General features: G+C 59.3%; 55 protein-coding genes and 1 riboswitch (2 of these 56 running past the window's edge). Of the genes, 23 read left to right on the top strand and 32 right to left on the bottom strand.

Going from position 1 to position 56,605, the window contains the following annotated elements:
* Together GT756_RS20215 and GT756_RS20210 are read right to left on the bottom strand one after the other, a co-directional pair.
* A protein-coding gene (locus GT756_RS20215) for a pirin family protein (RefSeq protein ID WP_002920779.1) crosses the window boundary here: on the bottom strand, positions 1-375 show its 5' portion. It extends 321 nt beyond the left edge of the window; the window shows 375 of its 696 coding nt (coding positions 1-375); it begins with the start codon at positions 373-375; its stop codon lies beyond the left edge, outside the window.
* A 121-nt stretch (positions 376-496) separates the two neighbouring features.
* Positions 497-1,534 (bottom strand): oxidoreductase, encoded by a 1,038-nt coding sequence (locus GT756_RS20210; protein WP_049004487.1) that lies wholly within the window; start codon positions 1,532-1,534, stop codon positions 497-499.
* Positions 1,535-1,798: 264 nt separating this feature from the next.
* Between GT756_RS20210 and GT756_RS20205 the strand changes: the two genes are divergently transcribed.
* Together GT756_RS20205 and yhhY are read left to right on the top strand one after the other, a co-directional pair.
* A complete protein-coding gene (locus tag GT756_RS20205) occupies positions 1,799-2,440 on the top strand; it encodes a polymer-forming cytoskeletal protein (RefSeq protein ID WP_160125030.1) in 642 nt (213 codons plus the stop codon).
* 239 nt (positions 2,441-2,679) lie between these two features.
* Entirely contained in the window at positions 2,680-3,156 is a 477-nt protein-coding gene (gene yhhY / locus GT756_RS20200) for an N-acetyltransferase (protein ID WP_072140523.1), read from the top strand.
* An 89-nt stretch (positions 3,157-3,245) separates the two neighbouring features.
* Here yhhY and ggt read toward each other — a convergent pair whose 3' ends face one another.
* A complete protein-coding gene (ggt, locus tag GT756_RS20195; RefSeq protein ID WP_017899976.1) occupies positions 3,246-4,991 on the bottom strand; it encodes a gamma-glutamyltransferase in 1,746 nt (581 codons plus the stop codon).
* A gap of 123 nt (positions 4,992-5,114) precedes the next feature.
* Between ggt and GT756_RS20190 the strand changes: the two genes are divergently transcribed.
* A complete protein-coding gene (locus GT756_RS20190; RefSeq protein ID WP_004202118.1) occupies positions 5,115-5,435 on the top strand; it encodes a DUF2756 family protein in 321 nt (106 codons plus the stop codon).
* Positions 5,436-5,459: 24 nt separating this feature from the next.
* On the opposite strand, the gene ugpQ is transcribed toward GT756_RS20190, so the two are convergent.
* The 10 genes from ugpQ to livK form a co-directional block, all read right to left on the bottom strand.
* On the bottom strand, positions 5,460-6,200 hold the full coding sequence (gene ugpQ, locus GT756_RS20185; protein WP_004202117.1) for a glycerophosphodiester phosphodiesterase: 741 nt from the start codon (positions 6,198-6,200) through the stop codon (positions 5,460-5,462).
* Positions 6,197-7,267, bottom strand: coding sequence for a sn-glycerol-3-phosphate import ATP-binding protein UgpC (locus GT756_RS20180; protein ID WP_017899977.1), 1,071 nt, complete (start codon positions 7,265-7,267; stop codon positions 6,197-6,199). Before GT756_RS20180 ends, ugpQ begins: the two co-directional genes overlap by 4 nt.
* A 1-nt stretch (position 7,268) precedes the next feature.
* The gene (gene ugpE, locus GT756_RS20175) at positions 7,269-8,114 is read right to left on the bottom strand and encodes a sn-glycerol-3-phosphate ABC transporter permease UgpE (RefSeq protein WP_160125029.1); all 846 of its coding nucleotides are present in this window, start codon (positions 8,112-8,114) and stop codon (positions 7,269-7,271) included.
* A complete protein-coding gene (gene ugpA / locus GT756_RS20170; RefSeq protein ID WP_004202113.1) occupies positions 8,111-8,998 on the bottom strand; it encodes a sn-glycerol-3-phosphate ABC transporter permease UgpA in 888 nt (295 codons plus the stop codon). Before ugpA ends, ugpE begins: the two co-directional genes overlap by 4 nt.
* Before the next feature lie 106 nt (positions 8,999-9,104).
* Positions 9,105-10,421 (bottom strand): sn-glycerol-3-phosphate ABC transporter substrate-binding protein UgpB, encoded by a 1,317-nt coding sequence (gene ugpB, locus GT756_RS20165; RefSeq protein ID WP_004174008.1) that lies wholly within the window; start codon positions 10,419-10,421, stop codon positions 9,105-9,107.
* Positions 10,422-10,692: 271 nt separating this feature from the next.
* Positions 10,693-11,406 carry a high-affinity branched-chain amino acid ABC transporter ATP-binding protein LivF gene (gene livF, locus GT756_RS20160; protein WP_004145133.1) on the bottom strand — a complete coding sequence of 238 codons (714 nt, stop codon included), beginning with the start codon at positions 11,404-11,406 and terminating at the stop codon, positions 10,693-10,695.
* 1 nt (position 11,407) lies between these two features.
* Positions 11,408-12,175 (bottom strand): high-affinity branched-chain amino acid ABC transporter ATP-binding protein LivG, encoded by a 768-nt coding sequence (gene livG / locus GT756_RS20155; protein ID WP_160125028.1) that lies wholly within the window; start codon positions 12,173-12,175, stop codon positions 11,408-11,410.
* Complete coding sequence (gene livM / locus GT756_RS20150; protein ID WP_004202111.1) at positions 12,172-13,449, bottom strand: branched chain amino acid ABC transporter permease LivM; 1,278 nt, start codon at positions 13,447-13,449, stop codon at positions 12,172-12,174. Before livM ends, livG begins: the two co-directional genes overlap by 4 nt.
* The gene (livH, locus tag GT756_RS20145) at positions 13,446-14,372 is read right to left on the bottom strand and encodes a high-affinity branched-chain amino acid ABC transporter permease LivH (RefSeq protein WP_160125027.1); all 927 of its coding nucleotides are present in this window, start codon (positions 14,370-14,372) and stop codon (positions 13,446-13,448) included. Before livH ends, livM begins: the two co-directional genes overlap by 4 nt.
* Positions 14,373-14,433: 61 nt before the next feature.
* A complete protein-coding gene (livK, locus tag GT756_RS20140) occupies positions 14,434-15,543 on the bottom strand; it encodes a high-affinity branched-chain amino acid ABC transporter substrate-binding protein LivK (RefSeq protein ID WP_032456690.1) in 1,110 nt (369 codons plus the stop codon).
* A 423-nt stretch (positions 15,544-15,966) separates the two neighbouring features.
* Between livK and panM the strand changes: the two genes are divergently transcribed.
* The 3 genes from panM (at position 15,967) to GT756_RS20120 (ending at position 19,254) form a co-directional block, all read left to right on the top strand.
* Positions 15,967-16,350, top strand: coding sequence for an aspartate 1-decarboxylase autocleavage activator PanM (panM, locus tag GT756_RS20130; protein WP_048295678.1), 384 nt, complete (start codon positions 15,967-15,969; stop codon positions 16,348-16,350).
* 312 nt (positions 16,351-16,662) lie between these two features.
* Positions 16,663-17,205, top strand: coding sequence for a LemA family protein (locus GT756_RS20125; RefSeq protein ID WP_043522571.1), 543 nt, complete (start codon positions 16,663-16,665; stop codon positions 17,203-17,205).
* 3 nt (positions 17,206-17,208) lie between these two features.
* Entirely contained in the window at positions 17,209-19,254 is a 2,046-nt protein-coding gene (locus GT756_RS20120) for a DUF2207 domain-containing protein (protein WP_043522569.1), read from the top strand.
* Positions 19,255-19,566: 312 nt separating this feature from the next.
* Here GT756_RS20120 and livJ read toward each other — a convergent pair whose 3' ends face one another.
* The 3 genes from livJ to GT756_RS20105 all read right to left on the bottom strand — a co-directional run bounded on the left by livJ (position 19,567) and on the right by GT756_RS20105 (position 23,585).
* Positions 19,567-20,670, bottom strand: a complete 1,104-nt coding sequence (gene livJ, locus GT756_RS20115; protein WP_002920812.1) for a branched chain amino acid ABC transporter substrate-binding protein LivJ — start codon at positions 20,668-20,670, stop codon at positions 19,567-19,569.
* A 257-nt stretch (positions 20,671-20,927) separates the two neighbouring features.
* Positions 20,928-22,172, bottom strand: a complete 1,245-nt coding sequence (locus GT756_RS20110) for an aromatic amino acid transport family protein (RefSeq protein ID WP_017899980.1) — start codon at positions 22,170-22,172, stop codon at positions 20,928-20,930.
* 147 nt (positions 22,173-22,319) lie between these two features.
* The gene (locus GT756_RS20105; protein WP_004202103.1) at positions 22,320-23,585 is read right to left on the bottom strand and encodes a 4-aminobutyrate--2-oxoglutarate transaminase; all 1,266 of its coding nucleotides are present in this window, start codon (positions 23,583-23,585) and stop codon (positions 22,320-22,322) included.
* A 118-nt stretch (positions 23,586-23,703) separates the two neighbouring features.
* Between GT756_RS20105 and GT756_RS20100 the strand changes: the two genes are divergently transcribed.
* Positions 23,704-25,227 carry a PLP-dependent aminotransferase family protein gene (locus tag GT756_RS20100; RefSeq protein WP_049002848.1) on the top strand — a complete coding sequence of 508 codons (1,524 nt, stop codon included), beginning with the start codon at positions 23,704-23,706 and terminating at the stop codon, positions 25,225-25,227.
* A 52-nt stretch (positions 25,228-25,279) separates the two neighbouring features.
* Here the strand turns inward: GT756_RS20100 and rpoH are convergent, their stop codons facing one another.
* The 4 genes from rpoH to ftsY form a co-directional block, all read right to left on the bottom strand.
* Positions 25,280-26,134: an RNA polymerase sigma factor RpoH gene (rpoH, locus tag GT756_RS20095; protein ID WP_002920815.1), complete on the bottom strand. Its 855-nt coding sequence runs from the start codon at positions 26,132-26,134 to the stop codon at positions 25,280-25,282.
* A gap of 269 nt (positions 26,135-26,403) precedes the next feature.
* Positions 26,404-27,459, bottom strand: a complete 1,056-nt coding sequence (ftsX, locus tag GT756_RS20090; RefSeq protein WP_002920816.1) for a permease-like cell division protein FtsX — start codon at positions 27,457-27,459, stop codon at positions 26,404-26,406.
* A complete protein-coding gene (gene ftsE, locus GT756_RS20085; protein ID WP_004202097.1) occupies positions 27,452-28,120 on the bottom strand; it encodes a cell division ATP-binding protein FtsE in 669 nt (222 codons plus the stop codon). The genes ftsX and ftsE overlap by 8 nt, the downstream gene beginning before the upstream one ends.
* Positions 28,121-28,122: 2 nt before the next feature.
* Complete coding sequence (ftsY, locus tag GT756_RS20080; protein WP_048325936.1) at positions 28,123-29,646, bottom strand: signal recognition particle-docking protein FtsY; 1,524 nt, start codon at positions 29,644-29,646, stop codon at positions 28,123-28,125.
* A gap of 182 nt (positions 29,647-29,828) precedes the next feature.
* On the opposite strand from ftsY, the gene rsmD reads away from it, so the two are divergent.
* The gene (gene rsmD, locus GT756_RS20075) at positions 29,829-30,425 is read left to right on the top strand and encodes a 16S rRNA (guanine(966)-N(2))-methyltransferase (RefSeq protein WP_048295682.1); all 597 of its coding nucleotides are present in this window, start codon (positions 29,829-29,831) and stop codon (positions 30,423-30,425) included.
* On the top strand, positions 30,415-30,690 hold the full coding sequence (locus GT756_RS20070) for a DUF1145 family protein (RefSeq protein ID WP_004202092.1): 276 nt from the start codon (positions 30,415-30,417) through the stop codon (positions 30,688-30,690). The genes rsmD and GT756_RS20070 overlap by 11 nt, the downstream gene beginning before the upstream one ends.
* A gap of 13 nt (positions 30,691-30,703) precedes the next feature.
* Here the strand turns inward: GT756_RS20070 and GT756_RS20065 are convergent, their stop codons facing one another.
* On the bottom strand, positions 30,704-31,054 hold the full coding sequence (locus tag GT756_RS20065) for a DUF2500 domain-containing protein (protein ID WP_025999214.1): 351 nt from the start codon (positions 31,052-31,054) through the stop codon (positions 30,704-30,706).
* 150 nt (positions 31,055-31,204) lie between these two features.
* Here GT756_RS20065 and GT756_RS20060 point away from each other — a divergent pair, with 150 nt between their 5' ends.
* Both GT756_RS20060 and zntA read left to right on the top strand, forming a co-directional pair.
* Positions 31,205-31,831, top strand: coding sequence for a lysoplasmalogenase (locus GT756_RS20060; protein WP_004202090.1), 627 nt, complete (start codon positions 31,205-31,207; stop codon positions 31,829-31,831).
* 78 nt (positions 31,832-31,909) lie between these two features.
* Positions 31,910-34,120 (top strand): Zn(II)/Cd(II)/Pb(II) translocating P-type ATPase ZntA, encoded by a 2,211-nt coding sequence (gene zntA, locus GT756_RS20055; RefSeq protein WP_160125026.1) that lies wholly within the window; start codon positions 31,910-31,912, stop codon positions 34,118-34,120.
* Between the two features lie 190 nt (positions 34,121-34,310).
* On the opposite strand, the gene tusA is transcribed toward zntA, so the two are convergent.
* Positions 34,311-34,556 (bottom strand): sulfurtransferase TusA, encoded by a 246-nt coding sequence (tusA, locus tag GT756_RS20050; protein ID WP_002920858.1) that lies wholly within the window; start codon positions 34,554-34,556, stop codon positions 34,311-34,313.
* Positions 34,557-34,762: 206 nt separating this feature from the next.
* Between tusA and GT756_RS20045 the strand changes: the two genes are divergently transcribed.
* Both GT756_RS20045 and GT756_RS20040 read left to right on the top strand, forming a co-directional pair.
* Positions 34,763-35,428, top strand: coding sequence for a 7-cyano-7-deazaguanine/7-aminomethyl-7-deazaguanine transporter (locus GT756_RS20045; protein WP_004202088.1), 666 nt, complete (start codon positions 34,763-34,765; stop codon positions 35,426-35,428).
* Between the two features lie 73 nt (positions 35,429-35,501).
* The gene (locus tag GT756_RS20040) at positions 35,502-36,059 is read left to right on the top strand and encodes a DcrB family lipoprotein (RefSeq protein ID WP_017899984.1); all 558 of its coding nucleotides are present in this window, start codon (positions 35,502-35,504) and stop codon (positions 36,057-36,059) included.
* Here the strand turns inward: GT756_RS20040 and GT756_RS20035 are convergent, their stop codons facing one another.
* The gene (locus GT756_RS20035) at positions 36,060-37,280 is read right to left on the bottom strand and encodes an MFS transporter (protein WP_160125025.1); all 1,221 of its coding nucleotides are present in this window, start codon (positions 37,278-37,280) and stop codon (positions 36,060-36,062) included. It lies immediately after the preceding gene.
* A 133-nt stretch (positions 37,281-37,413) separates the two neighbouring features.
* Here GT756_RS20035 and GT756_RS20030 point away from each other — a divergent pair, with 133 nt between their 5' ends.
* Positions 37,414-38,463, top strand: a complete 1,050-nt coding sequence (locus GT756_RS20030) for an AI-2E family transporter (RefSeq protein WP_004202085.1) — start codon at positions 37,414-37,416, stop codon at positions 38,461-38,463.
* On the opposite strand, the gene arnF is transcribed toward GT756_RS20030, so the two are convergent.
* From arnF to GT756_RS19990, 8 genes are all read right to left on the bottom strand, one after another.
* The gene (gene arnF, locus GT756_RS20025; RefSeq protein ID WP_023319275.1) at positions 38,460-38,840 is read right to left on the bottom strand and encodes a 4-amino-4-deoxy-L-arabinose-phosphoundecaprenol flippase subunit ArnF; all 381 of its coding nucleotides are present in this window, start codon (positions 38,838-38,840) and stop codon (positions 38,460-38,462) included. The two genes, GT756_RS20030 and arnF, sit on opposite strands and share 4 nt — an antisense overlap.
* Complete coding sequence (gene arnE, locus GT756_RS20020) at positions 38,840-39,178, bottom strand: 4-amino-4-deoxy-L-arabinose-phosphoundecaprenol flippase subunit ArnE (RefSeq protein WP_004202083.1); 339 nt, start codon at positions 39,176-39,178, stop codon at positions 38,840-38,842. The genes arnF and arnE overlap by 1 nt, the downstream gene beginning before the upstream one ends.
* Complete coding sequence (gene arnT / locus GT756_RS20015; protein WP_032456697.1) at positions 39,175-40,830, bottom strand: lipid IV(A) 4-amino-4-deoxy-L-arabinosyltransferase; 1,656 nt, start codon at positions 40,828-40,830, stop codon at positions 39,175-39,177. Before arnT ends, arnE begins: the two co-directional genes overlap by 4 nt.
* A complete protein-coding gene (gene arnD, locus GT756_RS20010; protein WP_004202080.1) occupies positions 40,830-41,732 on the bottom strand; it encodes a 4-deoxy-4-formamido-L-arabinose-phosphoundecaprenol deformylase in 903 nt (300 codons plus the stop codon). Before arnD ends, arnT begins: the two co-directional genes overlap by 1 nt.
* Complete coding sequence (gene arnA / locus GT756_RS20005; protein WP_017899987.1) at positions 41,729-43,714, bottom strand: bifunctional UDP-4-amino-4-deoxy-L-arabinose formyltransferase/UDP-glucuronic acid oxidase ArnA; 1,986 nt, start codon at positions 43,712-43,714, stop codon at positions 41,729-41,731. The genes arnD and arnA overlap by 4 nt, the downstream gene beginning before the upstream one ends.
* Positions 43,711-44,694: an undecaprenyl-phosphate 4-deoxy-4-formamido-L-arabinose transferase gene (gene arnC, locus GT756_RS20000; RefSeq protein WP_004202077.1), complete on the bottom strand. Its 984-nt coding sequence runs from the start codon at positions 44,692-44,694 to the stop codon at positions 43,711-43,713. Before arnC ends, arnA begins: the two co-directional genes overlap by 4 nt.
* Position 44,695: 1 nt before the next feature.
* Positions 44,696-45,835 (bottom strand): UDP-4-amino-4-deoxy-L-arabinose aminotransferase, encoded by a 1,140-nt coding sequence (gene arnB, locus GT756_RS19995; protein WP_160125024.1) that lies wholly within the window; start codon positions 45,833-45,835, stop codon positions 44,696-44,698.
* A 396-nt stretch (positions 45,836-46,231) separates the two neighbouring features.
* Positions 46,232-46,738, bottom strand: a complete 507-nt coding sequence (locus GT756_RS19990; RefSeq protein ID WP_012540376.1) for a phenolic acid decarboxylase — start codon at positions 46,736-46,738, stop codon at positions 46,232-46,234.
* Positions 46,739-46,835: 97 nt separating this feature from the next.
* On the opposite strand from GT756_RS19990, the gene GT756_RS19985 reads away from it, so the two are divergent.
* The 8 genes from GT756_RS19985 (at position 46,836) to GT756_RS19950 (ending at position 54,464) form a co-directional block, all read left to right on the top strand.
* Positions 46,836-47,696 carry a LysR family transcriptional regulator gene (locus GT756_RS19985; RefSeq protein ID WP_017899988.1) on the top strand — a complete coding sequence of 287 codons (861 nt, stop codon included), beginning with the start codon at positions 46,836-46,838 and terminating at the stop codon, positions 47,694-47,696.
* A gap of 137 nt (positions 47,697-47,833) precedes the next feature.
* Positions 47,834-49,402, top strand: a complete 1,569-nt coding sequence (nikA, locus tag GT756_RS19980) for a nickel ABC transporter substrate-binding protein (RefSeq protein ID WP_032456700.1) — start codon at positions 47,834-47,836, stop codon at positions 49,400-49,402.
* Entirely contained in the window at positions 49,402-50,346 is a 945-nt protein-coding gene (gene nikB / locus GT756_RS19975; RefSeq protein WP_065802733.1) for a nickel ABC transporter permease subunit NikB, read from the top strand. The genes nikA and nikB overlap by 1 nt, the downstream gene beginning before the upstream one ends.
* Positions 50,343-51,176, top strand: a complete 834-nt coding sequence (nikC, locus tag GT756_RS19970) for a nickel ABC transporter permease subunit NikC (protein WP_004202068.1) — start codon at positions 50,343-50,345, stop codon at positions 51,174-51,176. The genes nikB and nikC overlap by 4 nt, the downstream gene beginning before the upstream one ends.
* Positions 51,176-51,940 carry a nickel import ATP-binding protein NikD gene (gene nikD, locus GT756_RS19965; protein ID WP_023319281.1) on the top strand — a complete coding sequence of 255 codons (765 nt, stop codon included), beginning with the start codon at positions 51,176-51,178 and terminating at the stop codon, positions 51,938-51,940. Before nikC ends, nikD begins: the two co-directional genes overlap by 1 nt.
* On the top strand, positions 51,937-52,728 hold the full coding sequence (gene nikE, locus GT756_RS19960; RefSeq protein WP_064183540.1) for a nickel import ATP-binding protein NikE: 792 nt from the start codon (positions 51,937-51,939) through the stop codon (positions 52,726-52,728). The genes nikD and nikE overlap by 4 nt, the downstream gene beginning before the upstream one ends.
* Positions 52,716-53,114 (top strand): nickel-responsive transcriptional regulator NikR, encoded by a 399-nt coding sequence (gene nikR / locus GT756_RS19955; protein WP_004202063.1) that lies wholly within the window; start codon positions 52,716-52,718, stop codon positions 53,112-53,114. The genes nikE and nikR overlap by 13 nt, the downstream gene beginning before the upstream one ends.
* 98 nt (positions 53,115-53,212) lie before the next feature.
* A riboswitch (M-box (ykoK) riboswitch) is annotated at positions 53,213-53,394 on the top strand.
* A gap of 56 nt (positions 53,395-53,450) precedes the next feature.
* Positions 53,451-54,464 carry a magnesium transporter gene (locus tag GT756_RS19950; protein WP_065697479.1) on the top strand — a complete coding sequence of 338 codons (1,014 nt, stop codon included), beginning with the start codon at positions 53,451-53,453 and terminating at the stop codon, positions 54,462-54,464.
* 39 nt (positions 54,465-54,503) lie between these two features.
* Here the strand turns inward: GT756_RS19950 and GT756_RS19945 are convergent, their stop codons facing one another.
* A complete protein-coding gene (locus GT756_RS19945) occupies positions 54,504-55,697 on the bottom strand; it encodes an NAD(P)/FAD-dependent oxidoreductase (RefSeq protein ID WP_004204939.1) in 1,194 nt (397 codons plus the stop codon).
* Positions 55,698-55,926: 229 nt separating this feature from the next.
* Here GT756_RS19945 and pitA point away from each other — a divergent pair, with 229 nt between their 5' ends.
* Positions 55,927-56,605 carry the 5' end (the start) of an inorganic phosphate transporter PitA gene (gene pitA, locus GT756_RS19940; RefSeq protein WP_004204940.1) on the top strand. 818 nt of this gene lie beyond the right edge of the window, so the window shows 679 of its 1,497 coding nt (coding positions 1-679); the start codon lies at positions 55,927-55,929; its stop codon lies off the right edge, out of view.

Here is a 56,605-nt window from a genome sequence, read left to right as displayed (position 1 = left end):
GCCGGTTTCTTCCGGAATAATCCAGATCTGGTACAGACGCAGACGATCGGTTTTGCTCGGATTGTACTCAGAGTGACGCACCCCGGTACCCGCGCTCATGATCTGAAACTCGCCCGCCGGCACCTGCTCTTTGTTGCCCATGCTGTCCTGGTGCTCCACCGCCCCTTCCAGCACATAGGTCAGGATCTCCATGTCTTTGTGCGGGTGGGTACCGAAGCCCTGACCGGCGTCGATGACGTCATCGTTAATCACCCGCAGGGCGGAGAAGCCCATAAAGTTCGGGTCGTAATAGTTGGCGAAAGAGAAAGTATGCCAGGAATCCAGCCAGCCATGGTTAGCATGGCCACGTTCGTTCGCTTTGCGTAAGTAGATCATGTTGCACCCCCATATGTTTTCGATGGAGTCAGTGTGGACCCATTTCGCCAACGATCATAGAGGGTGAAAATTGACTCCTCTGTTCAAAAAATATGAACAAGCGCAGAGGAGCCGATTGGGCTTATTTCACCAGGGTAATAGTGGCCGGTGATGGCTGCTCAAAGCCGCGCTGCAGGATCTCCATATTGGTAAGAACGTCAGATTCCTTGACGTAATTTGGCTGGCCGTTGACGAGGGTATCGTACAGCGCGTCGTATACCCGGCCATAGTCGCCGCTCTCCAGCGGGACCGCTTCGCGCACTGTCTCCCCCGCGTCGTTGACATACACCAGCTCGCCGACGCTGTCATCCGCGCCAAAGCCCGGCTCGCCCGGCATGATATTGGCTTTCAGACTGGTTTCCTGCTGGTCGATACCATATTTCACAAACGAGCCTTTATGGCCGTGGACGATGAATTTCGGGTAGTCGATCTGCACCAGATGGCTGGTCTTAACGATAGCCTTCAGATCGCCGTAGAACAGCTGGGCCTCAAAGGTATCGTCCGGGTTAGCTTTGTTGCGCAGCGAGCGCAGATCGTAAGCAACATGGTCCGGGCGGCCGAACAGCGAAATAATCTGGTCCAGGGTATGTACGCCAAGGCCATAGAACTCGCCGTTTTGCGGACCGCCAGGGTTGGTCTCCGCCAGCGGGCGGTAGTTGTCAAAATGGCTTTCGATCTCCACCAGTTCGCCAAGCTTGCCGCTCTCAATCACCTTCTTGGTGGTCAGGAAGCAGGAATCGAAGCGGCGGTTCTGGTAGGGCGTCACCGTCAGGCCTTTGCTGTTCGCCAGCGCAAACAGGGTTTTGGCTTCCTCCAGCGTCGGGGTGAACGGCTTTTCCACCAGCACATTTTTCCCCGCCTCCAGCGCCTTTTTCGCATATTCAAAATGGCTGTCGGCATGGGTGCAGACCACCACCAGCCTGACCTGCGGGTCGTTTAATACTTCATCGAGATCGCTGGTGAAATGGATGTGGGAATACTGCGGCGCCTGCTCTTCGGGCTTCGCCCGACGGCGGTAGATGTGCGCCACCTGCCAGCGGTCCTGGCGGTGTAATACGTAAGGAAGATGGTAGCGGGTGGTGCTTTTGCCGAAGCCAATAAATGCGCAGTGCAGAGTCATAACGCTGTCCTTAGTGAATGAGCTACCTTCAACCATAGCGCAAGCCGGGACATGACTTCATCCTCTCAGTCCGTTTTCCGTGAAGATTCGTCAAAAAAATAGGTAGTGCACTACTTATACGTAATTATTAATAACTAATTGATTAATAAGTGATTAAATCACCATTTTCCGGCTAAACCTCTTGATCTCAATGGCGAAACTGCGGATAAGTGGAGGGCAAACCAGGACGTTGCTGATGACTAACGGAGTAGCCAGCCGCTGCTAATGGACAAACAGTATCTCGCCTTAAACGGCGCCCTTTTTTTCTGGCTTCTCGCGCTGATCGCCTGGTCTGTCGATGCGATCGTGCCGGCGCGCCTGGCGGCCGCCTGCGCGCTGGTCGCCTTCCTCCTCTATAGCCAACGGAACAAGATTAACCCAATGTTTATTAAGAAAAATAAAACGGAACCCCAGACTTCAGAAGTGGTCACGCCTCCGGCAAATAACCCAGAATCCCCAACGGTCGCCAGTAAAAAACAAGAGACCACGGTCATCGCCAGCGGGGTGCATTTCGTTGGCAATATTGTCGCCAGCGGCCATGTCTACATTCACGGCCAGCTTACCGGCAACATTGAGGCTAAAGAACATCTGATTAAGGTGATGCGTGAAGGCCAGGTGGAGGGCAACATCAGCTGCCGGGAGCTGATTATTGACGGCAAGGTGCAGGGCCAGTGTCGCGGCGACAGTATCACCATTGAGGAGCATGGCAATTTGGATGGCACCCTCACCTATCGCTCGCTGGCGATTAAAAAGGGCGGCCTGTTCACCGGCAGCGCCGAGGTGCTGGCCGCGGCGGAAAGCAAAAGTCATCTCATCGGCCTGGTTGCGGAAGACGGCGTGACGTCCGCCAGGCCGCAAAGCGCCTGAGATTGCAGCAAAAAAAAAGCCAGCACCCGGCTGGCTAAAGTAATACTGGAAGCAATGTGAGCAATGTCGTGCTTTCAGGCTTTCCGCAGGGGTCTTCCTGAATGCAGGACAATAATAATCATTCTCATTCGCACTTGTCTATCTTTTTTTGCAAAAAACAACATTGACTCCCCGGCTGCCGTCAGAGATGGTGAAGGGGAATCAACCACCAAAAAGAGGATAGGGGAATGAGTGACATAGTGATACGCCATGCCGAACCGCGCGATGCTGAACCTTTACGTATGCTGATGGCGCACCCGGAGGTCTATCATGACACGCTACAGATCCCTTACCCCGCCATGGAAGCCTGGCAGGAGAAGCTACAGCCCAAACCCCATACCTTCCACCTGGTAGCGACGCTGGACGATCGGGTTACCGGGCATCTGTCGCTCCATGTCGAGCCGCGCCCTCGTCGCAGCCACGTTGCGACCTTTGGTATGGCGGTTTCAGCAGGCCATCAGGGCCGCGGTATCGGCAGCGCCCTGATGCGCGAGATGATCGACCTGTGCGATAACTGGCTGCGCGTTGACCGCATCGAGCTGACGGTATTCGCCGATAACGAGCCAGCGATTGCGGTGTACAAAAAACACGGATTTGAGATCGAAGGCACCGGCAAGCGTTACGCGCTGCGCAACGGTGAGTATGTGGATGCGTATTATATGGCGAGAATGAAGTAGCTTATTGCCGGGTGGCGGCTTCGCCTTACCCGGCCTACTTTCGTGCCGTGGTTGGCCCGGTAAGCGCAACAGCGCCACCGGGCAACATATCAATACCCCGCCGTTAAATCATCCGGCGAACGCGGATCGGAGGCACCATACAGCATCCCGTCCGGCCCCACCATAATGCTCTGGGTACTGCCCATCGCCTCTTTCAGCGCCACTTTCTGCCCCTTCGCCTCCAGCAGCTTCAGGGTATCCGGGCTAAAGCCTTTCTCTACCCGCAGCTCATCCGGCAGCCATTGATGGTGAAAACGCGGGGCGTTGGTGGCTTCTGCGACGTTCATCCCGAAATCGATGGTATTGACCACCATCTGCAGTACGGTGGTGATGATCCGGCTGCCCCCGGGACTGCCCGTCACCAGCCAGGTTTTGCCGTCTTTCACCACAATGGTCGGCGACATCGACGACAGCGGGCGTTTTTTCGGCTCCACCGCATTGGCGTCGCCGCCCACCAGGCCATAGACGTTAGGCACGCCGGGCTTCGCCGAGAAATCATCCATCTGGTTATTCAGCAGAATGCCGGAGTCGCCGGCCACAATGCCGGTACCGAAGGTGGTATTCAGCGTATAGGTCACCGCCACCGCATTGCCCTCTTTATCCACCACCGAGAAATGGGTGGTCTGGTTGCTTTCATAGGGCGCCAGTTTGCCCGGGCGGATCTGGCTGGAAGGCTTCGCCTTATTGACGTCGATCTCAGCGGCGATCGCTTTGGCGTAGGCTTTGCTGGTCAGCGCCTGCCACGGCACTTTGACGAAGTCAGGATCGCCGAGATATTCAGAGCGGTCGGCATAGGCGTGTTTCTCCGCCTCCGCCATCACCTGCATGGCGTCGGCGCTGCCGAAGCCATATTTCTGCAGATCAAAGTTTTCGAGGATATTGAGGATCTGCACGATGTGGATCCCGCCGGAAGACGGCGGCGGCATGGAATAAACCTCATACCCGCGATATTCGCCGCTAATCGGCGTGCGCTCCACCGCCTTATAGTTAGCGAGGTCGGCTTTGGTGATAAGCCCGCCGTGCTTTTTCATCTCCTCAGCGATCTGGTCGGCGATGGCGCCTTTATAGAAGGCATCCGGACCGTGCTCGGCAATCAGCTCGAGGCTTTTCCCCAGGTTCTTCTGTACCAGCCGGTCGCCCTTCTTTAGCGGCTCGCCGTTCTTCCAGAAGATCGCTTTGCTGTTTTCGTGCTGCGGGATCACTTCGCTGCCGTAGGTCTTCAGATCGTCCGCCAACGCATCGTTAACGATAAAGCCCTCTTCCGCCAGCTTAATCGCCGGGCGGATCACTTTGTTCAGCGGCATGGTGCCGTATTTTTCCAGGGCAAGAGAGAAACCGGCGACGCTGCCTGGCGTGCCGGAGGCGAGATGCGAGGTGAGCGATTTTTTACTGTCCGGGTTACCCTGATCGTCAAGGAACATGTCGCGGGTGGCCTGCTCCGGCGCCATTTCGCGGAAATCGATGGCCGTGGTCTTGCCGTCTTTCGTACGCAGCAGCATAAAACCGCCGCCGCCGATATTCCCGGCCTGCGGATGGGTGACCGCCAGCGCGTAGCCGACCGCCACCGCCGCATCGACGGCGTTGCCGCCCTGGCGCAGAATGTCCACACCGACGCGGGTGGCCAGGGCATCCACCGAGGCCACCATCCCCTGTCGGGCGCGAACCGGGTGGAACACATCCTCCTCTACGCCATAAGAGACCGGCGGCGGCGGTGGCGGACTGGCGGCAACGGTAAAACTCCCGCCCGCCAGCAACGCAGCGATGACCACCTGACGCCAGATTGTTGTTTTTATCATTGTCTTACTCCTGATAGGTAGGTTTCATTCCCCGCTTAAGCCTGGTTGATAACTCCTAAAAAATCATTGTTATGGCGGATTCGAGGTACACTTAAGTGATCCCACGCACGGGAGGAGAAAACCATGAAAGCGATGTTATTTCTGGCGGCGCTGATGCCGCTCGGCGTTTTAGCCCAGCCAATCAATATTGATAACAACCCCAATCAGCCGGGTTACGTGGTCCCCAGCCAGCAGCGCATGCAAAATGAGATGAAGGTGCAGCAACAGCAGCAGCAGAGCATGCTGAAGCAGAATCTGAACAATCAGACTCGCTCCCAGCAGCAGCATCTGCAAAACCAGCTGCAGACCAATCAGCAGCGTGCCGCACAGGGCGGGAATATCAATCCGCCGCAGCAGGTGCTGCCGAACAATAATGGAGGGATGCTGCGGCAGACCAACCCGTAAAGGCCAGCCGCCGCGCAGTGGATATTAAGGCTGGAAATCCGGCCCGATGACGTCAATGGCATCGGTGCAGATGCAGTCTACGCCCCAGCGCAGCAGCTCGGCGGCGCGCTGGGGTTTGTTAACGGTATACACCAGGATATGCAGGCCGGCCTGTTTCAGGCTTGCCACCCGCCCGGCGTCCAGCAGCTTGTGGTTGAGGTGAATGGACACGCAGCCCAGCCGGGTGGTCAACTCCCGCCAGTCATCGCGCCACTCATCCAGCAGCAGCCCGCGCGGCAGCTCGGGAGCGGCTTCCTGCGCCGCCTCCAGGGCATCGATTTCAAACGACGACAGCAGCGGTGCGGTCATTCCCGCCCACAGCTCCCGTGCCGCCAGGGCCACCACGTTGCCGGTCTGCGGCCCAAGGCCAGTGGTCGGTTTAATTTCGATATTCGCCATCATGCCGTGACGGCGGCAGCGCTCCGCCACCTGGGAGAGCAGCGGCAGCGGCTCGCCCTTAAATTCACGGCTGAACCAGCTGCCAGCATCGACCTTCAGCAGATCGTCCCATGGCAGCTCCCCCGCCACGCCCCAGCCGTTGCTGGTGCGTTCGAGATTATCGTCATGCAGCAGAAAGATCTGCCCGTCCTTTGACAGCTTGGCGTCAAATTCAATCATCGTATGCCCGTAGCGGGCGCCAACATCGATAGCCGCCAGGGTGTTCTCCGGCGCCAGTTTACCGCCGCCGCGATGGGCGACGATACGGGGATAAGGCCAGTTACTCATGCGCGTTGTCCTGTTTCACCATCAAAGAGGTGCAGATGTTCCAAAGGCAGATGCAGCCATAGCGTGCTGCCTGCCGCCGGACGCTGCTGGTGCGGCAGTCTGACCACCAGCTTCTGTTCGCCCCAGCGCCCGTGGGCGAGGTTATCGGCACCTAAAATTTCCAGGGTGTCCATCAGCAGCGGAATGCCGCCTTGCGCCTGCGAGCTTAAGATAAAATGCTCCGGGCGGATACCGAGCGTCATTTTACGCCCGGCGTGGCGCCGATGCTCATGATTCGTCGGCAGCTGCATGCCGCCCGCCAGCTCAAAGCGACCGCCGTCATCGCTGATGCGCCCTTCCAGCAGGTTCATGGCCGGGCTGCCGATAAAGCTCGCCACAAAGCGGCTGGCCGGTTTCTCATATACTTCGACCGGGGTGCCGATCTGCTCGGCAACGCCTTTGTTCATCACCATCACCCGCTGGGCGAGGGTCATCGCCTCCACCTGGTCATGGGTAACGTACAGCGAGGTGGTTTTCAGGCGGCGATGCAGCTGCTGCAGCTCAAGACGCATCTGCACGCGCAGCTTGGCGTCGAGGTTTGACAACGGTTCGTCGAAGAGGAATACCGCCGGGTCGCGCACGATGGCGCGGCCCATCGCCACGCGCTGGCGCTGGCCGCCGGAGAGCTCGCGCGGGCGGCGCTTGAGCAGGCCGTCCAGCTCAAGAATACGCGCCGCCTCCTGCACCCGGTCGGCGATCAATCCCTTACCCATGCCGCGGATCTTCAGCCCCCACGCCATGTTCTCTTCCACGCTCATATGCGGATAAAGGGCATAGTTCTGGAACACCATGGCGATACCGCGATCCTTCGGCTCCATCTCGGTCACCCGCTTGCGGTCGATCCAGATATCGCCGCTGGTCACCCGCTCCAGTCCGGCGACCATCCGCAGCAGCGTAGATTTCCCGCAGCCCGACGGGCCGACCATAACGATAAATTCCCCGTCCGCCACGTCCAGCGTCAGCGGTTGAATCACCTGGGTTTTGCCATCCCAGCTTTTGCTTACTGCCTGTAGTTTTAAACCAGCCATTTTATTTCTCACTATCGACCAGGCCACGCACAAACGCGCGCTGCATGGCTAAAACGATGACAACCGGCGGGATCAGGGTCAGCAGCATCGCCGCCATCACCTGATTCCACTGGGTAGTGCCTTCGCCGGTGGCGATCATGCCTTTGATGCCGGCGACGGCGGTGCCAAGATTCACATCCTGAATAATCAGCAACGGCCACAGATACTGGTTCCAGCCGTAGATAAAGGTGATGACGAACAGCGCGGCGAGGTTGGTTTTCGACAGCGGCAGCACGATGTCGCGAAAAAAGCGCATCGGCGAAGCGCCATCGATACGCGCCGCTTCAATCAGCTCGTCCGGCAGGGTCATAAAGAACTGGCGGAACAGGAAGGTGGCGGTGGCCGAAGCCATTAGCGGCAGCGTAAGCCCGGCATAGCTGTCGAGCATTTTGAGATTGGCGATCACTTCCACCGTCGGGAAAATACGCACCTCGACCGGCAGCATGAGGGTGATAAAGATCAGCCAGAAGAACAGGTTACGCAGCGGAAAGCGGAACCATACGATGGCGAACGCCGAAAGCATCGACACCAATATTTTGCCCACCGTAATGGCGAACGCCATGATGAAGCTGTTGAGCATCATCAGCCAGAACGGCGCGCTGTTGACGCCGACGCCGTTCACCCAGATGGTCTTCATGTTCTCCAGCAGATGTCCGCCGGGGATCAGCGTCATCGGCGTTTCGAACACCGATTGGTTATCCAGCGTCGCCGCCACGAAGGCAACATATAGCGGGAATAAAATGACGGCGATGCCCAAAATCAGCATGGTGTGGCTGAAAATCGTCAGCCCGCGACGGTTCTCAATCATTGGTAACGCACCTTACTTTCAACGTAACGGAATTGCACCACCGTCAGGATAATGACGAGGAACATCAGCACCACCGACTGCGCGGCGGAAGCGGAAAGATCGAGCCCGGCGAAACCTTCGCGATAGATTTTGTAAATCAGGGTGGTGGTCGCCTGCACCGGGCCGCCGGCGGTGGCAGCATCGATCACCGGGAAGGTGTCGAAGAAGGCGTAAACCAGGTTGACCACCAGCAGGAAGAAACTTACCGGCGCAATCAGCGGCAGCGCCAGCTTGAAGAAGCGGCGGATTGGTCCGGCGCCGTCGATGGCAGCGGCCTCAACCAGCGAACGCGGGATCGACTGCAGCGCGGCGAAGAAAAACAGGAAGTTGTAACTTATCTGCTTCCATACCGAGGCAAAGACCACCAGGAACATCGCCTGGCCGCTGTTCTGCGCGTGGTTCCAGTCGTAGCCCAGCTCGCCAAGGAAGTGAGTGATCAGCCCGCGCCCGGGGTTAAAGAGGAAGATCCACAGCACCGCCGCGACGGCGGGGGCCACGGCGTACGGCAGCAGCATCAGCGTTTGATAAAAGCGGCTGCCGCGCACCACATAGTCGACCAGCGCGGCAAAAAACAGCGAAATGAGCAGGCCGCTGACGGTCACCAGGGTGCTGAATTTTATGGTGGTCCAAAATGAGTCCAGATAGTACGGGTCATGGAACAGCGCAACGAAGTTATCCAGGCCGACGAACTGGCTGGAGAGGCCAAACGGGTCGACGCTCTGTAGCGAATACCACAGCGCTTCGCCCGCGGGCCAGATAAAGAAAATCAGCGTGATAATCAGCTGCGGCGCGACCAGCACGTAGGGCAGCCAGCGCGAGCGGAATACCGGACGGGATGATGACATGGAGATTGGGTTCCTGAACAATGCCGGATGGCGGCTACGCCTTACCCGGCCTACATAGGGCACATCGTAGGCCCGGTAAGCGCAGCGCCACCGGGCAAGTTACAGATTACGATTTGGTCGCTTGTTCGAAGCGGCGCAGCAGCTGATTCCCACGCTGAACGGCGGAATCCAGCGCCTGTTGCGGGGTTTTCTTGCCGGTCCACACGCTCTCCAGCTCTTCATCGACGATGGTGCGGATTTGCGGCATGTTGCCCAGGCGCAGGCCTTTGGTGAACGGCAACGGCGGCTTGTTCAGCATCTGGCGGGTGGCGATATCGGCGCCCGGGTTCTTATCATAGAAGCCCTGCTGACGGGTCAGATCGTAGGCCGCGGTGGTGATCGGCAGATAGCCGGTTTTCTGGTGCCACTCGGCGGCGTTTTCCGGTTTGGTCAGGAAGTCGAGGAACTTCGCCACGCCGGTGTAGGTCTCTTTGTCTTTGCCCTGCATCACCCACAGGCTGGCCCCGCCAATGATAGCGTTCTGCGGCGCGCCTTTCACATCGGCATCGTAAGGCATCATGCCGACGCCGTAGTTAAATTTGGCGTACTGGCGGATATCGGCCAGCGAGCCGGACGAGGCAGTGGTAATGGCACAATCGCCGTTATAGAACTTTTCAGTGGACTCGTCTTTACGCCCGAAGTAGCTGAAATCGCCCTTCTTGTTCATCTCTTCGAGCAGCGCAATATGCTTCACCTGCTCCGGCTTATTGAACTCAAGAACCGCGTCGGTGCCGTCAAAGCCATTATTTTTCGTCGCCACCGGCAGACCATGCCAGGCGCTGAAGTTCTCGATCTGGATCCAGCCCTGCCAGCCGCTGGCGTAGCCGCACTTCATCCCGGCAGCTTTCAGCTTCGCGGTGTAGGCCGCCAGATCCTGCCAGGTCTTCGGCGGCTGCTCTGGATCTAAACCGGCTTTTTTGAAGGCGTCTTTATTGTAGTACAGCACCGGGGTGGAGCTGTTAAACGGCTGGGAGAGCAGATGGCCGGTTTTCGAATCGGTGTAATACCCGGCGACCGTCGGCACAAACTGCGATTCATCAAACTTGATGCCCGCCTCGCTAAACACCTGGTAGACCGGCTTAATGGCTTTCGACGCCATCATGGTGGCGGTGCCCACTTCATACACCTGCAGGATCGCCGGCGCGTTGCCGGTACGGAAGGCGGCGATACCGGCGCTCAGGCTCTGTTCATAGTTGCCCTTGTATACCGGAACGATTTTGTAATCAGGATTGGCCGCGTTAAAGCGTTGCGCCAGAGAATCCACTTCTTTACCCAGTTCGCCTTCCATTGAGTGCCAGAACGGGATGGTGGTAACCGCCAGGGCCTGACCGGCAAAAGCCAGGCTCAGCGCCAGTCCTAAAGCTGTATGTCGTAACGATATCATCGGTTATCTCTCTTGTTGTGCCGGATGCGCGATTTCACGCGTTTTATGCTCGCGGGGTAACATGACATGTTCGAATTACAGAAAAATAACTTTTTTATTACAAAAAAAAGATAGTAACGGGTCAGAGAGATGACAAGCCGATGAAAGGACGGGGGAAGTAAAGTGGGAGCTGAGACACGGATAATAGTTGTGCGATCGGCTCCCGGGGTCGGCGCAAGCGCCTCGCCCGGGCTACAAACCGGCGAAGTGAACGACGCCGGGTTGCGATGAATTAACCGCCGAGATAGGCGCTGCGCACCGCCTCGTTGGCCAGCAGCGCGTCGCCGGTATCCTCCAGCACCACGTGACCGTTCTCCAGCACGTAGCCGCGGTCGGCCAGCTTCAGCGCCTGGTTGGCGTTCTGCTCGACGAGGAAGATAGTCATCCCCTGCTCGCGCAGTTGCTCAATGGTATCGAAGATCTGCTGAATAATGATCGGCGCCAGCCCTAATGACGGTTCATCCAGCAGCAGCAGACGCGGCTGGCTCATCAGGGCGCGGCCGATCGCCAGCATCTGCTGTTCGCCGCCGGACATGGTGCCGGCGCGCTGGATACGGCGCTCGTGCAGACGCGGAAACAGCTCATACACCCATTTGATGCGGGTCTGGAACTGATCGCGGTCGGCAAAGAAACCGCCCATCGCCAGGTTCTCTTCCACCGTCATACGCGAAAAGACGCGCCGCCCTTCCGGGACGATCGCCACCGCCTCGCGCATGATCTTCGCCGTCTGCCAGTCGGTAATATCCTTACCGTCAAAGACAATGCGCCCGCTGGAGGCGCGCGGATCGCCGCACAGCGTGCCGAGCAGGGTGGTTTTCCCCGCGCCGTTGGCGCCGATAAGCGTCACAATCTCGCCCTGTTTGATATGCAGGCTGACGTTGTGCAGCGCCTGAATCTTGCCGTAGTGGGCACTGACGTTGTCAAAAGTTAACATCGCGTTTTCCATCTTATGCCTCACCAAGGTATGCGCGGATCACGTCCGGGTTATTACGAATCTCTTCCGGCGTCCCGTTGGCCAGCGGTGTCCCCTGGTTCACGACGTAGATACGATCGGAAATGCCCATCACCAGCTTCATATCGTGTTCGATAAGCAGGATGGTGGTGTTGTGATGGTTACGCAGCTCGGCGATAAGCTCGTCCAGCTCTTTGGTCTCTTTCGGGTTCAGCCCCGCCGCGGGTTCATCGAGCATCAGAATTTCCGGCTGGGTCACCATGCAGCGGGCAATCTCCAGCCGGCGCTGGTCGCCATAGGCCAGGTTGCTGGCCTGGCGGTTAGCGTGCTCCAGCAGGCCGATACGCTCCAGCCAGGTGGCCGCGCGATCCAGCGCTTCGCTCTGCGCCCGACGGAAGGCCGGCGTTTTCAGCAGACCGGAGAAGAGTCCGGTTTTCAGCTGCTGATGTTGCGCCACCAGCAGGTTTTCAATCACCGTCATTTCGCGGAACAGACGCACGTGCTGGAAGGTCCGCACCACGCCCATCCGGGCAATCTGCTGGCCCGGCAGCCCTTCCAGATGCTGGTCGCGCAGCAGAATGGTGCCGCCGGTAGGGTTATAGAAACCGGTCAGGCAGTTAAAGACCGTGGTCTTCCCGGCGCCGTTGGGGCCGATCAGCGAGACGATCTCGCGCTCTCTGAGCTCCAGCGACACATTGTTGACGGCCAGCAGACCGCCGAAACGCATCATCAGGCCGCTGACGGATAATAATGGCTGACTCATGCCTGCTCTCCTTTCGCCTGACCGTTTTTCAGCTTCAACTGCACGCGCGTCATTGGCAGAAGCCCCTGCGGACGCCAGATCATCATCAGCACCATCAGGCCGCCGAGCATTAACATGCTGTATTCGTTAAAGTCACGCATCAGCTCACGCGACACCACCAGCAGAATAGCCGCCAGGATCACCGCGAACTGCGAGCCCATCCCGCCCAGCACCACGATCGCCAGTACGAAGGCGGACTCGGCGAAGGTAAAGGATTCCGGACTGACGAAACCCTGGCGCGCGGCGAACAGCGTCCCGGCAAATCCGGCAAACGCGGCGCTGATGGTAAAGGCGGTCAGCTTAATGCGCGTCGGGCTCAGGCCCAGCGAACGACAGGCGATTTCATCTTCACGCAGCGCTTCCCACGCCCGCCCCAGCGGCATCCGCAGCAGGCGGTTGATAACGAACAGGCTCAGCACCACCAGCAGCAGCGCCACCAGGTAGAGGAAAATCACCCGGTCGGAGGGATCGTATTTGACGCCGAAGAAGTTGCTGAAGGTATCCCAGCCGCCTTCGCGGGCGCTACGGCTAAATTCGAGGCCAAAGAAGGTCGGTTTCGGGATCTGGCTGATGCCGTTCGGCCCGCCGGTGATTTCGGTATTGTTGAGCAGCAGAATACGCACGATCTCGCCGAAGCCTAAGGTCACGATCGCCAGGTAGTCGCCGCGCAGACGCAGTACCGGGAAACCGAGCAGGAAGCCAGCCGCCGCGGAGACCAGGCCGGCCAGCGGCAGACAGGTCCAGAAACCAAGACCGTAATAGTGGTTCAGCAGCGCGAAAGTGTAGGCGCCGATGGCGTAGAACCCGCCGTAGCCCAGCACCAGCAGGCCGGAAAGCCCGACCACCACGTTCAGCCCGAGGCCGAGGATGATATAGATCATCGTCAGGGTGGCGATATCCACCGTGCCGCGCGACACCATAAACGGCCAGGCCACGGCAATGACCAGCAGGGCGATCAGGAACAGCTTCTGCTTCACCGTTGAGCCGTCAATCGCCGGCATAATAAACTTCGGCCCGGAGACGTTCTTAACCGCTTTCTGGAACAGCGGCCGCAGCAGCTGGAAGAAAAAGACCACCGCGGTGCCGATGAAGATCCACTGCCAGCGAATATCGGCGGCGGTATCCACCACCAGTTTGGTGCCGTTCAGCTCCAGCTGCACGCCCATAAAGACGCCCGCCAGAATGAAGAACATCGCAGCAGAGAGCAGCGCCATTGCAATTTGCATCGGTTTCATACTTTTTCCACCTCCGGGCGGCCCAGAATGCCGGTCGGCATTACTAACAGCACCAGAATCAGCAGCGCGAAGGAAACCACGTCCTTATATTCAGTGCTGAGATAGGCAGAAGAGAGCGCTTCGGCAATACCCAGGATCAGGCCGCCGATCATCGCGCCCGGAATACTGCCGATACCGCCGAGCACGGCGGCGGTGAAGGCCTTCATCCCGGCCATAAAGCCGATGTAGGGGTTAATCACGCCGTAGAACTGCCCCAGCAGCACGCCGGCCACCGCCGCCATCGCTGCGCCTATGACAAAGGTCAGAGCGATAACGCGGTCGGTGTTAATCCCGAGCAGGCTGGCCATTTTCAGGTCTTCGGCACAGGCGCGGCAGGCGCGCCCCATCCGCGAGTAGCGAATGAACAGCGTCAGGGCCAACATGGCGATAAAAGTCACCACCCAGATCACCAGTTGCATGGTGGTGATCGTCGCGGAGAAGCTTTCGCTGTGGCCGACAACCCACTGGCCGTTAAACAAGCTCGGCAGCGCCACGTCGCGGGAGCCCTGGGTCAGGCTGACGTAGTTCTGCAGGAAGATAGACATCCCGATAGCGGAGATCAGCGCAATAAGACGTTTGGAGTTACGCACCGGCCGATAGGCCACGCGCTCAATGCTCCAGCCGTAGGCGCTGGCAATCACAATGGCGCCCACGAAGCCGGCGGCGACCAGCAGCCAGCTGGTGTCGATGCCCATCATCATCAGCGCGGCGATGATCATGAAGGAGACATAGCTGCCAATCATATAGACCTCGCCGTGGGCGAAGTTGATCATGCCGATAATGCCGTACACCATCGTATAGCCGATGGCGATCAGCGCATAGGTACTGCCCAGCGTGACGCCGTTAAACATCTGCTGCAGAAAATAGAGAAACTGCTCGGACATAAGGTAACCTTTTTCAAACCGCCCGCGGTTCGCGGGCGGAGGGATAACTCATCTTCAGCGCTTATTTCGCCGCGCTCGAAGAGCCGTCGGCGTGCCACTGGAAGACACCAAACTCAAATCCCTTCAGATCGCCTTTTTCATCCCAGGTCAGCGGCCCAATCACGGTTTTCGCCCCGTGCGCTTTCAAATCTTTGATTAAATCCAGCGGCTGCTGGCTGCCGGTTCTGTCCATCGCCTGCGCCAGCGACTGAACCGCGGCGTAAGTGATCCAGACATACGGCCCGCTCGGATCTTTCTTCTCCGCTTTCAGCGCGTTGACGATGGTGCTGTTGGCAGGGTCCTGATCGTAGCGTTTTGGCATTGTCACCAGCATCCCTTCCGCCGCGGCGCCCGCGATATTGGACAGCGAGGCGTTGCCGACCCCTTCCGGCCCCATAAACACGGTTTTCAGCCCGACGGAGCGCGCCTGGCGCAGCATCTGGCCCATTTCCGGGTAGTAGCCGCCGTAGTAGACGAAGTCGATGTTCTCTTTCTTCAGGCGCGCCAGCAGGGCGGAGAAATCTTTTTCCCCCGCGGTGATGCCGTCAAAGAAGACGATGTTGGCGCCGGCTTTTTTCAGGTTGTCCTGCACCGAACGCGCCAGCCCTTCGCCGTACTGCTGCTTGTCATGAATGATGGCGATACGCTGCGGTTTCACTTTCTCGACGATATATTTCGCCGCGGTCGGCCCCTGCGAGGAGTCGAGGCCGGCGGTACGCATGATGTACTGATAGCCGCGCTGGGTCAGCTCCGGGTTGGTCGCTCCCGGGGAGATCATCAGGATGCCTTCATCCTCATAGATATCGGAAGCCGGCTGGGTGGAAGAGGAGCACAGGTGGCCGATAACGTACTGAATACCGTCGTTGACGATTTTGTTGGCTACCGCGACCGCTTGCTTCGGATCGCAGGCGTCGTCGTATTCGACGGCCACCAGCTTGTCGCCCTTAATGCCGCCGCTGGCGTTGATGTCTTTAATCGCCTGACGCGCGCCATTGAACTCCATGTCGCCCCACTGGGCCACTGGGCCCGACATCGCGCCGACCACGGCGACCTTAATATCCTTGGCCATCGCCGCGTGCGACATCGCTAATGCGACAATGCCCGCGACGATGGTTTTCGCGTTCCTTTTCATGCTGCAGAACCCCGTTCGTGATGTGGTGTAAATGTTTTGTATTTTTATGGTTAAAAAGCATTCTGTGCTTTTATTAAACAACGCCATTTTTACCATTGAGTTTAATGGTTTAGCGCAGCTTTTCACTAAAAAACAGATTAAAATCTCTATTTTTCAGTCGATTAAGCAAAGATAATATTCTGTATTTTGCTGAAGATAAACAAAAAAAAGTCCATGCGGCAGCATAAAATAACGATACATAAGGCGGAATAAAACGCTGCACATTAGGTTAAAATTCTGCTTATTTTTCGATCCATGACGGATTGCGCTACCCCAACAACGCCAGGAAAACGAATCCCCTGATGTATGCGCAAAAAACAGCGCTCCGCCAGACAGCAATTTTGGGTACACTGGCGCCTCTGTTTTGCACTGGACTTGCCGCCCATGAAACTGACCATTATCCGTTTACAGCACTTCAGCGATCAGGATCGCATTGATCTGGGAAAAATCTGGCCGTCGCAGGATCTGTCGACGCTGACCCTTGATGAAAACCATCGTCTCTACGCCGCCCGCTTTAACGAGCGCCTGCTGGGCGCCGTGCGCGTTACCCTGCGCGGCGTTGAAGGTGAGCTCAGCGATCTGTGCGTGCGTGAAGTGACCCGCCGCCGCGGCGTCGGGCAATATTTAGTGGAAGAGACGTTGCGTGATAACCCGGCCATCAAAAGCTGGCGCGTCGCCGACCAAGGGGTGGAGGACCGCGGCGTGATGGCGGCCTTTATGCAGGCGCTCGGCTTTAGCGCCCAGCAGACCGGTTGGGAAAAGCATTAAGAAAAGCGTTCGTCAGGTAACACAGCGCTTGTTTGTTGCCTCCCGGCAACGGAATAAAGCCCAGCCGCGGGTGAACGGCTGGGCTTGTTTATTTCATACTGCGACGATAATGCCATGGTGCCCCGAACGTGAAACTGCGGATTGTCCTGTCAGATATCCGCCAGGACAAAGGCTCGCGTGATATTTCAGAATTTAATCTGCAAGCACAGTTTCTCCTGGCGTTTCACGTGCGGTAAGATTCGCTGACGCGTAAAATTGCGCAGAAAGTATTCAGCGCAACGCGATCATCAGCAGTCAACATGGAATAAACATATGGAAATGTATATCGGGCTGGCTATTGTCGCCGTGATCCTTATCTGGGCGATCTTCACCTATAACCGTTTTATCTCTCTACGCCGTTTCAAAGATGAAGCCTGGAGTGGCATTGCCGTCCAGCTCAAGCGCCGTCACGATCTGGCGCCCAATCTGTTCAGTCTGGTCAAACGCTATGCGCAGCACGAAAAAGAGCTGCTGGAAGAGATCGGCCGCCAGCGCAGCGTCCTGATCGGCAATCCCCGACAGGTGGCCGACAGCGAGCAGCAATATGCCGGAACGTTGAGTCGTATCTTCGCCCTGGCGGAAGCCTATCCGGAACTCAAAGCCAGCGAAAATTTCCTCTCGCTGCAGCAATCCCTTGGCGAAATAGAAGAACAGCTGCAAATGGCCCGCCGTTACTTCAACGCCACGGTCCGTGAGTTTAATATTCTGGTGGAGTCTTTCCCCAGCCTGCTGCTGGCCCGCCTGTTTAGCTTCAGGGCGGAACTGTTCTTTGAACTGGAGTCCCCTGAAGAAGCCAAATTGCCGCGGATGGAGTGACCTATGTCCACCTGGTCCATGCGGATACTGCGCAGTATTGGCCTGTTGCTGCTGCTGTTGAGCATCTCTGGCTTAGCCGTCAGCGACGATAACGCTATCACCGAGGCGTCGCCACTCCCGGCCAATGTCCGCCGGGTTCCCGCGTATGAACATATTCTCTTTTTCGATTCCCTGGCGCGTTTTCAGCCAAACGGCAGCATGGAGATGCGGGAAAATATCACCGTGCTGTCCCTCGGAAAGGAGATTCGTCGAGGCATTTTCCGCACGCTACCTCTCTCCTGGCACCGGCAGGACGGCAAAATTTTTAGCGTTGATTACGTCATCAAATCGGTCTCACGCAATGGACTCCCTGAACCCTACAGCCTCGATCGCACGACAAAAGCGCTGACCGTGCGCATTGGCAGCGCCGATCGCACCCTGAAGCCAGGTATTTATAACTATGAAATTCGCTATCAGGTTAGCAACCATTTCAGCCGCTTCCATGACTGGGATGAGCTGTACTGGAACGTGACGGGCAACGACTGGAGCTGGCCAATCGGGAAAGCCCGTTTCCAGCTTGTACTGCCTGACGCCGCCGGGCAGCTGAATGCGGATGGCAGAGATGCAAGGTTGCGCACCATTGATGTTTACACTGGTCGTCAGGGGGCGAAAGACCACCATGCGATCATCCTGCCTGATGGCAGCATACAAACTTCCCGCCCCCTTGCCACCGGCGAAGGGCTAACCGTGGTCTATACCTGGCCTCGAGATATTCTGGCAGGCGCCGCCGCGCCCGAAGCGGTCTGGCCGTTGGTCCATTTACTGGTGCCGACGCTGGCCACCAGTATTATCTGGCTTCCCCTGCTACTGCTTGTTGGCTACTACTGGCTGTGGTGGCGCAAAAACGTCATCGCGGCGGGGTTAAAAATGCCGCCGGTGACGCCGCTATTTTCGCTGCCCGCCGCGATGTCGCCAGGCTATCTGCGCTTTATTACGCAACGTAAGTATGATGATGTGGCATTCAGTAGCGATTTGCTGGGACTGGTTGCCAAACGAGCAATCAGATTAACGAGTAAAAAAAGCCAAACCAAAGGCGCGTGGTCTTCATCCCCTGTTGATGAGCAGTGGCTTTCCCGTCAGCCAGACGAAAAACATAAGCCGCTGAACCCCAATGAAAAGCAGTTGATGAGCCTGCTTTTCAGCGCTAAACGTAAGAACATCAATCTCAGTACGCCGCATCAAACGTTGATGCAAAACGCGCGCAGATGGCTGGAAAAATGTTGTGAAGAGCAGAAATCGCAGCTGTGCCGGACATGGGGTAAACCGCTGCGTCATTGTATTTATATTGCTCTGCTGATCCCGATCGTTTGCGGCATCGGATTTAGCCCGGCGGCGGCGGCGCTCACCGTTCCCTGTCTGCTGTTTGTATCGGTCGGCGGGGTGATGACGTATTTGTGCCTGAGGTTTTTACGCAATCCGATGAAAACCCTGCGTAGTTTGGGACCAGTGATGATCCTGATGGCGCTGGTATTTAGCCCTTTCGCCACCGTGGCGGGCGGTGTTTTCCTGCTTGGCATGCTACCCCTCACCCAACTTCCTGCCGGCTATCCTGGCGCCTTGTTAACCGCCATCGCACTGTGCGCGTTCGTCGCCTGGAAAACACCTCGCTATACGCAGAAGGGGTTAAACGATCTGGCCGTCGCCAAGGGCTTGAAGCTGTATATTAAAACCGCCGAAGAGAAGCGTTATCAGACACTTTATCCACCTGACCAGATGGTCGCTCACTTTGAAAGCCTGCTGCCGGTCGCTCTGGCGCTCGGCGTAGGAAAGACCCTGGCGAACACTTTTTCCCGATATTTAAGCAGCACCGGCGCGATGTCGGAAGTGTTAGCGCAGGCAGACTGGCAGGATATGCATCATTTCTACCAGAGCTGTCATTCCGCCGCCGGCGAGAAGCCGGTGCAGCGTTCAGAGGGTGACTCGTCAGGGTCGGGCTATAGCGGTTCCGGCTCTTCCGGTGGCGGATCGTCAGGCGGCGGTTCCGGTGGTGGTGGCGGCGGTGGCTGGTAAGAGAAGGCCGGATAGCATTTATCCGGCCAACACATCTGGGGCGTGAAAGGCGCCCCACCCATTTAACCCAGCATTTCGCGTGGCAAAAAGGCGTCAAGACCCGACATCCCCGGGAGCTTACATCAGTAAGTGACCGGGGTTGAGGGCCGCAGACAACGCATTTGCAGTGTGAAAGGCCCCCACCCATTTAACCCAGCATTTCGCGTTGCAAAAAGGCGTCAAGACCCGAAATCCCCGGGAGCTTACATCAGTAAGTGACCGGGGTTGAGGGCCGCAGACAACGCATTTGCAGCGTGAAAGGCGCCGGTTAAATTATTTGGCGTCGGTCGCCGTACCATTAGCATGCCAGGTAAAGACCCCGAACTCGAACCCTTTCAGGTCGCCTTTCTGATCCCACGACAGCGGGCCCATCACGGTGTCTACCGTCGCGCCTTTCAGGTATTTAGCGATTTCTGCCGGATCGTCAGACTGATTCAGGCCTGCCTGCAGCGACTGCAGCGCCGCGTAGGTGGTCCACACGAAGGCGCCGCTCGGATCCTGTTTCTTCGCCTTGATCGCATCCACGATCGGTTTGTTCGCCGGCACCTGGTCGTAGTTCTTCGGCTTGGTCACCAGCAAACCTTCCGCCGACTCGCCGGCGATGTTAGACAGGGAGACGTTCGCTACGCCTTCCGGGCCCATAAACTGGGTTTTCAGACCGGCAGCGCGGGCCTGACGCAGGATCTGGCCCATTTCCGGGTGATAGCCGCCATAATAGACGAAGTCGATATTCTCTTTCTTCAGGCGCGCTACCAGCGTGGAGAAGTCTTTCTCACCGGCGGTGATCCCGTCGAAGAAGACCACGTTCGCCCCGCCTTTTTTCAGGCCATCCTGCACCGCACGGGCCAAACCTTCGCCGTACTGCTGTTTGTCATGCACCACTGCGATACGCTGCGGCTTCACTTTGTCGAGAATGTATTTCGCCGCGGTTGGTCCCTGGTCGGAGTCCAGTCCGGTGGTGCGCAGGATCAGCTTATAGCCGCGCGCGGTCAGCTCCGGCGCGGTTGCTGCCGGGGTGATCATCAGAATGCCTTCGTCTTCATAGATATCAGACGCCGGCTGAGTGGAAGAGGAGCACAGGTGGCCGATAACGTATTTGATCCCGTCGTTGACCACTTTGTTGGCGACCGCTACCGCCTGTTTCGGGTCGCAAGCGTCATCATATTTTACGATCTGCAGCTTATTGCCCTTAATGCCGCCCTTAGCATTGATATCCGCTACCGCCTGCTCGGCGCCGGTAAATTCCTGATCGCCGTACTGGGCCACCGGGCCGGACATCGCCCCGACTACCGCGATTTTGATATCTTCCGCCAGCGCCGCGCTGCTCATAACTAAGGCAATACATCCTGCCAGTAACGCTTTACCCTTCATATTCATCCTGAGGCTCCCCATTATTATGGTTTTTGCATTTGTTGTGATGTTGTTTGTTAGCGCATTATTTTGTTTATATCGATAGGAAAAGCATATGATAGCTAATCTACCGGGGGCTACTCGCGCTTTTGCAGCACACTATGCTAAACATACCGTCATTCTGAGGAATTTGAAACGACTAAATTGCGGGCTATGTAACAGATAAGTGACAAATAAAAAAACCGCGCCAGCATGAACCGGACGCGGTGCAAAACAGGCCCTAATTACCAGCCAGCGGGCAGGTAGCCTACCGCGGACGCTATCGCGTAGACGGCGCTGCAAAGATACAACAACACAATGAAGCATTGGATAAGCGGATGGGTCATCCAGGCCGGACAGGTCCAGCCCGGCGTCAGGTCGCCACGCTGGCGGGCGCCCTTGAGCATCAGGATCGGCATAATCGATAAAATAACGCCGCTGAACACCCCGGCAAAATAGAGCGCGTTGACGAAGGAGACCATGCCGCTGTAGGCCAGCGCGAACGGCGGGATCGCCACCACCAGCAGCACCATCAGGCGACGGGCGGGCTGTTCGTCATTCCCCAGGCGGAACTGATCGAAGATATTGGTCAGGAAGCTGCCGCCCAGTCCCCAGTAGGAGGTCAACATCGCGCACAGCGCAAACAGGTTGGCGGAGAAGAAGGCCCATTCGCCAAGCGCCCTGCCCCAGGAGATGGTGGCCACATCCGAAATATTCTCCAGGCCGTTAAGCGAGATCACCGACAGCGGCACCAGCGCCAGCAGGGTAAAGGTCAGCGCCATGCCGACCATAATGGCTTTAGGCAATTTTTCCGGTTTGTCGGCGAAGCCCCGCGCCATTTCCGGGACGATATACTGTGCCGAGAAGCAGAACGCCACGACGTTGAAGACCGGAACCATATACAGCCAGTTGCCGTCGAGCAGATAGCCCACGCGGGTGGTCTCTTTCAGCAGCGTGGCAATCACCAGCACCGAGATCATCACCACCATGCCGATGCTGATAAATTTCTCGCCGCGGCCGATCGCCTTCAGCCCCAGATAGAGCACCCCTGCCGCCGGGACGAAAAACAGCACGCTGCCCAGCGCCGGCGAGATGCCAAACAGCGAGTGCAGCAGCTTGCCGCTGCCGGTCATATAAGCCGTCAATGCCCCGACGCTGTTGACGCAGACGGAGAGGAACATCATTAGCGCGCCGAAGCCGCCGACGTAGCGCTTTGATAATCCGCTGAGCTGCAGATGTTTACGCGTGCGGAGCGTGGATTCCGCGACATAGAGCATGGTCACCGTGGTCAGACTACCCACCAGCACCAGCCAGAACAGCAGTGGTAAAAAGCCCGCTTTGCTTGACGCATAGGCGATAGAGAGGACACCCGCGCCAATATTGGTACCGACAATCATCGATACCCCTTCGACGAAGCTCAGAGATTTTGCAGGGACAGCCGTACGTTCCCGGCCGGTGAGGACGGGAGAAAAGGTGGAGTTTTCAGACATAATACTTTCCGTTTTACTCCGGCGGTTTTCACCGCCGGAAAAAAGGTGATATCAGGGTGATAAACCACTCACGCTGAGCATAAACAGCCGGCTGCGGCGTCCTGTTTCTGTTCGGCTTCCCTGCCGCCGCAGCCCGCCGGGGAGACGTTAGCTCTTCAGTACGCGCGCCAGAATATCCAGCGCTTTCGAGAACTGGGCGTCCGGAATCGTCAGCGGATAGAGGAAGCGGATCACGTTGCCGTAGACGCCGCAGCTCAGCAGCAGCAGGCCGTTCTCCTGCGCTTTCTGTTGCACCTGGCGGGTGAACTCCGGCGACGGCTCGCCAGTTTGCGGATCGTTAAACTCCACTGCCACCATCGACCCCCGGCCGCGGACATCGACAATCGCCGGACAGGTGGCGCGCGCCTGGTTGAGCACTTCCTGCAGATGGCTACCCAGCTGCTCAGCGCGCTGGCACAGCTGCTCTTCGGCAATCACATCCAGCACCGCGTGCGCCGCGGCCACCGCCAGCGGGTTACCGGCATAGGTCCCGCCCAGTCCGCCTGGCGCTGGGGCATCCATTACCTCGGCGCGACCAACGACGCCCGACAGCGGGAAACCGCCGGCGAGGCTTTTCGCCATCGTCATCAGATCCGGTTTCACATCATAATGCTGCATGGCGAACAGCTTGCCGGTACGAGCGAAACCGGTCTGCACTTCATCGGCGATCAGCAGAATGCCGTGGGTATCGCACAGGTCGCGCAGCGCCTGCATGAAATCGGCCGGCGCGACGTTAAAGCCGCCTTCCCCCTGGATCGGCTCGAGGATGATGGCCGCGACCTGATCCGGCGCAATATCCGCTTTGAAAATGCGCTCCAGGCTTTTCAGCGCATCCGCTGTGGTCACGCCATGCGCCGCATTCGGGTAGACACCGTGATACACCGAGCCCGGGAACGGCCCGAAGCCGATTTTGTAGGGTGCGACCTTACCGGTGAGGGCCATGGTCATAAAGGTACGGCCGTGGAAACCGCCGCCGAAAGTTATCAGCCCCGGACGACCGGTGTAAGCGCGGGCAATTTTCACCGCGTTCTCGACCGCTTCCGCGCCGGTGGTGAAGAAGGCCGTTTTTGCCGGCCCGTCAATCGGCGCCAGATCGTTGATACGTTCAGCCAGCGTGACATAGCTTTCGTACGGCACAATCTGATAGGCGGTGTGGGTGAACGCCTGCAGCTGGTCAGCGACCGCGGCAACCACCTTCGGATGACGGTGACCGGTATTTAACACGGCGATACCGGCGGCGAAATCGATCACCTCATTGCCTTCGATATCCCACAGCGTGGCGTTCTCCGCCTTCTCGACAAAGTAGTTACACATTACGCCTACGCCGCGCGGCGTCGCCTGCTGGCGACGTTGATTCAGTTCTGAGCTTTTCACCTGCGAATCTCCTGTCGTGTATGTCACGTTATCGCAACAAATTAGAAACGATGTCGTTTATTTACACAGGAGTTGGCCCTATAATCGAGTACCAATTTTGAATATCTGAGGGATCCAATTGCGTTCGCTGGTGGGTGACCTGGTGCTGGTCCGTCTGCAGGAAGAGCGCGACCCTCTTCTGCACAAACGCTTATACAACGCGCTTCGCCGCGCGATCCTTGACGGTTCGCTGGCGCCGCAAAGCCGCCTGCCGCCGTCGCGGGACCTGGCGGGAGAACTCGGCGTATCAAGAAACACCATATTAACAACTTATGAACAATTACTGGCGGAAGGATATGTGGTTTCCCGTCGGGGAAGCGGAACATTCGTTGCCCAAACCGCCTCTGAAAGTTCCTTGACCGCTAAGGGTGAGCGGGAAAACAGCAGCATCGCGACATCGACGGCGCATCTTTCACGCCGCGGCCAGCACCTGCTCGGCCAGGTCAGCGCCAGCCCGCGCCAGTGGGGAGCGTTTATTCCCGGCGTACCGGACGTTAACGCCTTTCCCCATCCGCTGTTCAGCAAGATCCAGGCGCGCATCAGCCGTCGGCCAAAGCCCGAGCGGCTCAGCTACAGCTGCAACGGCGGTACCCCGGAGCTGCAGCAGGCGCTGGTGGATTATCTGCGGGTATCGCGCGGCGTCCACTGTCAGGCAGATCAAATTCTTATCACCGAGGGGATCCACCAGGCTATCGATCTGGTCACCCGCATGCTGTGCGACAGCGGCGATCTGGCGTGGGTGGAGGAGCCTTCCTACTGGGGCATTCGCCACCTGCTGGCGATGAACGACGTCCGGGCGGAGCCCCTGACCGTCGATGCCAACGGCCTGTGTCCGCCGGAAACGGTTGACGATGCGCCGCGGCTCATCTTTGTCACCCCCTCTCACCAGTATCCGCTGGGCGCAGTGATGAGCCTTGAACGTCGTCAGCGGCTGCTGGCGCTCGCCCGCCAGCAGGGGAGCTGGATCGTCGAAGATGATTATGACAGCGAGTTTCGCTTTTCCGGCCAGCCCATCCCCGCCCTGCAGGGGCTGGTGGCCGACGCGCCGGTGGTCTATATCGGCACCTTCAGTAAAACGCTCTATCCCGGCCTGCGTCTGGGCTATGTGGTGATCCCCCGTCCGCTGGTCAGCGATCTGAAGCACGCCCACGCCGAGCTTTACCGCGGCGGCCATTCGCTGATCCAGATGGCGCTGGCGGAGTTTATTACCGCTGGTCACTACTCGGCCCATATCCGCCGCATGCGCCTGCTCTACAGCCGTCGCCGCGCCTTTTTAACCGAGCTGATTCAGCGGCACTGTATGCCCGACGCCCTGTCGGACTTCAGCGATAATGCCGGGCTGCATTTGATCCTCAATTTACCGGAAGAGGCTGACGATGTGGCGATCGCCCGCGAGGCCAATGCGCGCCACATTCTGGTGCGGCCGCTCTCGCGCTACTACCTGACGGCGGCGCGTAAGAAAGGATTATTGATGGGATTTGCCAGCCAGCCCGAGGAGCAGATGGCGTCGGCGTTCAGCGTCTTACTCGGCTGCCTGCAGACGCACTGCCCGCAGATGCTCCTGCTCCGGGAGGACGCAGAAAAACAAAACGCCCCAACCTGAGGCGGGGCGTTATCGGGGAGCCTGATATCAGGTATCAGGCAGGCGTGGCGTATCAGGCTTCGATCGCTGCACGCAGTTTTTTCATGGCGTTCTTTTCCAGCTGACGCACGCGCTCTGCGGAGACGCCGTAGCGGTCAGCCAGCTCCTGCAGCGTGGACTTGTTGTCTTCGTCCAGCCAGCGGGCGCGGATGATATCCTGGCTACGCTCGTCCAGGCCCTGCATCGCGTCAGTCAGCTTATTCGCCGCCTGCTCTTCCCAGTTATCGTCTTCGATGCCATCGGCAAAGTTTGACGTTTTGTCCTGCAGATACAGGACCGGCGCCATCGGCTGGCTGTCGGATTCATCGTCCGACGACATGTCGAACGTCATGTCCTGGGCCGCCATGCGGGATTCCATCTCGCGGACGTCTTTGCTCGACACGCCCAGCTCACGGGCCACCATTTCCACTTCATCCTGGTTGAACCAACCCAGACGCTGTTTGGTTTTACGCAGGTTAAAGAACAGCTTACGCTGTGCTTTGGTGGTAGCGACCTTCACGATACGCCAGTTGCGCAGCACGTATTCGTGAATTTCGGCTTTAATCCAGTGCACGGCGAAGGAGACCAGGCGCACACCCACTTCCGGGTTGAAGCGACGCACGGCTTTCATCAGGCCGATATTGCCTTCCTGGATCAGATCCGCCTGCGGCAGGCCATAGCCCGAGTAGTTACGAGCAATGTGAACAACAAAGCGCAGGTGAGACAGAATCAGCTTTTTCGCTGCTTCCAGATCGCCCTGGTAATGCAGCTTTTCAGCAAGCTCCCGCTCTTCATCAGCCGACAGCATCGGCCAAGTGTTAGCGGCCCGGATATACGATTCCAGGTTACCAACGGGGGCTAAAGCTAAAGTTTGCATTTCTTTGGTCATTCAAATCCTCTCAATTGATATCTTCTGACGTGGTCTTGTCCCCATCAGGCAACAAGCATGCCAGCATTCATGAGCAACGAGAATATCACTCACATTAGTATCAGACAGTGATTTTATCCACAAGTTCCCTGCAACGGTGTGAATAAATTACGCACAAAATGTGACACCACGATGAAAAAGTGAGGGCAGGAAAAGGAGAACAAGCTTGCGGTATCTTTCCCTGCGAACAGGAACTCATTGCAGCAGGGAAAGATTATATCACGCTTTTTTTAATCGGGAGTAAAGTGACGTAAATGTTGCACTGTCGCCAGCCAGGCGGCCACCCACCCGATCATCGAGCAGACGATCAGCATCAGCAGACACTCGTCAAAGCCTAAGCCGCTCAGCTCAAACTGGGTGCCGAACACCTTCGCCACCTCGGTCACTGCCGACGAGAGGCGCATCACCAGAATCTCCGACAGGATCAGCGATAAAAACGCGCCGGAGAAGCCCAGCATCGCCCCGCCGTAGAGGAACGGACGCAGGATAAAGCCGTCGGTGGCGCCGATCAGTTTCTGCACGTTAATGGTATCGCGGCGGGCGAAGATGCTCAGGCGCACGCTGTTGCCGATCACCAGGAACACCGCCGCCACCATCAGCACGCCGATCATCGCCGACACGCGGCCCACCAGCCCGGTGAGCGAGGAGAGGCGGGCAAACCAGCTGTCGTCCATCCGTACTTCATCGACCCCCTGGATCCGCGATACCCGATCGCGCAGGGTGTTCAGCGCTTCCGTGCTCTGGAAATCCAGCTTCGGCACCACGATGGCGACCGCCGGCAGCGGGTTCTCTTCCAGCATATCCAGGGCGCCGCCAAAGCCGGACCAGTTACGGAATTCACCCAATGCCTCGTCACGTGACAAATAGTTCACCTTGTCGACGCCCTGCTCCGCCTGCAGCTGGCCGACCACCCGCGCCGCGGCATCGTCATCCAGCGTTTTTTCCAGATACACGGTGATCTGCGGCGAGGGATAGTACTGTGACGCCGCGCTGCTGACGTTTTTGTAGACCATGTAGCAGACGCTTGGCAGGGTCAACGAGATGGCGATAACCATCACCGTCAGGAAGGTGGCCAGCGGTGTGCTTTTTAAATCCTGGAGCGCGCCGTGCCAGGCGTAGCGCACCTGCTCGTTGAACACGTTGCTCTTACGCGAGGCCGGGTTAGGCGCCGCTTTCGGCCGTTTTGGCGCATTGCGCCCGCCGCCGCCGCCGCCCGCCGCGTTGCGCAGGCGATCGAACTTGCTGCCGAACTGGCGGATTTGGTTCATTGCGTCGCGCTTATTCACCCCGAATGCCTCCATGCAGATGGCCGTCGCTGAGCGTCAGCACGCGGTACGGACGGCTGGAGATAAGCCCCAGATCGTGCGTGGCCATCAGTACCGTCACCCCGACGCGGTTAAACTCTTCAAACAGACGTAAAATCCCCTCCGAGAGCGCCTCGTCGAGATTACCGGTCGGTTCATCCGCCAGCAGTACCGCCGGCTTGTTGACCACCGCGCGAGCGATCCCCACGCGCTGCTGCTCGCCGCCGGAGAGCTGAATCGGAAAGTTCTTCGCTTTGTCCAGCAGCCCGACCTTGTCCAGCGCCGCCGAGACGCGGCGACGAATGTCATCGCCGCTGGCGCCGGCGATAATCAGCGGGATCGCCACGTTGTCATACACGGTGCGATCCATCAGCAAATGGTGGTCCTGGAAAATCATGCCGATCTGGCGGCGCAGGAACGGCACCTCACGGCTCTTCAGGCGGCTGATTTCATGACCGCTGAAGAAGATTTTGCCGGCGCTGGGCCGTTCGATACCACAGATAAGCTTCAGCAGGGTACTTTTCCCTGCGCCGGAGTGGCCGGTCAGAAACGCCATCTCGCCCGGCTGCAGGTGGAAGTTCACCCCCTGCAGCGCTTGTCTCCCACCGAGATAGGCTTTGCTGACTTGTTCAAAGCGAATCATTCTTAATCCTCTCGGGCAAAAAGTGCCTCAATAAAGTCGCCCGCATTAAACGGACGCAGATCCTCAATACGCTCGCCGACGCCAATATAGCGAATCGGAATGCCGAACTGGTCGGCCACCGAGAAGATCACGCCGCCTTTGGCGGTGCCATCCAGCTTGGTCAGGGTGATCCCGGTCAAACCTACCGCCTCATGGAACAGTTTGGCCTGGCTAATCGCATTCTGCCCGGTGCTGGCGTCGATGGTTAACATCACCTCATGCGGCGCGTCGACGTCCAGCTTTTTCATCACCCGGACGATCTTCTTCAGCTCTTCCATCAGGTGCGATTTATTCTGCAGACGCCCAGCGGTATCGGCAATCAGCACATCAACATGGCGCGCCTTCGCCGCCTGAATGGCGTCGAAAATCACCGAAGCGGAATCGGCGCCGGTGTGCTGGGCGATCACCGGGATATTGTTACGCTGCCCCCAGACCTGCAACTGTTCTACCGCCGCCGCACGGAAGGTATCCCCCGCCGCCAGCATCACCGATTTGCCCTGCTGCTCAAACTGACGCGCCAGCTTGCCGATGGTGGTGGTTTTCCCCACCCCGTTCACGCCGACCATCAGAATAACAAATGGCGTTTTGCCTTCAACGTTCAGCGGCGCATCCACTTTGGCGAGAATCTCACCCATCTCTTCTTTCAGCAGGCCGTACAGCGCCTCCGCATCGCGCAGCTGCTTACGGCTGGCGCCCTCAGTGAGGTTAGTAATGATCTTGCGGGTGGTCTCCACCCCGACATCAGCGATCAGCAGCTGCTCTTCCAGCTCTTCAAACAGATCGTCGTCGATCTTCTTACCGCGGAACAGGCTGATAAATCCGGAACCGAGATTTTCTTTTGTTTTCAGAAGACTACGTTTTAGGCGGGCAAAAAAGCCTTCTTTCGTCGGTTTTTCCTGCTCCTGGGCCAGTTCTTCCACCGGCGCCTCGTCTTCTGGCGCCGGCACCACCACCGCCGCCTCTTCTGCCGCCTCGGCCGCCAGCGCCTGCGCTTCCAGCTCTTCATCGCTTAACGGCGCGTCCTCTTCCGGCGCTTCCGTCTCCTGCGGCTGGGCAACAGCATCCTCTACAGGCTGCTCAGCCACGACCTCCGCCGCCACCGGTTCGGCGATAACCTCTTCCGCCAGCGACTCAACCACCGCAGGCTGTTCAACCGGTTCGCTGACCGCGGGCTCCGGTTCAACAACAGGCGCTTCTTCGGTCAGAGCAGGCGCTTCCACCCACTCTTCTTCCTGCGCGCTGGCAGGCTCCGCAAGGTGGGCCTTTTCGTTTTCGACCACCGTCTCGGTGACGTCGACGACCTCTTCGGCAAACGCCTCCGGGTCCGCTTTCGGCGCGCTCGGCTCGGCAGGGGTTTCCGCCGCCGGTGTCTCATCGGCAACCGCTTGTTGTTCTTCTACTTTTTGTTCAGTCTCGGTTTCCTGTGCCTGTTCTTTCTGTCCAAAGCCCAGCCAGGAAAAGAAGCCACGTTTTTTCTCTTTTGCCATTTGCGACCACACTCCTCGCTGTTTATTCATGGCGCAGCTTCATCAGAAGCTGAAAAAATGATGAAATTAGTTGGATAGTCTATCACTTAACTTAACTCGCAGCACCGCCCCCGGATTAAGGTTTCGTCAACCGCCGTCGATCGCTAGAATAGCAGGCCGGAAGTTGAGACTTGAGCAGAGAGATGAAAAAACCAAACCACGCGGGCAGCGGTCAGATCCGCATCATCGGCGGGCAATGGCGCGGCCGTAAATTACCGGTGCCGGAGAGCCCGGGCCTGCGGCCGACCACCGACCGGGTTCGCGAAACCCTTTTTAACTGGCTGGCGCCGTCCATCGTTGACGCGCACTGCCTCGACTGCTTTGCCGGCAGCGGCGCGCTGGGGCTTGAGGCGCTGTCCCGCTATGCGGCCAGCACTACGCTACTGGAGATGGAGCGCGGCGTCGCTCAGCAGTTGCAAAAAAACCTGGCCACCCTGAAAGCGGATCGCGGCAAGGTGATCGCGACCAACACCCTCAGCTTCCTGAGCCAACCGGGCACGCCGCATGAGATCGTATTCGTCGACCCACCGTTCCGTCAGGGGCTGCTGGAGGAGACGCTGCGCCTGCTGGAAACGCAGGGCTGGCTGGCCGATGAGGCCCTGGTGTACGTCGAAAGCGAAGTCGAAAACGGTTTACCGCCGGTACCGGCAAACTGGCATCTGTATCGTGAAAAAATGGCCGGACAGGTCGCGTACCGTCTTTACCAACGTGAGGCCCAAGGAGAGAACCATGCTGATTAATTTAGGCCGCCTGCTGATGCTGTGCGTCTGGGCCTTTCTGTTATTGAATCTGTTTCAGCCCTTCCCGAAGCCGCTGAATATCTTCGTCAACGTCGCGCTGATTTTTATGATCCTGATGCATGGCCTGCAGCTGACGCTGCTCAAGGCGACGCAGCCGAAAGATGCCCCGCCGCTGGGCCGCTTTGAGCAAATCCGCATTTTTATCTTCGGCGTGTTTGAGCTCGTCGCCTGGCAGAAAAAACTGAAGGCGACGCTGAAGAAATAGTCCTGACAAGGGCTCAGGGATCGGGCGTAAACGCCACGAACGCTGTGCCCTTATAACTCAACATCCCGCGATCGCCGACGCTCAGCGCATGATACTGCGGCGCGTCAAGGCGAAACACCACCTCCAGCCCGCCGCTCTCAGGGCGAAAGCTCGCTTCATAGCGCATCTCGCTGCCCGCAGGCGTCACCGTCTGCTGGCGCGAACGCCGATCGTTAATCACTTTTTCCCGCTTATTGCTGACGATCACCCGCTTTTGCAACACCGGCGCGGCGTCGTTCGCCAGTTTTTCGCGGCGCTGCTGCACATAGCGAAACGAAGCCGCCACCACAATCACCGCGACGACCAGAACAAAAAAGAGCGGCATTTTACTCATTAAGGTTACCCATAAAAAATATCAGGAATCAGCATACTGCGACTGGAATAACATTGTCATCTGCTGCGCCAAACCACTACACTGAGTGGTAGCTTCACGCATCCGTAACTTTCTTTATGATAACAGATACAGGGACTTACTATGCTTTGGTCATTTATTGCTGTCTGTTTCTCCGCATGGCTTTATGTCGATGCATCCTATCGCGGGCCGGCCTGGCGACGCTGGGTATTTAAACCTGTCACCCTGATTCTGTTGCTGTTGCTGGCCTGGCAGGCGCCGATGTTCAATGCCATCAGCTACCTGGTGCTGGCTGGCCTGTGCGCCTCGCTGCTCGGCGACGCCCTCACCCTGCTGCCGCGTCAGCGGGTGATGTACGCGGTGGGCGCCTTCTTCCTGTCGCATCTGCTGTATACCATCTGGTTTGCCAGCCAGCTGACGCTGTCGTTCTTCTGGCCGCTGCCGCTGGTGCTGCTGGTATTCGGCGCCCTGCTGATGGCGGTGATCTGGAGCCGCCTGGAAGAGATGAAAATGCCGGTGCTGACCTTTATCGGCATGACGCTGGTGATGGTCTGGCTGGCCGGTGAGCTATGGTTTGCCCGCCCTACCGACACCGCGCTGTCCGGTTTCGCCGGCGCCGCTCTGCTGCTGCTGAGCAATGCCGTGTGGCTGGTAAGTCACTATCGTCGCCGTTTCCGCGCCGATAACGCCATTGCCGCCGCGTTTTACTTTGCCGGCCACTTCCTCATCGTGCGCGCGCTGTACCTGTAATTTAGTCCTTGACTCTGGAGTCGACTCCAGAGTGTATCCTACGGCTAATGAGAAAATTATCATTTACCGGAGGGTGCCATGTCGACTCCAGACGCGCAGGATAAAAAAGTCCCACAATTCTCGTCATTCACCATGCGGCCAGCGCCCGCCCCGGCGGAGAGCTGCTGCACAGACCACGCCTGCGCCGCAGAGACCGCACCAGCCGCCGAAGCGCTTAGCGACGCCCGCTACAGCTGGCAGGTTGCCGGCATGGACTGCGCCGCCTGCGCCCGCAAGGTGGAAACGGCGGTTCGTCAGGTGCCCGGCGTCAGTCAGGTTCAGGTGCTGTTCGCCACGGAAAAATTATTGGTTAACGCCGAAGGCGACGTTCGCGCTCAGGTTGAGCAGGCGGTACGTCAGGCAGGCTATACGCTGCGCGATGCCGATGCCTCCGCGTCAGAGAAAACGCAGGGCTCGCGGCTGCGCGACAATTTACCGTTGCTGACGCTGGTCATTATGATGGCCCTGAGCTGGGGGCTGGAGCAGGCCAACCACCCCGCCGGTCAGTTAGCCTTTGTTGCCACCACCCTGGTCGGCCTGTGGCCGGTTGCCCGTCAGGCGCTGCGCCTGATCAAAAGCGGGAGCTGGTTCGCCATTGAAACGCTGATGAGCGTCGCCGCCATCGGGGCGCTGTTTATCGGCGCCACCGCGGAAGCGGCGATGGTCCTGCTACTGTTCCTGATCGGCGAGCGTCTCGAAGGCTGGGCCGCCAGCCGCGCGCGGCAGGGCGTGAGCGCGCTGATGGCGCTGAAGCCCGACACCGCCATCCGTCTGCGCAACGGCGTGCGGGAAACCGTCGCCCAGCGTGACCTGCGCCCCGGAGATGTGATTGAAGTGGCTGCCGGCGGGCGTCTGCCGGCGGATGGACAACTGCTGTCGCCGTTTGCCAGCTTTGATGAAAGCGCCCTGACCGGCGAGTCGGTGCCGGTGGAGCGCCAGGCCGGAGAACGGGTAGCGGCGGGCGCCACCAGCGTCGACCGCCTGGTGCAGCTGACCGTGATCTCCGAACCGGGCGACAGCGCCATCGACCGCATCCTGAAGCTGATTGAAGAGGCGGAGGAACGTCGGGCGCCGATCGAGCGTTTTATCGACCGCTTCAGCCGGATCTACACTCCGGCCATTATGGTGGTGGCCCTGTTGGTGGCCATTGTCCCGCCGCTGTTCTTCGCCAGCGCCTGGCTGCCATGGATCTATAAAGGCTTAACGCTGCTGTTGATCGGCTGCCCGTGCGCGCTGGTCATCTCCACCCCGGCGGCCATCACCTCCGGCCTGGCGGTCGCCGCCCGACGCGGGGCGCTGATCAAAGGCGGCGCGGCGCTGGAACAGCTGGGCCAGGTGCGCCAGGTGGCGTTCGATAAAACCGGCACCCTGACCGTCGGGCAGCCGCAGGTGACCTCGGTCATCGCCACGGCTGAGAATGACGACAACGCGCTGCTGGCGCTGGCGGCGGCGGTGGAGCAAGGCTCCAGCCATCCGTTGGCGCAGGCCATCGTCCGCGAAGCGCAGCGGCGCCAGCTGAGCATTCCGCTGGCCAGCGGCCAGCGGGCGCTGGCAGGTTCCGGTATCGAAGCCGAGGTCAACGGCAGCCGGATTTTAATCTGCGCGGCCAGCAAAGCCGCCCCGGCAGAGCATGAGGCGCAGATCCAGCAGCTGGAGAGCGCCGGGCAAACGGTGGTGCTGGTCATGCGCGGCGAGACGCTTCTCGGCATCCTGGCGCTGCGCGACACCCTGCGCGACGACGCGCGTCAGGCAGTGGATGCCTTACACCAGCTGGGGGTGCAGGGGGTGATCCTCACCGGGGATAACCCGCGCGCCGCGGCGGCCATCGCCAGCGAACTGGGGCTGAAATTCCGCGCCGGCCTGCTGCCGGCGGACAAAGTCGAAGCGGTGATGGCGTTGAATGCCGATGCGCCGCTGGCGATGGTCGGCGACGGCATCAACGACGCCCCGGCGATGAAAGCGGCGACCATCGGCATCGCCATGGGCAGCGGTACCGACGTGGCGCTGGAGACTGCCGACGCCGCGCTGACCCACAACCGTCTGACCGGCCTGGCGCAGATGATTTCCCTGGCGCGGGCGACTCACGCCAATATCCGCCAGAACATCGCGATTGCCTTAGGGCTGAAGGGGATTTTCCTTGTCACCACCCTGCTCGGCCTGACCGGTCTGTGGCTGGCGGTGCTGGCGGATACCGGCGCCACCGTGCTGGTAACGGCTAACGCGCTGCGGTTATTGCGTAAGAAGTTGTAGCATAGATACCGGCTTCCCTGCTCGCGCTACGCTTAGCAGGGCTACGGTTCCAGACCGTCGGGTAGCCCGGATAAGGCGCTACGCGCCGCCATCCGGGGTATTCCCTGCTCGCGCTACGCTTAGCAGGGCTACGGTTCCGGACCGTCGGGTAGCCCGGATAAGGCGCTGCGCGCCGCCATCCGGGAGAGGCTCAGTGGCTTTTGCGGATCAGGTAGCGGTACGGCAGGGCTTCGGTTTCCTGGGCCACCAGCTCATGCTCCATAAAGCGGCAGAATCCCGGGATATCGCGGGTGGTGGCCGGATCGTCAGCAATAATCAGCAGCGTCTCGCCCACCGGCATCGTCCGCACGGTTTTACGCACCATCATGACCGGCTCCGGGCAGCGGAGTCCCAGGGCATCCAGAGTGTGGTCAGGAGTGGAGAAAAGTTCGCTCATTTTAGTCTCACGTCAACAAAACGGCCCTAGTTTACCCCCTGCTCGCCAGTACGCAAGCCAGGTTAACGTTTGCGCGAAAAACAACCATTGCATTACGCCGGCAACGCAGTATCATGCAGCCGTTTTTAATTGGGTTCCCTCACCCCAACGTTCCGCTGCCGATTGCTCATTTACCTGAAGCATGACGGGCATAAAAAGGTCACAATATGAATCCGTTTACTACCGTACAGCGCAAAAAAGCGCTCGTCTGGCTTTCGCTATTTCATCTGCTGGTGATTACCTCCAGCAACTATCTGGTTCAGCTGCCGATCTCCATCTTTGGTTTCCATACCACCTGGGGCGCGTTCAGTTTTCCGTTTATCTTCCTCGCCACCGATCTGACGGTGCGAATTTTTGGCGCACCGCTGGCGCGACGCATTATTTTTGCGGTGATGGTCCCGGCGCTGGTCATCTCCTACGCCATCTCCGCCCTGTTTTACATGGGCGAGTGGCAGGGCTTCGCCGCGCTGGGCACCTTTAATCTCTTCGTCGCGCGCATCGCCATCGCCAGCTTTATGGCCTATGCGCTGGGGCAGATCCTTGACGTCCACGTCTTCAACCGCCTGCGGCAGAGTCGTCACTGGTGGCTGGCCCCCACCGCCTCGACGCTGTTCGGCAACATCAGCGATACCGTAGCGTTCTTCTTCATCGCCTTCTGGCGCAGCCCGGATCCGTTTATGGCCGCTCACTGGGGGGAAATCGCCCTCGTCGACTACAGCTTTAAAGTGCTTATCAGCATCATTTTCTTCCTGCCGATGTACGGCGTGCTGTTAAATATGCTGTTGAAAAGGCTGGCGGATAAATCTGATTTGTCGGCATTGCAGCCGAGTTAAAGGTACTCGCGGACTGATGTGTTAAGATAGCCGGATGAGCCATTAGTGGCCGTTTATCGAAAGGAAGATGTCAATGCGCAATTTGGTTAAATATGTCGGTATTGGCCTGCTGGTGATGGGGCTTGCCGCCTGCGATAACAGCGATTCAAAAGCGCCAACCGTTGGGGCAGCAGCGGAGAGCAATGCCAGCGGCCAGGCAATCAGCCTGCTGGATGGCAAGCTGAGCTTCACCCTGCCTGCGGGCATGGCCGACCAGAGCGGCAAACTGGGTACTCAGGCGAACAACATGCACGTCTATTCTGACGCCACCGGCCAGAAAGCAGTCATCGTCATCGTCGGCGACAGCACCAATGAAGACCTGGCGGTGCTGGCGAAACGCCTGGAAGATCAGCAGCGTAGCCGCGACCCGCAGCTGCAGGTGGTGAGCAATAAGTCGCTGGAGATCAAAGGTCACACCCTGCAGCAACTGGACAGCATCATCTCCGCCAAGGGGCAGACCGCGTGGTCTTCCGTACTGCTCGGCAAAGTGGATGACAAACTGCTGACCCTGCAGGTCACCCTGCCGGCGGACAACCAGCAGCAGGCGCAGACCGAAGCGGAAAGCATCATCAGCACCCTCACCATCCAGTAATTACTGGCCTGGTGCGACGGCCTCCGGTTCGCCACCCGGGGGCCGTTTTTTTAGCCGCCAGCCCAGCAGCAGCGCCGCCATCACCAGACCTGCCGCCGCCAGATATATCACCGGGATCCCGGTCCACGCCATCAGCAAGCCGGCCAGCGGCCCGGTGACGCCTAACGACAAATCCATAAACACGGTATAGGTGGCCAGCGCCGACCCCTGGTTATGCTGCGGCACCGCTTTCACCGCCACCACGCCCAGCGCCGGAAAGACCAGTGAGAACCCGGCCCCGGTAAGAAAGGTGCCGATTTTCGCCAGCAGCGGCGTATCGGCAAAGCCGACCAGCAGCAGGCCGATGATCTCCACGCTAAAGCAGAGCATCGCCACGTTCAGCCCGCCGAGGCGGTTAATGGCATTGGGAAACAGCAGCCGCGCGCCAACGAACGCGCAGCTGAACAGCGTCAGGGCGAAGGCCGCCCCGTCCCAGCCTTTGGCCTCATAAAACAGCGTGATAAAGGTGGCGATAACCCCGAAACCGGCGGAGCCCAGGGCCAGCGCCATGCCGTAGGGCCACACCCGCCCGAGCACCGCGCGAAACGACATCGCTTTGCCTTTCGCCGCCTTCACCGCTGCGCGGGGCAGCGCGCAGAGGATAGCCGCCAGCGCAACCGCCATAATGACCCCGGCCAGGCCGCTGAGGCCAATGTACGAATAGCACAGCACGCCGAGCGGGGCGCCCATCGCCATCGCCCCGTAGGTCACAATGCCGTTCCACGAGATCACCCGCCCGATATGCAGCGACCCAACAACGCCGACGCCCCACAGCGTCGAGCCGGTGCCGGCAAAGCTCTGGCCGATGCCGAGAATGACCCGCCCGAGGCATAGCAGCAGCAGGCTAACCAGCGGCCAGCCGCTGCTCCAGGCGGCAAGCAGGTAGCTCAGGCCGCTTAAAAAGCAGCCGCAGAGGCCGAAGACAACGATCTTTTTGGGCCCCAGCAGGTCAGCATAGCGCCCGGCGTGCGGGCGGCTGAGCAGCGTGGCGAAATATTGCAGACTAATCACCAGGCCGGCCCAGAAAGCGCTAAAGCCCATTACATCATGCACATAGCCGGGAAGCACCGCCAGCGGCAAGCCGATGGTGAGATAGCTGGCAAAGTTAAAAATGACGACGGAGACAATCCGCAGATTGAGGCGCAGTCCAGTGAGCGCCGGTTCGGCGACGGGTTCGGGCATCAGGTTCCACCAGATTTCGACAACCAGCTTTCACTATTACCACGCTGGCGGCGGAAAAGCAGCTCGCCTTTCGGAATATTGGCAGTCGGCGAACCGCTACACTTATCAGGCGCGACTCACAAAAGGAATACCTATGTCCCCTCCGCAGGCTGATAAAGCCGGGCTCCATATTTTACTTAAGCTGGCGGCGCTGGTGATTATCCTCGCCGGGATCCACGCCGCCGCCGATATTCTGGTGCAGCTCCTGCTGGCGCTGTTTTTCGCTATCGTCCTCAACCCGCTGGTCACCTGGTTCATTCGCCGCGGGGTGCGGCGCCCGTTCGCCATTACCCTGGTGGTGACGGCAATGCTGGTGATGCTCACCGCGCTGCTTGGCGTGCTGGCGGCGTCGCTCAATGACTTTGTCGCCATGCTGCCCGATTTCAACCGCGCCCTGACGCGTAAGATCGTCCAGCTCCAGGAGTATCTCCCCTTTCTCAACCTGCATATCAATCCGGAGCGCATGCTGCGGCGTATGGATTCAGAACGGCTGATGACCTGGGCCACAACGCTGATGACCCAGCTTTCCGGGGCGATGGCCAGCATTGTGCTGCTGGTGATGACGGTGATCTTTATGCTTTTTGAGGTTCGCCACCTGCCCTACAAACTGCGTTTTGCCCTCAATAACCCTCGCCTGCATATCGCCGGGCTGCACCGGGCGCTGAAAGGCGTTACCCACTATCTGGCGCTGAAAACGCTAATCAGCCTGTGGACCGGGCTGATTGTCTGGCTGGGGCTGCTGGCGATGGGGGTGCAGTTCGCGCTGATGTGGGGGGTGCTGGCGTTCCTGCTGAACTATGTGCCGAATATCGGATCCGCCATCTCCGCTATCCCACCCATGCTGCAGGCGCTGCTGTTCAGCGGCATCTATGAGTGCCTGCTGGTCGGGGCGCTGTTTCTGGTGGTGCATATGGTGCTGGGCAACATGGTGGAGCCGCGCATGATGGGCCACCGGCTGGGGATGTCGACCCTGGTGGTGTTCCTGTCGCTGCTGGTCTGGGGCTGGCTGCTGGGGCCGGTGGGAATGCTGCTCTCGGTGCCGTTAACCAGCGTCTGTAAAATCTGGATGGAGACCACCGTCGGGGGCAGCAAGCTGGCGATCCTGCTCGGCCCGGGGCGTCCCAAAAGCCGGCTCCCCGGCTAGCGGCGTTTCACCGGCCAGAAGATGGTCAATACGCCGGCGACGATAATCGCCACGCCCAGCAGCGATTGCCAGTAGAACGGCTCATGCCAGCCGGGCAGCCAGATGGCGGCAGCCCACACCAGGATATAGCTCAGGCTCAACAGCGCATACGCTTTTGATAACGGTAGACGGTGGAGGGCAAAGTACCAGCAGACCATTGACAACAGGTAGCCCAGCAGGCCGAAAAACAGGCCGAAGGTACCAGGCTCGAAATGCAGCAGATGCTGGAGAAAGGCCAGAATATCGGTCAGCGGCGGCAAGGCCACCATGGCGCTGCGCAGCAGCAGCTGCGCGGCGCTGACAAGGCCGACGCTGAATAATGCCCAGAGAAAGCCCATCAAACGCTGGTCCCCAGAATGACAATGCCCACGACGATCAACCCGACGCCAAACCAGTGGCGGCGAGCGACCGGCTCATGCCAGATGCCCCAGCCCGCGAGGGTGACCCAGACGAAGTTCAGGCTCAGCATCGGATAGGCGATGCTCACCGGAATAGACTGCAGGACGCTCAGCCACAGCAGCATGCCGCAGCCGAGGCATAGCAGCGCCATCCCCAGCCAGAAGAGTATATGGCGACTCCGCCGTCCGCGACGGGACGGGCGGGTCGCCTGTTTCTGGCACAGCTGTCCGGCGCAGCTCAGCAGGCTGGCGAAAACCAGACAGATCCAGACGCTCATTGCGGCAGGTACTGAAGGAAGACCACCCGACCCAGCTCATAGGCGTTATCGGGTTTCGGTAACGGTAAGTCGACCATACTCTCTCCTTTATCCATCAACAGCACCAGCGAGACCGGCCCCTGCTGACGGTGCGTGGCCAACCAGTCGGCAAACCCGGCCTGGCTGACAAAGCTTCCCTGAGCGTCCGGCCAGTCGAGACCGTACTTCAGCTCACCCTGTTTGTCGAACATAATAATATCGCTTCGCTTCAGCTCCCAGGCCAGGCCGCCGGCGATCCCGACGTTGTTCGTCAGGACGTAACGGCTGGGCTGCAGGGATTCGCTGACGATATCCACGAGGAACTGCGGCTGTTTGCTGTCGATAACCCGGTCCGGAATGGCGAAGCCCACCAGCAGCGCCAGGCCAAGCGGGCAAAGCGCCGCCAGGCTCCAACGGCGGCCAGCGTCTTTCATCGCCAGCCAGCCCATCAGCGCCCAGACGGCGAAGGCGATGGCCGCCAGCAGACATTTATACAGCTCAATCTTGGTCCACACCGGCTTGTGCATCACGCCCCAGGGCGAAACTACCAGCACGGCGATCAGCCCCAGCAGGCCAAAGCCCAGGTTGATCATCCCATTGATGCGCAGCGCTTTCGCGCCGGTCTTCGCCGCCTCCAGCGCGTAGCGCGCCATCAGGATCGACAGCGGCGCAAAGCACGGCAGGATATAGGTCGGCAGTTTGCCTTTTGCAATACTGAAGAACAGGAGCGGCATCGCCACCCAACCGAGCAGATACAGCGCGCCGCGGGCCTCATCGCGCTCACGCCAGCCGCGCTTCAGCGCCCCTGGCAGCAGGGCCAGCCACGGCAAGCTGCCGGCAATCAGGAACGGGATGTAGTACCAGAACGGCGCTTTGTGCTGGGCGTCTTTTTCGGCGAAACGCTGAATATGCTCGACCCAGAAGAAGTAGCGCCAGAAGTCCGGCTCGCGCTGGGCGATAGCCAGCCCCCAGGGCAGCACCACCAGCGTACAGACGACCACCGCCAGCCAACCGTAGGTCAGCACTTCACGCCAGCGTTTACGGGCGATCACCCATGGCAGAACGCCCACCACCGGCACCGCCAGCGCAAGGAAACCTTTGGTCATCACCCCCATACCGCAGGCGACGCCCAACAGCACGTAACCCAGTATTTTGCCGCCGCGGCTCTGCGCCTGCGTCGCGCCCCAGAAGCTGCACATCGCCAGCGCCAGCCACAGGGTGATCATCGGGTCCAGCACCGCATAGGTACCAATCGCATACACCAGCATCGCGGTGAGAAAAATCACTGGCGACAGGACGGCTACCCGCTTATCGCGAAAGATGCGCCACGCCAGCCAGGCCACCAGCACGGCGGTCATGGTGATGGCGAAGACCGACCCGAAGCGTACGCCGAAGTTATTATGGCCAAACAGCCACTGGCCGACACTGTTGATCCAGTAACCGGCAATCGGCTTTTCGAAGTAGCGCAGCCCGAGAAAATGCGGCACCACCCAGTCGCCGGTGGCCAGCATTTCACGGCTGATCTCCGCATAGCGTGTTTCATCGGGTTGCCAGAGCAAACGGAAATTGAGCGGCAGCAGGTAATACAGCGCAAACAGCGCAATCAGAGAGACGCCATAGCGAATGCTTTTCATCAAACACCCGAAGTCAGTAATTGTTCACGTCCGAGCCAGCCTTCCCGGCCAGCCAGTTCACCCCGAACCACTTTGCCGGACGGCAGCTCGCTAAAGTCAGCGGGCAGCAGCTGGCTCAGTGGGCAAAACTGAATTTCTTCTTCCGCCGCCATGGTCAGCAGTTCATCGAACTGATCGGCATAGGCAATACCTTCCACTTCGGCGTGAATGGTATAGACCGGCACGCCAGGGTCGCGATGGATGCAGTCGAGGAGATAGCGGTTAAAGCCGGCGATATCCACCGCCGTGCCCACCGCCTCGTCCCAGGTCGGCAACGTGACCGGGATCTGCACCGTACCAGAGACGCCGCTGCCGAGCTGGGGCAGAAACGGCCGCGTGCCGCGACAGTCGCTGTTGTAGAGAAAATCGAAGGATTCTTTGGCTTTCACCACCCGCTGATCGGCGCGCCAGCCGGCAACGGCCGAACAGGTGACCGGGCGGCCGATGATGCGCTCGAGCTCCAGCAGGCCACGCTCGACCTCCAGCGTCAGCCGTTCCTGCGGCCAGACGCCGCTCCACGCCTGCCAGCTGTAGTGGTCCCAGGCGTGCAGGCCCACTTCATGAGACTCGGCGGTCGCACGGATCACCGCCTCGTTCCCCGCGCCGATGCGGCGTCCCGGCCACGCGGTGCCGGCCAGCAGAATATCCCAGCCGTACAGCGAAGCCGCTCTGGAACGCAGCATCTTCCACAGAAACTTCGGTTTTACCAGGCGCCACAGGTGACGCCCCATATTGTCCGGCCCGACGCTGAAGAAGAAGCTTGCCTGAATCCCGTGCTGGCCCAGCAGGTCCAGCAGCCGCGGAACACCGTCCCGCGTCCCGCGAAAAGTATCGACATCTATGCGTAAGCCGACCTGTTTCATGGATTTTTATCGTCCACCAGTTCAACCGTGCGCAGGAAGAAGTCCAGGGTATGCTCAACGGTCTCTTCCATCTCCACCTTCGGCTCCCAGTTCAGGCAGCGTTTGGCGTTGCGGATGCTCGGTTTGCGATGCTCAACGTCCTGATAGCCCTTGCCGTAGTAGTCGCTGCTTTCCACTTCGCGGAAGCCGGCAAACGGCGGGAAGCGATCGCGCAGCGGATGGCGTTCGAAGCAGGCCAGCAGCATCTCCGCCAGCTCTTTGATGCTCGCTTCGTTATCCGGGTTACCGATGTTGATGATCTGCCCATCGCAGCGGCCGTCTTTGTTCTCGATGATGCGGAACAGCGCTTCGATACCGTCGCTGATGTCAGTAAAGCAGCGCTTCTGCTTACCGCCTTCGATGAGCTTGATCGGCGAGCCTTCCACCAGGTTGAGGATCAGCTGGGTGATGGCGCGGGAGCTGCCGATACGCGCGGCGTTGAGGTTATCCAGACGCGGCCCCATCCAGTTGAACGGACGGAACAGGGTGAACTTCAGGCCATTCTTATCGCCGTAGGCCCAGATCACGCGGTCCAGCAGCTGCTTGGAGACCGAGTAGATCCAGCGCTGTTTGTTGATCGGCCCGACCACCAGGTTGGAAGTATCTTCGTCGAAGTTTTTGTCGGTGCACATGCCGTACACTTCAGAGGTCGACGGGAAGATGATGCGCTTATTGTATTTCACGCAATCGCGGATGATCTTCAGGTTCTCTTCGAAATCCAGCTCGAACACGCGCAGCGGGTTGCGGGTGTACTCGATAGGGGTGGCGATAGCTACCAGCGGCAGCACCACGTCGCATTTCTTAATGTGATATTCGATCCACTCGGAGTGAATGCTGATATCGCCTTCCACGAAGTGAAAACGCGGGCAGTCGAGGAAACGGCTGATGGCGTCGGAGCCGATATCCAGGCCGTAAATCTCATAGTTGTCGTCCTGCAGCAGGCGTTCGGTCAGATGGTTACCGATAAAGCCATTGACGCCGAGGATCAGCACCCGGGTACGACGCTTAACCGCCACCACCGGTTTGCTGCTGATCACCGCCCCGGACACCAGGCCCAGCGCCTGCGCCAGCTGGGCGCCCTGCATGTACACGCCGCGTTCGGTCTGGCCGGTGACAATCTCCAGCGCCCCTTCCTGGCACGCCACGATCAGCGGTGCAACGGAGATAACGGTGCCCGGTTTGGCTGCAGGTAGATCACTGCGTACACGGGATTTCCAGACAATAAATTTGTTCGCGCCAGCGTAGCCGAAGGCCCCCGGCCACGGATCGGAGACCGCGCGCACCAGATTGTGCAGCGTCTGCGCCGGCTGCTCCCAGTCGAGGCGGCCATCTTCCGGGGTGCGACGCCCCACATAGGTCGCCTGGCTGTGATCCTGCGGACGTTCATCGGTGGTTCCGGCGAGGATCGCCGGCAACGCCTGGCTCAGCAGCTCAGTGGCGGCAGCGCACAGCTTGCGGTGCAGCGTCAGGGCGGCGTCATCCGGGCCAATCGCCACGGTTTGCTGAGCGACGATATCGCCGGCATCCGCGCGGTTCACCATCCGGTGCAGCGTCACGCCGGTTTCGCTTTCGCCATTGACCAGTACCCAGTTCAGCGGCGCGCGGCCGCGATATTTCGGCAGCAGCGAACCGTGTAGGTTAAACGCCCCTTTCGGCGCAAGACTGAGGATCTCATCGCCCAGCAGGTTGCGGTAGTAGAAGGAGAACAGCACGTCCGGCTTCATCTCGCGGATACGCTCAATCCACAGCGGATGGTTCACGTCTTCCGGCGCCCACACCGGAATGCCCTGCTCGGCGGCAAGGCGCGCCACGGAGCCAAAGAAATGGTTTTCGCCAGGGTTATCCGGGTGGGTGAAAATAGCAGCGATATCATATCCAGCGTCCAGCAGAGCCTGGATACCGGTGCAGCCCATATCGTGATAAGCGAAGACTACGGCTTTCATGAACGATCTTCCTCTTTAGATGCCGTTTCCGGCTGGCGAACAACACGTTGAATAAAGTAGCGGGGACGCGCGCGCACGTCGTTATAGATGCGTCCGATATACTCCCCGAGCAGGCCCATCCCGATAAACTGAGCGCCGATGAACATAAACAGCACGGCGAAGAGCATAAATACCCCTTCCGCCGCCCACTGCGGGCCAAAGGCCAGACGCAGCACCACCAGCATCAGGCCAAAGGCGAAGCCCAGCAGGGCTATCACGCTGCCGAAAATGCTGAGCAGACGCAGCGGCGTGGTGGTCAGACAGGTCACCAGGTCGTACATCAGGTTGATCAGGCGCATAAAGCTGTATTTGGAGTCGCCGAATTCGCGCTCGGCGTGCATCACCGGGATCTCCACCGCGCGCCGGGCGAAGGTATTCGCCAGGATCGGGATAAAGGTGCTGCGCTCATGGCAGTTGAGCATGGCGTCGATGATATGGCGGCGGTAAGCGCGCAGCATGCAGCCGTAGTCGCCCATCGCTTTGCCGGTGGTGCGCTGGATCAGGCGGTTGATCATCTTCGACGCGGTTTTGCGGAAGATGCTGTCCTGACGGTTCTGGCGAACGGTGCCCACCACGTCGTAGCCTTCATCCGCCTTCTCTACCAACCGCGGGATCTCTTCCGGCGGGTTTTGCAGGTCGGCGTCAAGCGTAATGATTAAATCGCCGGTTACATGGCTGAAACCGGCCATGATCGCCGAGTGCTGCCCGTAGTTACGGTTTAACAGCACGGCGACGACGTGACTGCCTTCCGCCTCGGCAGCTTCGGTGAGCATGCGCGCGGAATCGTCGCTGCTGCCATCGTCGATCAGCAGAATTTCATATTGCCGCCCCAGCGTGGCGCAGGCGGTATCCGTACGACGAAGCAGCTCCGGCAGGCTATCCTGTTCGTTATAAACCGGAATAACCACCGAGACCTTCTTCACGGGAGGGTAAGTAAGCATATCAACGTCCTGACAGCTGGCGCAGTGCGGAAATGACGCGAGTGACATCGTCATCGGTCATGTCCGGGAACAACGGGAGAGAACAGATGCGGGCGCTGTTCCATTCGGTATTCGGCAGGGAAACCTCCGGGAAGCGCTCGCGGTAATATTTTTGCGTATGGGCCGCACGGAAGTGCAGACCGGTGCCGATACCCATCGCCTTTAGCTTTTCCATCAGCGCGTCGCGGCTGATGCCGCAGGCAGCCTCATCGACGCGGATGATAAACAGATGCCAGGCGTGCTGGTGATCCCAGGCCGGGACGGTCAGGGGCGTAAACGGCGTGTCCGCCAGTTCGCGCAGATAGCGCTGGGCAATTTCCGCCCGCCGCTGGTTGGCGTGAGGCAGTTTTTCCAGCTGGACCAGCGCCAGCGCGGCGTTGATGTCGGCAAGATTGTATTTAAAGCCCGGAGCGATCACCTCCGCCTGCGGCGCGCGGCCATGGGTCTGGCGGTCATAGGCGTCCACGCCGAGGCCATGGAATTTCAGGCTGCGGATACGGGAGGCCAGCTCGTCGTCGTCGGTGACAATCAGGCCGCCTTCAGCGCAGGTCATGTTTTTGATCGCGTGGAACGAGAAAATCGCGGTCCCCTGCCAGCCCACGTGGCGGCCTTTATAATGGGTACCGGCCGCATGGGCGGCGTCTTCGATCACCGGAATGCCATGGCGCTCGCCCACCGCGCGAATGGCGTCGATATCGGCTGGCGCCCCCGCGTAGTGCACAGGAATAATTGCTTTGGTACGCGAGGTGATCGCCGCTGCCACCGCGTCAGGGGTAATCATCAGATTGTCGTTATCGACATCGATCATCACCGGCGTGGCGCCCAGCAGGCAGATCATATTGAGAGTGGAGATCCAGGTCTGGGACGGCGTAATGACTTCATCGCCGGGGCCAATACCCAGCGCCATCAGGGTCACATGCATCCCGCCGGTCGCTGAACTGACGGCAATCGCATGACGGTTGCCGGTCAACTGGCAAAATGCCGCTTCAAGTGCCTGATTCTTCGGTCCGGTGGTGATCCAGCCCGACGTTAAAACTTCACGCAGGGCTGCCAGCTCTGCGTCGCCCATCGACGGGCGCGAAAAAGGCAAAAAATCGCTCATCATCATCCTGTTCTGTAGATGACCCACGCACAAACCTGGGTCGTTAGAATAAAATATCCTGCGCCTGCGGACTTAAACGAAATTAAAATGAAGTGAGTTCAGCGCGGCATTCCATTTCAGGGTATTTCGACCACTATTAATGTAGTTGACCTTGCTTAGGATAATATTAAGAAATTAATCTTTTCTCAGCATAGCCAAATAAATCATTAATAAACAGAATGATAGGTTTTATTTATGGCAGAATTTTGACAAAAAAGCGTTCCTGTCTGGAAAAGCAAACAGGAACGCTATCGCGGAAAGTAAACGGGGGTTAAACCAGATAACAATTAATGACGCTGTCTTTGTCACGCTTGATGACAAAAAGTTAGCGCAGATCACAAAGTTATTTCTGCTTAATTACAAATTTGCAGGAAAATCAGCTGGCAATTCACTTGCCGGGCAATTAATAACCTCGTCATTATCCGCGCCACAGTCGCGAATGAAGGTGATAGTAGCAAACTCGTCAATCACTTCCGTCGGGTAGGCCGGGCCGGCATCGCGGTACGAATTCATCAGAGGAATGTGATCGTTCTGGAAGCAGACGGTTTTTTCCGGGTTATTCATGATCCAGCGCGGGAAGAAAATGGTGCCGTGGAACAGTTTATCGCCCAGGTTGACGATCAGGCTGACGTCGGTACCGGTCGGTTCGGTCCATGAGATTTTGTAGATACTTTCCCCCACCCGCACGATGTACGCTTCCTGATCTTTCACCCAGCGATTGCCGACGATGCCGCTGTGAATACGGTAGTCGAGGGTGTGGCCGTTTTTGACGTAAATTTCGTAGTTCCAGCCGTTGTCGTAGGTGTAGACCAGATGTTTACCGATAAAGCCGCTGAGGTCATGTTTGTCGAAAGTGCTCATCATTTATTCTCCTCTGTGTTGTTGAGGACAGCATACGTCTTTAAAAATTGAATGAATAACGCTATGTTTGGATTAAATACATCCAAATTTTAGATTGATTATGCACAAGACAACCCTGGAGCAGTGGGCGTTACTCGAAAAGGTAGTGGAATTGGGGAGCTTTGCCAGAGCGGCGGAGGAGACCAATCGCAGCCAGTCTTCGGTGAGTTATAACCTCGCGCTGCTGCAGGAGCGTTTAGGGGTAGCGCTGCTGGCGCCGTCCGGGCGGCGGGCGGTGCTGACCCCGGCCGGCGAACTGCTGCTGAATCAGGTCAAACCGCTGCTACAGGCCTTCGCCTACGTTGAGACGCATGCCGCCACTCTGCGCAACGGGGCGCGCACCCGTCTGGATCTGGTGGTCGACAGCATTTTCCCGCGCCAGCGGTTGTTCGCCATTTTGCGCCAGTTTCAGCAGCGCTATCCGCAGACGCAGGTCAGACTCACCGAAGTGCTGGAAAATATGGATGACGAGGGCGCGGCGCGAACGGAAGCCGATGTCATGGTTCTGACCCGCCGCCAGGATATTACCGGCCGCGGAGAGTGGCTGATGAATATTGATTTTATCGCCGTCGCCCACCGCGACCATCCTCTCGCCGCGCTCGACGGTCCGCTGGAGGATAGCGCGCTGGCACCATGGCCGCTGGTGCGCATTGCCGACCAGACCGGCGATGGCCAGGCGACGCGTGACGCCTGGACTTTCTCCACCATTGACGCCGCCATTGATGCGGTGATGTATCAGGTCGGCTTCGGCTGGCTGCCGGAAGAGCGCATTCGTTCCCATCTCGATCAGGGCGTGCTGAAGCGGCTGCCCCTCAGCCATGGCGCGCGCCGCGCGACGCCGCTGCATCTGATCGTCAAGCGGGATCTGGCGCCGATCGACGAACAGGTGGCCACGCTGCTGGGGTTGTTCCGGGCGCCCTGAGGGGTAAAGCGGCGCCTGCCCCTGCGCATAATCATACGGATTACTTATACTTTTCGGCGCAATATTGATCCAGGTTACTCCGAAAGTATGATGAATCACTAAAATCGTCATACTTTCCTGTCGTTGAGATTGCCGTCTTGTCTATTTTCCGCCTCACTCTGCTGGCGCTGATCGCCTGCGTCCCTCTGCTGGCTCAGGCCGCGCAGCACTCGCTCACCACCGCCTGGCCGGTGAACGTCGGCCCGCTGAATCCGCATCTTTATACCCCCAACCAGATGTTTGCCCAAAGCATGGTCTATGAGCCGCTGGTGAAGTATCAGGCTGACGGCAGCGTGCAGCCCTGGCTGGCGACCCGCTGGCGTCACTCCGACGATGGTAAAACCTGGTGGTTCACCCTGCGCGAGGATGTGACCTTCTCCAACGGCGAACCCTTTAACGCCCAGGCCGCAGCGGCGAATTTCCAGGCGGTGCTCGCCAACCGTCAACGCCACGCCTGGCTTGAGCTCGCCAATCAGATAACCGACGTGCGGGCGCTCAGCGCCAGCGAGCTGCAGATCACCCTGAAAAGCGCCTACGCCCCCTTGCTACAAGAGCTGGCCCTGCCCCGCCCGTTCCGCTTTATCGCCCCCTCGCAGTTTATCGATGGCGGCACCGCCAACGGCATCAAAGCCCCGATCGGCACCGGGCCGTGGCGACTGGCGAGCTCGCAGCTCAATCAGCGCGACGTGCTGGTACGCAACGAACAGTACTGGGGTAATAAACCCGCGCTGCAGCAAATCACCATCAAAGTGATCCCTGACGCCACCAGCCGCGCGGTGGCGTTCGAAACCGGGGAAATTGACATGCTCTACGGCGACGAAGGGCTGCTACCGCTGGATACCTTCGAACGCTTTCGTCATCACCCCGGCTACGTGGCTCGACTCTCCGCCCCGACGGAGACGGTGATGCTGGCGCTGAACGCCAGCCAGGGCCCGACCCGCGAGCAGGCGGTTCGCGAGGCGCTCAACTACGCCGTCGACAAGCAGACCCTCGTCGATAGCGTGCTCTACGGCACCCAGCAGGTTGCCGACACCCTGTTTGCGCCCTCGGTCCCCTACGCCCCGCAGGATCTGACGCCGCGCCGTTACGATCCGGCAAAAGCCCGCGCCCTGCTGGCGCAGGCCGGCTGGCAGCAGCCGGAAGGCCAGCCCTGGCGACAAAAAGCCGGGCAAGCGCTGGCGATTGAGCTGGCGTTTATCGGCACCGACGCGCTGGCTAAATCGATGGCCGAAATTATTCAGGCCAATCTGCGGGAGGTCGGCGTCCGCGTCACCCTGGTGGGCGAGGAGGAGAGCAGCATCTATGCGCGCCAGCGCGAAGGCCGGTTCGGCATGATCTTCAATCGCACCTGGGGCGCCCCCTACGATCCGCATGCCTTTTTAAGCTCGATGCGCGTGCCCTCGCATGCCGATTATCAGGCCCAGCGCGGCCTGCCCGACAAAGCGCTGATTGATAAAGAGATTAGCGAGGTGCTGACCACCAGCGACGAGGCGCAGCGGAAACGGCTGTACCACGATGTGCTGACCCGTCTGCATCAGGACGCGGTGTACCTACCCATCAGCTATGTCTCGCTGATGTCAGTTGCGCGCCAGGAGGTCGGCGAGATCCCGTTCGCGCCGGTGACCACCGAGATCCCGTTCGACCAGATTAAACCGGTAACGCCATAATGCTACGCTATATTTTACGCCGCCTGCTGCTGCTGATCCCGCTGTTGCTCGCCGCCTCCGCCATCATCTTTCTGCTGCTGCGGCTCGGCACCGGCGACCCGGCGCTGGATTATCTGCGCCTGTCGAATCTGCCGCCCACGGAAGAGATGGTCGCCTCGACCCGCGAACTGCTGGGTCTCAACCAGCCGCTGGCGATGCAGTATCTGCACTGGCTGTGGCGGGCGCTGCACCTGGACTTCGGCCTCTCTTATGCCACCCGGCGGCCGGTGCTGGACGACCTGCTGCACTTCATGCCGGCCACCCTGCTGCTTACCGGCGCGGCGCTGGCGCTGATCCTCGTCACCTCGCTGCCGCTGGGGATCTGGGCGGCGCGCCATCGCGATCGCCTGCCGGATTTTGCTGTACGGCTGATTGCCTTCCTCGGCGTGTCGATGCCGAACTTCTGGCTAGCCTTTCTGCTGGTGATGCTCTTTTCCGTGCATCTGCAGTGGCTCCCGGCGATGGGATACGGCGACTGGCAGCACCTGATATTGCCCGCCGTCTCCATCGCCTTTATGTCGCTGGCGATTAACGCCCGGCTGCTGCGCGCCAGCATGCTGGAGGTCTCCGGCCAGCGTCACGTGGTATGGGCGCGGCTGCGCGGGTTGAGCACGCGCCAGGTGGAGCGGCGGCATATCCTGCGCAACGCCACCCTGCCGGTGGTGACCGCCATGGGCATGCACATTGGCGAGCTGATCGGCGGCACGATGATTATCGAAAATATCTTTGCCTGGCCGGGGGTTGGCCGCTACGCGGTTTCCGCGATCTTCAATCGCGATTATCCAGTGATTCAGTGCTTTACCCTGATGATGGTCACGGTGTTCGTACTGGCTAACCTGGCGGTGGATGTGCTTAACGCGGCGCTCGACCCGCGCCTGCGCCGCCATGAGGAGGTGAGCGTATGAGATGGCTGCGAAACTTCCGCTGGCCGGTGAAACTGGCCCTGCTGGTTATCGCGCTGCTGGCGGTCATCGCCCTCGGCAGTGGCTGGTGGCTGCCCTGGGATCCGGCGGCGATTAACCTGCAGCAGCGGCTGCTGCCGCCAGGGGGGGCGCACTGGCTGGGAACCGATCATCTTGGACGGGATATTTTCTCGCGCCTGCTGGCCGCCACCCGCGTCTCGCTGGGGGCGGTAATGGCCTGCCTGCTGCTGGTGCTGCTGATCGGTTTGGCGGTTGGCGGCAGCGCCGGGCTGCTGGGCGGCCGCGCCGACCGCGGCCTGATGCGCCTCGCCGAACTGTTTATGACCTTTCCGACCTCGATCCTGTCGTTCTTTATGGTGGGGGTGTTGGGTACCGGGCTGACCAACGTGATCCTCGCCATTGCGCTGTCGCACTGGGCCTGGTACGCCAGAATGGTGCGTAATCTGGTGGTCTCCCTGCGCCAGCGCGAATTTATCCTCGCCGCCCGCCTGAGCGGCGCCAGCCAGTGGCGGCTGTTCAGCGACCATCTGGCAGGGGCGGTGATCCCCTCGCTGCTGGTGCTCGCCTCGCTGGATATCGGTCATATGATGCTTCACGTGGCCGGCATGTCGTTCCTTGGCCTCGGCGTCAGCGCGCCGACGGCGGAATGGGGGGTGATGATTAACGACGCCCGGCAGTATATCTGGACCCAGCCGCTGCAGATGGTCTGGCCGGGGCTGGCGCTGTTCATCAGCGTGATGGCCTTTAACCTGCTGGGCGACGCGCTGCGCGATCGCCTCGATCCTCACCTGATCGCGGAGCATAGCCACTGATGCCGCAGAAGATCCAACTGCAACAGATCGCCCTTACCGCCGACCGCCCGCTGGTCAGCGACGTCTCGCTTACCCTGCGCCGCGGCCAGGTACTGGCGCTGCTCGGCAGCAGCGGCAGCGGGAAATCGCTCACCTGCGCCGCCGCGCTGGGCCTGCTGCCGCCCGGCGTCAACCAGACCGCCGGCCGGGTGTTGCTTGACGGCATGCCGGTGCACGGCGAACAGCTGCGCGGCGCGACTATCGCCACTATCATGCAGAACCCACGCAGCGCCTTTAATCCGCTGCATACCATGGCCGCCCACGCCCGGGAAACCTGCCGGGCGGCGGGCCGCGAAGCAAGTGACGCCGCCCTGCTGGCGGCAATGGAAGAGGTGGGTCTGGATAATCCGCGGGCGCTGCTGAAACGCTACCCCTTTGAGATGAGCGGCGGCATGCTGCAACGGATGATGGTCGCCCTCGCCCTGCTCAGCCGCGCGCCCTTTATCATCGCCGACGAACCGACCACCGACCTCGATGCCATCGCCCAGGCGCGGATCCTCAATCTGCTGGCGGATATCGTCGCCAGCCGCGGTCTGGGGCTGCTGCTGGTGACCCATGACATGGGCGTTGTGGCGCGGCTGGCGGATTACGTAGCGGTCATGGAGAACGGTCGCCTCGTTGAACAGTGCGATGTAAATACGCTGTTCAGCGCCCCACAGCACCCGCTGAGCCAACGCCTGTTGGCGGCGCATCTGGCGCTGTACGGACTGGAGAAAACAGCATGAATTTACTCAGCGTCACCGGGGTGAGCCACAATTACCCGCACCACGGCAGGGTCCTGCACGAGATCCAACTCGCCATCGCCCCCGGCGAAACGGTGGCCCTGCTCGGGCGCAGCGGCTGCGGCAAGAGCACCCTGGCGCGGATGCTGGTGGGCCTGGAAACGCCGCAGCACGGCGATATTGTCTGGCGCGGCACACCGCTGACCGCCCTGAAGGGCGAGGCCGTCGGCGCCTTCCGCCGCGATATTCAGCTGGTGTTTCAGGACGCCTTCAGCGCGGTGAATCCGCGCAAAACGGTGCGCGAGATCGTCAGCGAGCCGCTGCGCCATCTGTTGCGCTTGTCGCGCGAGGAACGTGCGCGTCAGGTGGAAGAGATGCTGCAGGCGGTCGACCTTTCCACGACGCTGCTCGATAAACGCCCGGCGCAGCTCAGCGGCGGACAGCTGCAGCGCGTCTGCCTGGCTCGCGCCCTCGCGGTACGGCCGCAGCTGTTGATTCTGGATGAAGCGGTCTCGAATCTCGATCTGCTGCTGCAGGCGGAGATTATCGCCCTGCTGAAGCGTCTGCAGGCCCAGTTTGGCACCGCCTGCCTGTTCATCACTCACGACCTGCGGCTGGTGGAGCGCTTTTGCCAGCGGGTGCTGGTGATGGAGCACGGACGCATCGTCGAAACCGCGGCGGTCAGTCTACCACTGCGCCTGCGCTCCCCTGCCGGACAGGCGCTCCAGCAGGCGGTGCTGCCACCTTTTCCTGCCACTCTGCTTAACGAGGCCATGCCATGCAGCGCGTAACCCTGACTCTTGATGATGACCTGCTGGCCGCTCTCGATGCGCTCAGCGCCCGCCGCGGCTACCACAATCGTTCGGAGGCGGTACGCGATATTCTGCGAGACGCCCTCAACCAGGATCCCGCACCGTCGGAGCCGCGGCGCGGTTATGCCGTCCTGTCATATGTGTACGAGCATGAAAAACGCGAACTGGCGAGCCGGCTGGTGGCCACCCAGCATCATCATCACGATCTCTCCGTCGCCACGCTGCATGTGCATATCAGTCATGACGACTGCCTGGAGATTGCGGTGCTGAAGGGAGACATGGTCGAGATACAGCATTTTGCCGACGACGTGATTGCCCAGCGCGGCGTGCGCCATGGGCATTTGCAGTGTTTAGCGGATGATTAACGATTTGAAAATTCTTGGGTGGTTTATCAACAGTTGATAAACCACATAAATTATACGCTTTGTGAATTATCCCGCTTCGCCAATAATGGCGCTTCATTTAACGATCTCGTTATGGCGAGGCTCCTGCATAAATACAAGTTACCGCCCTGTTGGTATCGAGAGAGACCACTAAGGGAAATACAGGCTTCCATCGAATCAAGGTGTTGCCAAGGTAACTTCTGGCGGTCATGACCGTTCAGATACGTTATGCAGTGCTAAAACCAGGACGTAGGGATCTGCCTGCGCTAACCCTGTCTTGTTCGCCCCTATGAGTGATTTTTTATAGGGATTTTAATCATGTCTTCCATTCAACTCTGCGCCGCCCATCAGGCGACCTCTGGCTTCAACGGCGATGCCATCGCCCAGTACATGCGTACCGACTTTATTACGCTACAGGAACATCTCAGCGTCCATGAGGCGCGGGAGCACTTTATCTCGCAGCTCACCAGCGATGATATTCCCGGCCAGGTGTTTGTTGTCGCCGGTAAAAAGCTGCGCGGCAGCCTGTCGGTCAAAAAGCTACTGCAGGAAGGGGATGCCGGGCAGTCTATCCGCTACCTGATGGACAGCTGCCTGTTCCGCGTCAAACCTGACGATGAACGCCCGCAGGTCATTGCCGAGCTCAACGAGCGCGGCCTCGAGCTGGTTCCCGTCGTCGATAAAGGCGAGCTGGTCGGCTGCCTGATGGAAAAGGAGATCGCCCATCTGCTGGAGGATGACGTCACCGAGGACGCTCAGCTGCAGGGGGCGACGCTGCCGCTGGAAAAACCGTACCTCGAGATCAGCCCCTGGACGCTGTGGAAGAAACGCTCGGTGTGGCTGCTGCTGCTGTTCGTGGCCGAAGCCTATACCAGCAGCGTGCTGCAGCATTTCGAAGAGGCGCTGGAGTCGGCCATTGCGCTGGCCTTCTTTATTCCGTTACTCATCGGCACCGGCGGCAACAGCGGAACGCAGATCACCTCGACGCTGGTGCGCTCGATGGCGCTGGGAGAAGTACGGCTGCGCGATATGGGGCGGGTGATCCGCAAAGAGGTGTCGACCTCGTTTCTGATTGCCTTAACGCTGGGGCTGGCGGGCTGCCTGCGCGCCTGGATGATGGGCATCGGTATGGAAATCACGCTGATCGTCAGCCTGACGCTGGTATGCATTACCCTGTGGAGCGCAGTTGTCTCGTCGGTCATTCCGATGGTGCTTAAACGGATCGGCATCGACCCGGCGGTGGTTTCCGCGCCGTTTATCGCCACGCTGATCGATGGCACCGGACTGATTATCTATTTCAAAATCGCTCAGTATTTTCTTGGGTTGAACTGATCATATACGTCCGGGCGCCAGGGCGCCCGGACGCTTAGATTACCCTTCCACCAGCGCCTGCGCGCAGGCCCAGGCGCTTGACCACGCCCACTGGAAGTTATAGCCGCCGAGCCAGCCGGTGACGTCCATCACTTCGCCGATAAAGTAGAGGCCCGGCGCCTTACGCGCCTCCATGGTACGCGACGAGAGCTCATTGGTGTCCACGCCGCCGAGGGTCACTTCCGCCGTCCGGTAGCCTTCGGTACCGTTCGGCTGCACGCGCCAGGCGGTCAGCGTCTCCACCAGCGCTTGCTGATCGCGAACGTTCAGCTGCTTCAGCGTGACATCAGGAATTTGCCCCAGCTGCTGCAGACACTCCACCAGCCGCTTCGGCAACTGCATCGCGAGGGTGTTTTTCAGGCTCTGGTTGGGATGCGCGCCGCGCTGCTCGTTAAGGAATTCCTCAAGATTGCAGTCCGGCAGCAGATTCACGGTGACGAACTCACCGGGCTGCCAGTAGCTGGAAATTTGCAGCACCGCCGGTCCGGAAAGGCCGCGATGGGTGAACAGCAGATTTTCGCGGAACAGGGTGCCGTTCTCGGCGGTGATGGTCGACGGCACCGAGACGCCGGAGAGAACCTGGAGCTGCTCAAGCAGCGGCTTGTGCAGGGTAAACGGCACCAGACCCGCACGGGTCGGCAGCACCTTCAGGCCGAACTGTTCGGCGATTTTATAGCCAAACGGCGAGGCGCCGAGGCCCGGCATCGACAAGCCGCCGGAGGCGATCACCAGCTTTTTGGTCGCCAGCGTTTCGCCGTTTACCTGAAGCCGATAGCCTTGCTCGTCGCGCTCCACGCTGAGAATTTCGCTGCGCAGGCGGATCTGCACGCCGCCCTTTTCGCATTCCGCCAGCAACAGAGTGACGATCTGTTCCGCCGAATCATCGCAAAACAGCTGACCGAGGGTTTTCTCATGCCAGGCGATGCCATATTTGCCGACCAGCTCGATAAAGTCCCACTGGGTGTAGCGCGCCAGGGCTGATTTGCAAAAATGCGGGTTTTGGCTCAAATAGGCCGCCGGCTCGACATACATATTGGTAAAGTTGCAGCGGCCGCCGCCGGACATCAGAATTTTTCGCCCCGGCTTTTTGCCGTTGTCGAGCAGCAGGACGCGACAGCCGAGCTGCCCCGCCTGCGCTGCGCAAAACATTCCCGCCGCTCCGGCGCCAACGACAATGGCATCAAACCTTTCCACACCGCATTCCTCGTTCCCCAATTGTCGGGTTTTGTAAATATTTCACTCTGGTCACACCAGCGGGAAAAATCCCGCATTAGATACATCATTGAAAGATATAGGATTACTCCCAACAGGGTAAAACCTAAACAGGAAGAAAATCAAAAAAAGTCTATATTTCACTTTGCCCGCGCAGCTAAAGTCACTGATAATGCGCCGCGTTCATGTCCTCAAAATGGCGTAACGTCCTATGCTACATTTATTTGCCGGTCTGGATTTACATACCGGACTATTATTATTGCTTGCTTTAGCTTTTGTACTGTTTTACGAAGCGATTAACGGTTTCCATGATACCGCAAACGCGGTGGCTACGGTTATCTACACTCGCGCTATGCGCTCACAGCTCGCTGTGGCGATGGCGGCGCTCTTCAACTTCTTCGGCGTTCTGCTGGGCGGTCTCAGCGTAGCCTATGCCATCGTGCATATGCTGCCGACCGATCTGCTGCTTAACATGGGTTCCGCGCATGGCCTCGCCATGGTGTTCTCTATGCTGCTGGCGGCGATCATCTGGAACCTCGGGACCTGGTACTTCGGTCTTCCGGCATCCAGTTCTCATACCCTGATTGGCGCCATCATCGGTATTGGTTTAACCAATGCGCTGATGACAGGCACCTCCGTGGTTGATGCGTTGAATATCCCGAAAGTCATCGGCATTTTTGGTTCGCTTATCATCTCGCCTATCGTTGGTCTGGTGATTGCGGGCGGCCTGATTTTCCTGCTGCGCCGCTACTGGAGCGGCACCAAAAAACGGGCGCGTATCCACCTGACTCCGGCGGAGCGTGAAAAGAAAGACGGCAAGAAAAAGCCGCCGTTCTGGACCCGTATCGCCCTGATCCTGTCCGCTATCGGCGTGTCGTTCTCTCACGGCG

It is taken from the genome of Klebsiella sp. Q2, assembly GCF_009900705.1.
Taxonomy (GTDB): Bacteria; Pseudomonadota; Gammaproteobacteria; order Enterobacterales; family Enterobacteriaceae; genus Klebsiella; species Klebsiella quasipneumoniae.
This window is presented reverse-complemented; position numbering and strand designations above follow the sequence as displayed.

Bases quoted from the DNA above. Each gene is read 5' to 3' on its own strand.
- GT756_RS20210 (WP_049004487.1), bottom strand. From the start codon at position 1,534: ATGACTCTGCACTGCGCATTTATTGGCTTCGGCAAAAGCACCACCCGC.
- GT756_RS20205 (WP_160125030.1), top strand. From the start codon at position 1,799: ATGGACAAACAGTATCTCGCCTTAAACGGCGCCCTTTTTTTCTGGCTT.
- ggt (WP_017899976.1), bottom strand. From the start codon at position 4,991: ATGATAAAAACAACAATCTGGCGTCAGGTGGTCATCGCTGCGTTGCTG.
- GT756_RS20190 (WP_004202118.1), top strand. From the start codon at position 5,115: ATGAAAGCGATGTTATTTCTGGCGGCGCTGATGCCGCTCGGCGTTTTA.
- ugpQ (WP_004202117.1), bottom strand. From the start codon at position 6,200: ATGAGTAACTGGCCTTATCCCCGTATCGTCGCCCATCGCGGCGGCGGT.
- GT756_RS20180 (WP_017899977.1), bottom strand. From the start codon at position 7,267: ATGGCTGGTTTAAAACTACAGGCAGTAAGCAAAAGCTGGGATGGCAAA.
- ugpE (WP_160125029.1), bottom strand. From the start codon at position 8,114: ATGATTGAGAACCGTCGCGGGCTGACGATTTTCAGCCACACCATGCTG.
- ugpA (WP_004202113.1), bottom strand. From the start codon at position 8,998: ATGTCATCATCCCGTCCGGTATTCCGCTCGCGCTGGCTGCCCTACGTG.
- ugpB (WP_004174008.1), bottom strand. From the start codon at position 10,421: ATGATATCGTTACGACATACAGCTTTAGGACTGGCGCTGAGCCTGGCT.
- livF (WP_004145133.1), bottom strand. From the start codon at position 11,406: ATGGAAAACGCGATGTTAACTTTTGACAACGTCAGTGCCCACTACGGC.
- livG (WP_160125028.1), bottom strand. From the start codon at position 12,175: ATGAGTCAGCCATTATTATCCGTCAGCGGCCTGATGATGCGTTTCGGC.
- livM (WP_004202111.1), bottom strand. From the start codon at position 13,449: ATGAAACCGATGCAAATTGCAATGGCGCTGCTCTCTGCTGCGATGTTC.
- livH (WP_160125027.1), bottom strand. From the start codon at position 14,372: ATGTCCGAGCAGTTTCTCTATTTTCTGCAGCAGATGTTTAACGGCGTC.
- livK (WP_032456690.1), bottom strand. From the start codon at position 15,543: ATGAAAAGGAACGCGAAAACCATCGTCGCGGGCATTGTCGCATTAGCG.
- panM (WP_048295678.1), top strand. From the start codon at position 15,967: ATGAAACTGACCATTATCCGTTTACAGCACTTCAGCGATCAGGATCGC.
- GT756_RS20125 (WP_043522571.1), top strand. From the start codon at position 16,663: ATGGAAATGTATATCGGGCTGGCTATTGTCGCCGTGATCCTTATCTGG.
- GT756_RS20120 (WP_043522569.1), top strand. From the start codon at position 17,209: ATGTCCACCTGGTCCATGCGGATACTGCGCAGTATTGGCCTGTTGCTG.
- livJ (WP_002920812.1), bottom strand. From the start codon at position 20,670: ATGAATATGAAGGGTAAAGCGTTACTGGCAGGATGTATTGCCTTAGTT.
- GT756_RS20110 (WP_017899980.1), bottom strand. From the start codon at position 22,172: ATGTCTGAAAACTCCACCTTTTCTCCCGTCCTCACCGGCCGGGAACGT.
- rpoH (WP_002920815.1), bottom strand. From the start codon at position 26,134: ATGACCAAAGAAATGCAAACTTTAGCTTTAGCCCCCGTTGGTAACCTG.
- ftsE (WP_004202097.1), bottom strand. From the start codon at position 28,120: ATGATTCGCTTTGAACAAGTCAGCAAAGCCTATCTCGGTGGGAGACAA.
- ftsY (WP_048325936.1), bottom strand. From the start codon at position 29,646: ATGGCAAAAGAGAAAAAACGTGGCTTCTTTTCCTGGCTGGGCTTTGGA.
- rsmD (WP_048295682.1), top strand. From the start codon at position 29,829: ATGAAAAAACCAAACCACGCGGGCAGCGGTCAGATCCGCATCATCGGC.
- GT756_RS20070 (WP_004202092.1), top strand. From the start codon at position 30,415: ATGCTGATTAATTTAGGCCGCCTGCTGATGCTGTGCGTCTGGGCCTTT.
- GT756_RS20065 (WP_025999214.1), bottom strand. From the start codon at position 31,054: ATGCCGCTCTTTTTTGTTCTGGTCGTCGCGGTGATTGTGGTGGCGGCT.
- GT756_RS20060 (WP_004202090.1), top strand. From the start codon at position 31,205: ATGCTTTGGTCATTTATTGCTGTCTGTTTCTCCGCATGGCTTTATGTC.
- zntA (WP_160125026.1), top strand. From the start codon at position 31,910: ATGTCGACTCCAGACGCGCAGGATAAAAAAGTCCCACAATTCTCGTCA.
- tusA (WP_002920858.1), bottom strand. From the start codon at position 34,556: ATGAGCGAACTTTTCTCCACTCCTGACCACACTCTGGATGCCCTGGGA.
- GT756_RS20045 (WP_004202088.1), top strand. From the start codon at position 34,763: ATGAATCCGTTTACTACCGTACAGCGCAAAAAAGCGCTCGTCTGGCTT.
- GT756_RS20040 (WP_017899984.1), top strand. From the start codon at position 35,502: ATGCGCAATTTGGTTAAATATGTCGGTATTGGCCTGCTGGTGATGGGG.
- GT756_RS20035 (WP_160125025.1), bottom strand. From the start codon at position 37,280: ATGCCCGAACCCGTCGCCGAACCGGCGCTCACTGGACTGCGCCTCAAT.
- GT756_RS20030 (WP_004202085.1), top strand. From the start codon at position 37,414: ATGTCCCCTCCGCAGGCTGATAAAGCCGGGCTCCATATTTTACTTAAG.
- arnF (WP_023319275.1), bottom strand. From the start codon at position 38,840: ATGGGCTTTCTCTGGGCATTATTCAGCGTCGGCCTTGTCAGCGCCGCG.
- arnE (WP_004202083.1), bottom strand. From the start codon at position 39,178: ATGAGCGTCTGGATCTGTCTGGTTTTCGCCAGCCTGCTGAGCTGCGCC.
- arnT (WP_032456697.1), bottom strand. From the start codon at position 40,830: ATGAAAAGCATTCGCTATGGCGTCTCTCTGATTGCGCTGTTTGCGCTG.
- arnD (WP_004202080.1), bottom strand. From the start codon at position 41,732: ATGAAACAGGTCGGCTTACGCATAGATGTCGATACTTTTCGCGGGACG.
- arnA (WP_017899987.1), bottom strand. From the start codon at position 43,714: ATGAAAGCCGTAGTCTTCGCTTATCACGATATGGGCTGCACCGGTATC.
- arnC (WP_004202077.1), bottom strand. From the start codon at position 44,694: ATGCTTACTTACCCTCCCGTGAAGAAGGTCTCGGTGGTTATTCCGGTT.
- arnB (WP_160125024.1), bottom strand. From the start codon at position 45,835: ATGAGCGATTTTTTGCCTTTTTCGCGCCCGTCGATGGGCGACGCAGAG.
- GT756_RS19990 (WP_012540376.1), bottom strand. From the start codon at position 46,738: ATGATGAGCACTTTCGACAAACATGACCTCAGCGGCTTTATCGGTAAA.
- GT756_RS19985 (WP_017899988.1), top strand. From the start codon at position 46,836: ATGCACAAGACAACCCTGGAGCAGTGGGCGTTACTCGAAAAGGTAGTG.
- nikB (WP_065802733.1), top strand. From the start codon at position 49,402: ATGCTACGCTATATTTTACGCCGCCTGCTGCTGCTGATCCCGCTGTTG.
- nikC (WP_004202068.1), top strand. From the start codon at position 50,343: ATGAGATGGCTGCGAAACTTCCGCTGGCCGGTGAAACTGGCCCTGCTG.
- nikD (WP_023319281.1), top strand. From the start codon at position 51,176: ATGCCGCAGAAGATCCAACTGCAACAGATCGCCCTTACCGCCGACCGC.
- nikE (WP_064183540.1), top strand. From the start codon at position 51,937: ATGAATTTACTCAGCGTCACCGGGGTGAGCCACAATTACCCGCACCAC.
- nikR (WP_004202063.1), top strand. From the start codon at position 52,716: ATGCAGCGCGTAACCCTGACTCTTGATGATGACCTGCTGGCCGCTCTC.
- GT756_RS19950 (WP_065697479.1), top strand. From the start codon at position 53,451: ATGTCTTCCATTCAACTCTGCGCCGCCCATCAGGCGACCTCTGGCTTC.